Origin of the sequence: Rhizobium mesosinicum (genome assembly GCF_019511345.1) — a bacterium.
In the GTDB taxonomy this organism is placed as follows: domain Bacteria; phylum Pseudomonadota; class Alphaproteobacteria; order Rhizobiales; family Rhizobiaceae; genus Rhizobium; species Rhizobium mesosinicum.
In genome coordinates, this window is sequence record NZ_JAEUAK010000003.1 from 114,547 (window position 1) to 170,158 (window position 55,612).

Sequence of the window (55,612 nt, forward strand, 5' to 3'; positions counted from 1 at the left end):
GCCGGCTGGAACAAACAGGACTCCAAAATTTGCCAATAGTGCATGAGATGCGGAGACGGTCGGCTGCATCAGCCTGCCGATCGGAGTTCTCTTCGATGCTGTCAGCGCGCCAAATATCAACGCCATGCCTATAACTGGCCCGGGTACGAGGCCATGGAGGTAATAGGCGATGCCTTCGCCAACGAGCTGAAATATCAGCAGAAGCGTAATCCCAACGAGCATTGTTCGGCTCCACAACAAACTCCCTTGACTCATAAACCTTAATATGTTTGTTTTCAATCGAAACAAACGAGAGGGTTGTCGTTTGTCTGAGATCCGGCGTGGTGCCGGTTGGTTGGAGGAGGACTACATGCGTTTATCGTTCAAAATAATGGCCCTGACGGCTGCACTGAGCGCCTCGGTCAGCGGCCATGCGTTTGCGGCTGAAAGCGTCGAGGTGTTGCACTGGTGGACATCGGGCGGAGAGGCTGCAGCTGTGGGCGTTCTCAAGGACGATCTGCAGAAGAATGGCGTCAGTTGGCAGGATATGCCGGTCGCCGGGGGCGGCGGTGAAGCTGCAACAACTACTCTCAAAGCGCGAGTCGCCGCCGGCAATCCCCCGACGGCTGCTCAGCTTCTCGGAATGGCCGTTAACGAGTGGTCCGAGCAGGGTCTTCTCGGTGACTTGACCTCGGTTGCCCAAAAAGAGGGATGGGACAAGGTCGTCCCGGATCAGATCAAGCAGTTCGCTGTTCATGATGGGAAGTGGCAGGCCGTTCCAGTTAACATACATCGGCCCAACTGGCTCTGGATCAACGCTAAAGTTTTCAAGGACAACGGGCTGGAGCCACCGAAAACCTGGGACGAGTTCAACGCGGTTGCCGAAAAGCTCAAAGCCAAGGGTATTACGCCCCTGGCGCATGGCGGACAGCCGTGGCAGGACGCGACGATCTTTGACGACGTGGTTCTCGGGCTCGGCGGGCCGGACTTCTACAAGAAAGCCATCATCGAGCTGGATGAGGCCGCGCTCGGCTCGGACACGATGGTCAAGGTCTTCGACCAAATGCGCAAGATCCGCGGTTATGTCGATCCGAACTTTTCCGGCCGCGACTGGAACCTTGCAACGGGAATGGTGCTCAAGGGCGACGCAGCGATGCAGCTTATGGGCGACTGGGCCAAGGGCGAAATCGTCAAGGCCGGCATGAAACCCGGCGTCGATATCCTCTGCGTTACCGCACCAGGCACCGAGGGCTCGTTCCTTTTCAACACGGATTTTCTCGCGATGTTCCCGGTCGGCGCAGACAAGGTCGATGCACAGACCAAGCTTGCATCGAGCGTCATGTCGCCTGAATTTCAGCAAGCCTTCAATCTCGTGAAAGGATCGATCCCAGCGCGTTCCGACGTGTCGGGCGACAAGTTCGATGTCTGCGCTCAGAAATCCATGGCCGACCTGAAGACGGCCGAGAAGGCCAGCACCCTGATGGGGTCGCTTGCTCACGGCCACGCTGAACCCGCGTCGATCCAGCGTGCGATCTTCGACGTCGTGACCCAGCATTTCAACTCGGACATGTCGTCCAAGGATGCCGTGTCTGCGCTGATCAGCTCCATCCAGGCTGCGAAGTAACCAGTTCCTCCCTGCCCCTGCCGTCGAGAGGCGGCGGGGGTATCCTGAAGCGAGGTTGCGCACCCGTCCGACCACGGGAGGCCGACCTGTTGATTCCGAGCCAGCAGATGTCCTTTTCAAAACGCCTTGGCAAGGTAATGCCAGCTATCGTCCTGTCGCCATCGTTGGCGGTCATCACGGTCTGCGTCTATGGCTTCATCGCCTACACTGCGCTGTTATCCTTCACCGGATCAAAGATGTTCGCCAACTTCACTTTCGTTGGGTGGCGACAGTATGGAAGACTTTTTGAAAACCCCCGATGGATCACGGCCATTGAAAACATGGCGATCTTTGGGTGCCTCTATATCATTGGAGCGACCTGCCTTGGCCTGTTCATCGCCATCCTGATTGATCAGCGTATCCGCTTCGAGGGTGTGTTTCGGGCGGTCTTCCTTTACCCGATGGCGCTCTCATTCGTGGTTACGGGCGTCATCTGGCAGTGGCTGTTGAACCCTGGCCTCGGCTTGGAGCACATGATGCGCGAGCTTGGCTGGGAGTCCTTTTCGTTTCAGTGGCTGATCGAGCCCGACCGCGCGATCTACACGATCGTCATCGCCGGCGTCTGGCAGGTGACCGGTTTCGTCATGGCGCTTTTCCTGGCCGGCCTTCGCGGGATAGATACCGAGATTCTTCGGGCTGCCCGCATAGACGGGGCCCCCATACACAAAGTATACACGCGCATCATCATTCCAGCCCTTCGGCCAGCCTTCCTCACGGTTTTCGTGATCGAGGCGCATCTCGCCATCAAGAGCTACGACCTTGTCGTCGCGCTCACGAAGGGTGGTCCTGGCGTGTCCACCGAACTTCCATCGACGTTCATGTATTCGATGACATTCACGCGTAACGAGCTCGCGGTCGGCGCGGCCAGCGCGACCGTCATGCTCGTTACTCTGGCAAGCATCATCATCCCCTATCTTTATTCGGAGCTGCGCAATGAGCCTGCGACTTGATGCGGAAAGCGCCGCAATCCTATCGAAGGGCACCGACATAAAAGTGACCCGTATTCTCGGCCGGAGCTTTATCTATGGATGCCTGATTATCGCAGCCGCGGTTTTCCTGGCGCCCCTTGTTTCCATGATCTTCACGTCCCTGAAAAGCATGGACGAAATTCGGTCCGGCAATATTCTGTCGTTTCCGAAAACGATCACGTTCCAAGCATGGAAGCACGTCTGGGATTCAGCATGCATCGGGGTTACCTGCGGGGGGCTAAAGGGCTACTTCGGCAATTCCTTCCTGATTGTCATACCGGCCACACTGCTGTCGGTGGGCTTCGGAGCACTGAACGGATACATTTTCGCAAATAGGCGGTTTAGGGGCGACAATATCCTCTTCGGCCTCGTCCTGTTCGGCTGCTTTATCCCACTACAGATCGTACTAATCCCGATGGCCAGCCTCCTCGGGCAATTGAAACTCGCCGGCACGATACCGGGTCTCGTTCTCGTTCACGTCGTTTACGGAATTTGCTTCACGACGATGTTCTTCAGAAACTATTTCGTGACCGTGCCGGCGGAGATTTTCAAGGCGGCACGTATCGACGGGGCCGGGTTCTGGGCCGTGTTCTTCCGGATACTACTGCCGATCTCCTGGCCGATCGTGATGGTGTCCATCATCTGGCAGTTCACGGGGGTCTGGAATGACTTTCTGTTCGGGGTTTCGTTCGCAGCCGGCTCCAGTCAACCGGTGACGGTCGCTCTGAACAACCTGGTCAATACATCAACAGGCACCAAAGCTTACAACGAAGACATGGCCGCCGCGATGATCGCCGCGCTGCCCACCATAATTATTTACGTGGCGGCAGGGCGGTACTTCCTTCGTGGCCTGATGGCCGGTGCAGTGAAGGGATAACGACGATGGCCAACCTGGCGATCAATCACATCAACAAAAGCTTCGGTAGCCTGACGGTTCTGAAGGACATCAACATCTCCATTGAAGACAGGGAGTTCCTTGTCCTTGTCGGTCCTTCAGGCTGCGGAAAATCGACCCTGCTCTCCATCATTGCGGGACTGGACGAGCACACATCGGGCTCGATCACCATCGATGGTAAATCTGTTCAGGGCCTTGAACCGAAGGAAAGAGACATTGCGATGGTGTTTCAATCCTATGCGCTCTACCCTGCAATGACAGTCGAACAGAACATCGGCTTTTCGCTGGAGATGAGCAAGATGCCGAAAGCCGAAAGGGTGGAGCGCGTCGGCAAGGTGGCAGATCTGCTGCAGATCCGCCACTTGCTCAAGCGGCGTCCAGGCCAGCTCTCGGGCGGGCAGCGTCAGCGTGTTGCCATGGGACGAGCGCTGGTTCGCGAGCCGAAGATCTTTCTCTTCGACGAGCCGCTATCAAACCTCGATGCGAAGTTGCGTGTGGAAATGCGCACCGAGATCAAGAAACTGCACCAGCGACTCGGGGCAACCATCGTCTACGTCACACACGACCAGATCGAGGCCATGACGATGGCGACCCGCATCGCCGTGATGAAGGACGGTATTCTGCAGCAGTTCGGTACGCCCGAAGACATCTACGATCGGCCCGCAAACGTGTTCGTCGCGACCTTCATGGGTTCGCCGCCGATGAACCTCCTCCCCGCCGTAGTCACTTCCGGCTCCCAGAGCCTCTCCATTAAAGGTGCGGATACGACTTTGCCGGTCCCCATGTCAGTCATCGACATGCCTGCCCCCGGCAGGGAGGTGCTTCTGGGCCTCAGGCCGGAATGGATTTCACTGGCGACGGACGGCAATTCCTCCAATCCAAGACTGACGCTGCATGTGGATGTCATCGAGCCCACTGGCCCGGATGTGTTCGTGGCCCTGCGCACCGGTGAGCGCGAAATCATGTCGCGCCTGCCCACGGGCACTCCAGTCCGGATCGGAGAGAAATCATCCTTCGCACTCGACCTTTCAAAGGCAGTTCTCTTCGACGCCGAGACCGGCGTCGCTCTCTAACCACTAACTTCCCAAGGACTTACCAATGCCAGCAAAACAGGAAAGACGCCTTCGCGTCGGCGTACTCGGGGCCGGTCAGATTGCCCAGGCAGCGCATTTCGAAGCCTGCACGAAGGCCGCAAACGCCGATCTCTATGCTATCTGCGATGTCGCTGACGATCTGCGCGAGCGCATGGTGATCACCCACGGCGCGCAAAAATCATACAACGACTACGACAAGATGCTGGCTGATCCGGATCTCGATGCCGTCATCATCGCCACGGCCGATGCCTTCCACGTTCCAGCTTCGATTCGAGCACTGGAAGCGGGCAAGCACGTCTTGTGTGAAAAGCCGGTCGGCGTCACCGTCGAGGAATGCGTCGAGCTGAAGGCCGCCGTCGAAAAATCCGGCAAGACCTTCCAGGTCGGCCACATGAAGCGCTTTGACGCAGGTCTGCAGGCTGCCAAATCGTTCATCCGTGACGGGATGGGCGATCTGATTGCGCTGAAGGCTTGGTATTGCGACAATACGCACCGCTACCCAATGACGGATGCCGTGCAGCCGCTGATCGTGACCAGCGCGCATGCCAAGCGTCCTTCCACGAACCCCAAGGCTGATCTTCGTCGCTACTATATGCTGGCTCATGGCTGCCACCTGATCGATACCGCGCGCTATTTCGCCGGCGATATCGTCTCTGTGAACGCCCGGCTTTCCGAGCGCTCCGGCATCTGGTGCTGGTTCGTTGATGTTGAGTTTGCCTCCGGCACTCTTGGCCATCTCGATCTGACGGTTCAGGTACGCATGGACTGGCACGAAGGGTTCCAGATCTATGGCAAGAACGGCAGCATTCTCGGAAAGACGTACAACCCGTGGTATTATAAGTCGAGCGAGGTCGATATCTTCCGCGAGGCAGATGGAGCGACCCACCGCGTTCTCGGCGCCGACGGGCACTTCTACCGCCGCCAGGTCGAAGGCTTCGCACGCACCATTCTCGACGGTGCACCGATGGAAGGTGCCGACATCACCGACGGGTTGGCCTCGGTCCAGGCTATGGTTGCGATCGCCCGCTCCGCTGAAAGCGGGAAGCCTGCTGCACTTGCCGACGTCACGGGTGGCCTGTGATGAAGCTCGGGATATTTGCAAAGACCTTTGATGGCAACGATCCCGAAACGGTCCTCAAGGCTGTCGCGGCGGCCGGGTTCGTCTGCGCACAATACAATATGGCCTGTTCCGGCCTGCCATCCATGCCGGAAGTGATTCCTGCGGCACAGGCCAGAGCGGTAAGCGATGCAGCAGACGCTACCGGCGTGGACGTTGTCGCTGTGTCGGGCACCTACAACATGATCCATCCCGACCCGGCCATTCGCGCCGCCGGTCACGCTAAGCTTGAGATCATTGCCCGCAATTGTGCGGGCATGTCGACCGGGCTCATCACGCTGTGCACCGGCACGCGCGATCCTGTCGACCAGTGGAAGGAGCATCCGGATAACAATACGCCAGAAGCATGGCGCGATCTCTTGGAAGCCATGGAAACGGCGGTTGGTATCGCCGACCGCTACGACGTCGATCTCGGCATCGAACCGGAGCTTGCGAATGTTGTAAATTCGGCGGCGAAGGCTCGCCGGCTCATTGACGAAGTAAAGAGCCCGCGCATCAAGGTCGTGCTCGACCCGGCCAACCTCTTCGAGATCACAAGTATTGAAGAGCAGCGCGCTCTCGTATCGGACGCCATTGACCTTCTCGCGGATCGCATCGTCATGGCCCATGCAAAGGATCGCAATCCGGACGGCAGCTTCGCGACGGCCGGCAAGGGAGTGCTAGACTACGGCCATTACCTCGGCCGCCTTAAAAGCATCGGCTTTGAAGGCAGCCTGATCACCCACGGTCTGTCGGCAGGCGAAGCGCCCGGCGTCTCGACTTTTCTGAAAAATCATCTGCAGGACGGAGTGGCCACATGAGCACGGCCATCGGCACGTTCGAAACCTCTGACGGCACGTTGCTGAATGTCGACTTAACTGGCGAAGGGCAGACCGTCGTCTTTCAGCACGGCCTTTGCGGCGATGCTGGCCAGACGCGCGAAGCTTTTCCGACCGAGCCGGGGCTGCGCCGGATTACGGTGGAGGCGAGGGGCCACGGCCGCTCACAGCCGGCCAGGCTCGACAAGCTGTCGATCGAGACGTTCGCGGACGACATTGCAATATACATCGAACGCAATCTGCAGGCGCCCGTGGTGATCGGCGGCATTTCTATGGGGGCGGCAATCGCGTTGCGACTTGCGGTCAAACGGCCCGATCTCATCAATGGGCTCGTGGTTGCTCGACCTGCGTGGGCTATTGAGGCTGGCCCGGAAAACATGGCGCCGAATGCCGAAGTGGGCAGGCTGTTAAAAACCATGTCGCCTGAGGAAGCAAAGGTCGCCTTCCTCGACGGTTCGATCGGACGCCGCCTGGCAACGGACGCCCCTGACAATCTGGAGTCGCTTGCCGGTTTCTTTTCACGGGATCCGATCCAGGTGACCGCGGCACTCCTGAGCGCGATTTCCAGCGACGGGCCAGGGGTGACAGAAGCTGAGGTTCGCAACCTTGATGTTCCAACGCTGGTGATCGGTCATGAGAAGGACCTGATTCACCCGCTCACCCACGCGCAAACCCTGGCCCGCATCATACCCGGTGCACGCCTCGTTCAAATCACGCCCAAAGTGGAAAACCGGGTGAAGTATGTTGCCGACTTCCGGCTTGCGATGGGCAATTTCCTGAAGAGCCTGAGACATGAGCAAGCCTGACAAAAACTGGATTGCCAGCCTGCCGAGAGACCGGCTGATCGCGGAGTTCTCCGTGTGGTCAGCTGATCTCGTACGGCTTGCCGATGATCTCGCGCGTGTGGAACCGTTCGTCGACATCCTGCATATCGATGTCGCCGATGGTCACTTCGCGCCTGCGATGCTCTTCTTTCCTGATCTGGTCGCGGGCGTGCGCAAGGTTACCTCTCGTCCGATCCATGTTCATCTAATGGTCGCCGACAATGTACTGCTGCCGCAGATCGAACAATTCGTCGATGCCGGCAGTGATCTCATCAGCATTCATGTTGAGAACGAAGCGGTGGCTGATGCAGCGATCGATCTTCTGGACCGGCGCGGCGTTGCATCCGGCATGGTGCTGCGGGTCGAGACCCCCGTGGACCGTATCGCCAAATATGTCCCACGCCTGGATTTCGTGACGCTGCTCGGAACGGCCATCGGCGTAAAAGGGCAGGGGCTCGACGAAAGGGCTGGTACGCGACTTGAGGAAGCTGGCCGGATCATCGCGGCCAGCGGCGCGGCGCACCGCATCGTCCTTGCCGCTGATGGCGGTATCCGTGAGCATACGGTACCGCTGCTGCGCCGGGCAGGCGCGGAGACGGTCGTTCTCGGCTCTTTGGCTTTCAATGCTCCATCGCTTGAAGAGCGGATGGCGTGGCTACGCGCACTCTAACGCACGGTATGAACATGCATCAGATCGCTATCGGGATAGACTTAGGGGGAACGCAGGTGCGCGCGGCCCTCATCGACAAGCACGGCACGATCGTTGCGCGCATGGAGGAGCCGACCGAGGCCCAGGCGGGTCCCGAGCGAGTTCTTTCGCAAATTCACGGCCTGACCGAAAAGCTGCTGGCCGCGACCAAGTCTTCCGTGGTCGTTGGCATTGGCGTGTCGACGCCGGGTCCGATCGACACCGTCAGCGGCATTGCGAAAGATATTCCGACCCTCTCAGGCTTTGCGGATTTCCCGTTGAAAGCGGAATTGCAAAGGCGCTTTGCCTTTCCCGTAAGCCTCGAGAACGACGGCATTGCCGCAGCCATCGGAGAATGGCAATTCGGGGCGGGCCGAGGGCTCGAAAATCTTGTTTACGTTACTGTGAGCACGGGCATCGGCGGGGGTGTCGTCGCGGACGGCCGCGTGGTGCGCGGCCGCAAGGGCATGGCCGCGCACATCGGCCACATGTCGGTCGAGCCTAACGGCGCGCTGTGCCCCTGTGGCAATCACGGCTGTTTCGAAGCCTATGGTTCCGGCACGGCATTCACCCTGCGCGCCAGGACGCGCGCCATCGGCTGCGAGGAGACGACGCTGGGAAAGAACGGTAGCGAGATCCACGCGCGCGATGTCTTCGCGGCGGCGCGGAACGGCGACGCCCTTGCCAAGCGACTGATTGACGAGGAGGCGGAGATCCTCGGGCGCGGTTTTACCAGCCTGATCCACATCTTCAGCCCCGACGCCGTCGTCATGGGTGGCGGGATCTCGCACGAGTTCGAACGCCTCCAGCCCGGCATCCAGGCCTACATCGGCCAATGGGCAATGCCGGCCTTTAAGGATGTAAAGGTCGTGCGTGCCGCTCTGGGTCAGAATTCTGGTCTTGTAGGCTCGGCCGCGCTTGCCTTTCTGGCGAAACGCTTCGCGGCGGATACCTTCGCGCTTGCTGCGCACCATTGAAAGTAAAAAGGAAAAGATGTGCTGACAATTAAAAGATTGAGCCTGGCCGACGCCCGCGTTCTGATCGAGGGTGCCCGCGGCCGCGCGGAAGAAATCGGGGTGCCGATGTGCATCGCTGTGACGGATGAATCCGGGCAATTGATCGCATTCGAACGCATGGACGGCGGCAAGATAACCAGCACTATCATCGCACAGGACAAGGCTTACACGGCCGCCGGCGCCAAGCGAACGACAGAGAGCTATGGAGAAGCGAGCCTGCCAGGCAAACCGGCCTATGGCATCAACTCGGCCATCGGCGGACGGCTGCTGGTCGTGGCGGGCGGCATCCCCGTCATCGTCGACGGTCAAGTCGTCGGCGCCGTTGGCGTGAGTTCCGGCACGCCCGCCCAGGACAGCGATTGCGCGCAGGCGGGAATCGACCTTTTCCTGCGCGGCGCCAGCGCCTGAAGTGCCAGCCGCTTTGAATAAACGATACCTTATCATGTGCTTATGCCATTAACTTATCCCGTCCGAAGTTCGATTCCTTTCAAGAGCGCTACGAAAAACCAACCATTCAGGTGCGCCAAGTAGGCAACAGACGCGAACAGGCCGAAACGTCGAGCTCGGCCACCGAGCTCTGCGATCCTCCTACGAAAGGCCCTCCTGCCAGGCCTGGTAGACGGTCCTGATGCTGGGTCGAAAACCCAGGCTGCGGGCGAGGGACGTATCGACATGCAGGTACCAGGGATTTGGGAGAGGCTCGCAACTGGAGTCCAAGCGCTTCCCCGCCATGCCCGCGAGTTCGTAGATGGAGGAGGGCGCCTCGTCGGCCAAGTTCACGATGCGCCGATCGAAATCACCTTTGAGCGCCAGCGTGACTGCCTGGGCGATGTCACGATGGTGGATCGTGCTCATGCGTTGCGCCGGATGCCAGGTGCTGACGTGCTTGGGAAGAGATTGGAGATGTCCGTCACCGTCGCCATAGACGAAGGGGAAGCGAAGGATGGACCAGTTCAACCCGCTTTCGCGCAGTTCCCTTTCCGCGGCAACCTTGCTTGCGGGATAGGCGTGCTGTGGATCGACCGGGTCGTCTTCCCTTCCCGGATGCGGATTGTCCTTGTTGTAGACATGGCTGGTGCTCGACATGATGAAACGCGCGTCGGGAGCGTGGGTCTTTACCGCAGCGATCAAGTTGCGTGTCCCATCGAGGTTGCTCTTCCAGATGAGATCGGTGTCTTGTGTGCGAAACACGGCGGCGAGGTGCACGATTGCGGAAACCCCTTGGACGGCGTTCGCCAGGGTTGAAGGGTCGAGAATATCGCCCGTCACGGCTTCTGTTCCCTGAGGGCAGTCCTTGCCCGCCCGGAGCAGGGCTCGGCAAGCATATCCGGTCTCCACCAACCGCGGCAGAAGCCGCTCGCCAACGAGCCCGGTGGCTCCGGTGATCAATAAGGTCATTTGCCTAGTCCTTTCGCAACAGGGCCTGTAGTCGTTCGGTCGCTGATTTGAGGACGCGGATTGTCGTGGCCAGATCGGCCTCGTCGATCCCGCCGAAGGCGGCGTCGTGAATGAAAGAAAGATCAGGGATTCTGCGCCACAGCGCCTCACCTGTGGCTGTCAGCTTCAGTAGACGTTGACGCTGATCGCCTCCATCCGCGGTCTGCGCGACCAAATCCTTGCGGACGAGTGTGGCAATAATCCCGCTCAAGGTCGCGCGTTCAAGTTCAAGTGCGCGGCCGAGGTCTCGTTGGACGGACGGGCCGTTGTTGACGAGATACCAGAGGACATACCATTGCGTGGACCCCAGATCGAAAGGCCGCAGACGCTCGTCCATGAGGGCTCGGCCCGCGAAGTAACACCGCTTCGTCCACGCGCCCACGGAGAGGTCTTTGGTGTCCGCCTGATCATGCATGAAAACGGCCCGTTTATTTCGTTCGCTACCATACGATAATCGCAAGGTAGCGAACGAATGTCAAGGCTCGACGCCATCGAATTGGGATGAAGCGATCTCAAGGAGTCGGGCCAGAGAGCTGGACAGCCGTCTCAGACATAAGCGACGCGATCAGGCCGGCAATGACTGTGATGACGACGACGTCGCTGGGGCGTTATCGCCACCGCTTCACATGCTCGACGAGCGCCCGAAGTTTCGGAGGAAGATTTCGCCGGCTGGGGTAATAAAGAAAGAAGCCGGCAAACGGAGGGCAATAGTCCTGAAGGAGAGGGACCAACTGACCGGATGCGACATAGGGTTTGAACGTGTCTTCCATACCGAAGGTGATGCCGCCGCCGGCACAGGCTGTGCGGATCATAAGCCACATATCATTGGTGGTGATCTGCGGGTCGACAGCCACGTCAAACTCGCGCCCGTCTTCGCCGAATTCCCAACGATAGGGTGCGCTGTGTGGCGCTGGACGCCAGCCGATGCACCGATGCGTTGACAGTTCCGAAGGATGTTTGGGCCTGCCGAAACGTTCGATGTAGGACGGCGCGGCGAAGGCGCCCTGGCGCTGGTCACCCGAGACTGGAACGGCAAACATATCCTGATCGATGACCTCGCCCAACCGCACCCCCGCGTCGTAGCCTTCCGCGACGATGTCGAATTCCTCGTCCGTGACCGTCACGTCGATCTGAACTGAGGGAAAGGCATCCGCAAAACGCGCCAGAAGCGGCCCCGAAATGAACTGCTCGGCGATGGACGACACTGCCAGCCTCAACAGTCCGCTCGGTGCGCTGTCGCGGTCCGCCGTCGCGTCGAGCGCCAGTCCGACTTCGGAAATCGCCGGCGCCACCCGGTGATACAGTTGTTCGCCGGCCTCCGTGAGACTGACACTGCGCGTCGTGCGCCGCACGAGCGCGACGCCCAGCCGATCTTCAAGACGTCGGACAGCCTGGCTGACCGCTGGTCGAGTGACGCCCAGATTCTCCGCGGCCACGCGGAAGCTGCGCGCTTCGGCGACAGCCAGGAAAACGGAAATGCCATTCAGATCGATCGCCATTGGTTAGATAGATTTACCAGAGTGGTCATCATTGGGCAAATTGTCCGATCTCATCGAGGCGCCTACCTTAGATCACACGAGTTAGGACGCGAGGCCTGTCGACGGTGCACGCAGCTTCAGTGCCAGTCGATGGCTCTCATCAAGCTCTCAGCAGCCAGGAAAGGACTGTACCATGACCATTCTTCCGACACGCCAGCGGGTCGCCGGCGCTCGCCGAACGGCTCTGATCACAGTGGCATTGCTGTCGCTCGCTCTGCCGGGCACAGCCATTGCAAACGCCACGCCAACGCAGGTGCAAGCTGCGGACAGTGCGGCTGTCGAGCAACGGAACAGGGCGATAGTCGAAGCCGCCTTCGAAAAATGGCGCGGGGGCACCTATGTCTTCGGGGAGCTCCTCGCTCCCGACGTCATCTGGACGATCCATGGTTCCGGGCCGGTCGCCGGCACCTATCGTAACCAGAAGGACTTCATCGAGAAGGCCTCGCGTCCACTGACCAGCCGGCTCGCGACCCCGATCGCGCCGGAGGTGCACAACATCTTTGCGAACGGGGACACGGTCGTCATCCGCTTCGACGGAACCGCGACCACGACGTCGGGCGCACCTTATCGCAATCAGTTCGTCTGGATACTCAAGATGAAGGACGGCCTCGTCGTCAATGCGGAAGCCTTCCTTGACCTCGTCGCCTATCAGCGGGTTGTCGACAACAACGCCCCCCGTTCCCAATGACCTGTGCCTGCGGTTTCGGCAGAACTGAGTGTCTGCCGAACCGACACCGCGCGCCCGCGCGCGATTTCCTCCAAACCGAGAATAGTACCACTTAACGGAGCCGACAATGCGACAGCCATTTGCAGCACTCATCACAGCGGCCAGCCTTTCGGTTCAGCCAGCAGAAGCACAGGAGACCAATTTGCAGCCGAACCATCCATATGCCGGCATGTGGGTCACCGACGACAATCGTGTTCGCCATGAACTTCTGCCGAGCGGACGCTATGTCGAGGCGCGCGGTCAGCGTGAGCGAGCCTATGAGGGCCGCTATGAAGTCGACGGGACGCATATCGAGTACTGGGACGACACGGGTTTCACTGCCGACGGCGATTTCGTCGATGCCAACACACTGCACCATGGCGGCATGATCTTGCGTCGCAAGCCGGCGACGCCATGACAGACTGGACGAGCTTCCGCGATGCGGAAACGGTTCACACCGATGGATTGCCGCAGGTCTTTCTGAATCCATCTGACGGGGCAGACGCCATGCATCGCCGCCCCATCATCGTGACCTGTCCACCTCTCGCAGGAGGTCGATGAAGGCCCGTAATGGAGACGGCACGTGTCGGCTGCGCGGGTAATAGAGCGCCAGCCCCGGTATCGGCGGGCACCAGTCATCAAGTACAGTGAGCAACTGGCCGGACGCCAGAAACGGTCGCGCGAAATGGTCGGGCACATAGGCGATACCGCGCCCGTCCACCGCCGCCTGCACGAGAAGATCATTGTCGTCGAGGGTGAGGTTGCCCGGGACGTCGATCGCCACTTCGGCGCCGCGCTTTGAGAACTCCCAGCGATAACGCTTTCCGCTCGGCAGACGTTGGCGGATGCAGCAATGGGCGTCAAGGTCGTCGGGCGTATGCGGTGTTGCTCTGCCCTCGAGGTACGACGGCGCTGCCACGGCGATGAAACGGACGGCGCCTCCGAACTTCACTGCGACCATATCTTTCGGGACGGTTTCCAGCAGACGGACGCCCGCGTCGAAACCCTGTTCCACGATATCGACGAGCCGACCTTCCGACACCAGATCGAGCTCGACATCTGGATAAAGATCCAAGAAGCGCGGCACCACGTCTGCGAGCAGGATGCGGGCACCGCTTTTGTTCGCATTAATCCTAAGTGTGCCGCTTGGAGTACCGCGCTCCTCCGAGAGCGTGTCGAGCGCCTGATCGAGTTCCTGAAGAACGGGGTCGAGGCGCGCCAGCAGACGAGCTCCGGTTTGGGTTAGCGATACACTCCGTGTCGTCCGATTGAAGAGGCGGACGTCCAGTTTTGCTTCTAATCCGATGATCGTGTGGCTGAGGGCGGAGCGCGAAACACCTATGACATCGGCCGCCCTGCGGAAGCTCTGATGATTGGCCACCGCTGCAAAGGCGGCAAGGTCGTTCAGACTAGGGCGTATCATTCGTGATTTATCCTCACCACTTCATCTCAAATTGGCATCCTTATATCACCAATCCTGCGGGTTTACATTCGGCGATGAACAACGAGGGAAATTCAATGACAAAGACATGGTTTATCACTGGCGCTTCCTCCGGGCTCGGTCTCAAGATGACGCAACAGTTGCTCGCCCAGGGAACACTGTGATCGCAACGGTTCGCCGCCCAGGAACGCTGACGCAACTTGAGCAGGAATATCGCGGGCGCCTGGATACCGTTCAGCTTGATCTGATCGAGCCGGAGAGCATTGGCTCGGCCGTCGAAGGAGTCTTCAAGCGGCATGACCGCATAGACGTGATCGTCAGCAACGCGGGCTACGGCCTGTTCGGTGCTGCGGAAGAGCTCACGAATGAAGAGATCGACCGGCAGATCGCCACCAATCTTACCGGATCCATTCATCTGATCCGTGCTGCACTGCCCCTTCTTCGAAAGCAAGGCGGCGGGCGGATCGTACAGGTCTCGTCCGAAGGTGGGCAGATCGCGTATCCCGGCTTCAGCCTCTATCACGCGACCAAGTGGGGCATCGAGGGTTTTGTCGAAGCCGTGGCGCAGGAGGTGGCGCCTTTTGGCATCGATTTCATCATCGCTGAGCCCGGGCCGACGGGCACGAATTTCGGAGCCAATCTCGTTCAGGCCATACCGTTGGATGCCTATGCTGAAACGGCCGCCGGCGCCGTTCGCCGGGCGATCAGCGACGGAAGCTTCGAGATCAAGGGGGATGCGGCGCGCACCGTGTCCGCGATCCTCTCGGCCGCCGAGAGCGAGACGCCGCCGTTGCGGCTGGCGCTGGGCAGCACGGCCTATTCGTCTATCTCAAGGGCGCTTTCCGCACGCCTTTCCGCTCTTGAGGCGCAGCGAGAGGTGGCGAATTTCGCCGACAGGCAGGACCTGTGAACCGCAGCGGTCCAGAACCAAAGACTTCGAGAACAGGAAAGAAGAAAAAATGTCCATTCGACCAGCTATATTGGCTCTCGCCTTTAGCATCTCGTCTTCTGCTTTCGCGCAGGCAGCCGCTGAAAATCAGGTCGTCGGCACCTGGCGCATGATGTCGGCGACGATCGACCCCGGCGGAAAGAATATCGCCGCCTATGGAGAGAAACCCAACGGTCTTCTTGTCTTCACACCCGACATGCACTTCGTGGAAGTCCTGACCGACGCCGAGATCCCGCGGTTTGCATCCAATGCCCGCGGCGAGGGGACGGACGATGAAAACCGCATGGCCATGTCACGCAGCATCGGGTTCTTCGGCACATACACCGTTGATGAGAAGGGAGAATTCAGCGGCAACCGGGTCGAAGGCGCTACATTTCCGAACTGGGTTGGCAGCGTGCGAACGCGTGATGATCTGAGAATGGTCGTTGAAGGCGACCGGATGACCGAACAGTTCCGCAGGCCGGAGGGCACTCAAATCAGGATTGAATGGCAGCGCGTCGAATGAGGGTCGGAGGCTGGCTGCTGTAATGTTCAGACCTTCGGATATGCGCCGTCAGTCATTCGCCTCCCAGCCGTAGCCTTTCATGTAACCGAGAAAAGCACGCATGGCCGCGCTCGGGAGACGGCGGCTGGGGTAGTATAGAAACCAGTGCGGCAATGTGGGGCTCTGGTCGGAGAGAAGCTCCACCAGCCGGCCGGTTTGAATATGCGGTTTGGCGTAATCATCGAAGACATGGGCTATTCCTCTGCCCGCCAGCGCAGCTTGCAGTTCATTGTGTGCGGAGCTGACCGTCAAGCGGCCGGTTGGAGTGACTTCGATCTCTTCGCTTCCCTCGGCAAACCGCCAGTTGACGAGCGTGCCCCCAGGGAAACGACGTTTGATACAATCGTGATCGACGAGGTCGTGCGGCGTCTGGGGCTCTCCGCACCTCTTTATGTAGTCGGGCGAAGCGACGATTGCATAACGAAGCGCGGGTCCGAGCGGCAGCGCGATCATGTCCTGGGCGAGCTGCTTGCCGAACCTGACGCCGGCATCGAAACCCTGTTCGACGATATCGATGACGGCCGCATCGCTGATGATCTCGATCTTCACCTCGGGGTAAACATCCATGAAGTCGAATACGAGCGGACAAAGAAAATGATCGACGGCCGGTGCCGGCGCGTTGATTCTGAGGGTTCCGGATGGGCTATCGCGCAAGTCGTCGACCTCTGCGATGGCGAGCCTGATGTCGCTCAACGCGGGTGCCAGGCGCTCAAGAAGGCGCTGTCCCGCCTCCGTTGGGAATACGCTCCTCGTCGTTCTATTGAGGAGCCGGATGCCCAACGCCTCTTCCAGGCCATTCATCGTTTGGCTCAAGGCCGATGATGAGACCCCTCGCTCATGTGCGGCTGCGCGGAAACCTCCACAGCGCACGATGGCCACGAACACATCGAAGCTGTCCAGGCGAATAGGGTCCATTGCGAAGTTTTTCTAATCAAGGTGATAAACTTAACGCAGGTTATCAGATCAATGGCCCCATGTCATGGTTGATGCCGAGTTCAACGGTGCTCGAGGTTTGCTTTCACAGTCAATTCGACTCGTGCGAAGCGCTGAAGCAACCGAGCGCCCACACGGAGGAAAACCTGATGAGTGCCTTTACCCTCAACAGACGTGCCATCATGCTGTCCGCTGTCGCCGGCGCATCGACCATGTTCATCCCAAACCTGGGTAGCTCCGGCAGCGCTACCGCCCAGGCGGCGTCTTCGGCGGCCGGCAATGCTGGTTATTACCGTTTCCGCGTCGGCGAAATTAACGCGACTGTCGTGAGCGATGGTGTGATTGGTGGACCGCCCCGCGTTTATGCAAGCGACGCGCCGGAAGCCGAGCTTCAGGAGGTGCTGCGCCAAGCATTTCTGCCGACCGACCACATGACGCTCAATCTCAACACGCTGCTGATTGAAACCGGCGGCCGGCGGATCCTGATCGAGGCTGGCGCCGGCAAAACCATGGGCCCGAATGGCGGCCGGATCGTCGATAATCTCGCGGCGATCGGTCTCAGTCCTGCCGACATCGACGTGATCGTCGTCTCCCACACCCACCCCGACCATGTCGGCAACTTGAGAACCGCAGACGGCGGCAAGGCCTTTCCCCGCGCTACTGTCTTCGTCCCGAAGGCCGACTGGGATTTCTTCGTGCGCACCGATCCGGATCTCTCCTACATGCCCGTGCCGGAGGAATTCCGCATGCGCTTCGCGGCAAACATCAAGAACAGCCTCGAGCCGTTCATGAATGAAGTCGAGCTTTACGAAGCGGGCGCCGAGATCGTGCCGGGTCTGACGACGCTCGTGGCATCCGGCCATACGCCGGGCATGGCGACCTTCCTCGTCCACTCCGGGAACGATCAATTGCTGCTGACGGCGGATCTTGCCTACCACCCTGTTGTCAACGTCGATAAGCCCTGGCTTCCGGGCCCGGACCGCGACAAGGAGACCGCGCTCTCCTCCCGCAGGCGCATCTTCGATAGGGCTGCCACCGAGCGCATGCCCGTCCTTGGATTCCACTATCCGTTTCCCGGCCTCGGCCGGATGCTGAAGACCGATGGCGGCTACGCCTGGGTCCCAGCCGGCTGGCAGTTCTGACTCTCGAAATAGGAGACATCCCATGGACCAGCCGAATATCAACAGACGTGGCTTCCTGGGCACGATGGGTGCCGCGGCGACAGGGTTGGCTCTCGCTACCCACGCTGCGGCCCAGACCCAGGGAGCGAATGCGGCGTTGTCAGCTTCTGGAGCAAATCCGGGTGTACTGACTCGTACCTTGCCACGCACTGGCGAAAGAGTCACGGCTCTGGGCCTCGGCACCTTCCTGACATTCGACCTGAAGCCCGGTGACCGCCGCGACGCCCTGCGTCAGGTCTTCGAGCGCTACGTCGCTGCAGGCGGTCGCGTGGTCGACACATCACCTCTCTACGGCTCGGCCGAAGTCAGCGTAGGCCAGTTCATGGGCGAGTTTGATGGATCCGACGAGATGTTCCTCGCCAACAAGGTTTGGTCGACGGGAGAATATCTCGGAGACGAAAGCCACGCCGTTGAAAGTTTTCGCCAGTCACGGATGCGGACATGGCGCGCCACGATCAATCTCATGCAGTGCCACAGCATCACCAATGCGCCAGTTGTCATTCCGCTAATGAAGGCATGGAAGAAGGAAGGGCTGATACGCCACGTTGGGGTGACCCATCACGAATCGGCGGCGCAGGACCAGTTATTGGCGATCGTCCAACGCGACGATGTCGACTTCATTCAGACAAATTATTCGATCTTCAACCGTGATGCCGAGCGCCGCCTGTTGCCGGCCGCCGCCGACAAGGGCGTCGGCGTCCTCATCAATCTGCCGCTTGAAAAGGCGCGGCTGATGAAGGTGGTCGAGGGACATCCGCTTCCCGGCTTCGCAGCCGAGTTCGGTGCGATGAGCTGGGCGCAGTTCTTCCTGAAATGGGTCATGGCGCATCCGGCCGTCACGAGCGTACTCTGCGGCACATCTAACCCCGACCACATGAGCGACAATGTCCAGGCGATGACGGGGCCGCTACCTGACGAGCGCATGCGCGCCCGCATGGTCGCACATATGGAATCGATTCCTGACTTCGGGTCCATCGGCACGATGCCGTGGTATCCCGGCAAAGAGAATATGTACTCCGGCCTGATCCGAGAGGCGCAGGCCAACGCCGCGCAGCGCCTGCAGTAACGGCGCGTCGATGAACCCGCCATCACACTGGGAGACCGGACTTGCCCTCCACCAGACGCTCGCTTCTGACGGCCTTTCTGACGCTGCCTCTCATCGAGGCAACAAGAGTGAGGGCATTTGCGCAGGCCGCTCCAGAGCTGCCGCTCACCCCCGCATGTGACGACGGAGACGAACCGACCCTCGAACAGGAAGCCGGTCCCTTCTTCAGGCCGAACTCGCCGCTCAATCGGGATCTCTACCCGGATGCGCCAGGAGGTGAGCGAATAACCGTCGTCGGTTTCGTGTTTGACAATCGTTGCCGGCCGCTTGGGGGCAGCCTTGTCGAAATCTGGCACGCGGACGAAAACGGCGACTATGACAGCGTGGGCTTCCGCTTGCGCGGACACCAGTTCACCGACACCCAGGGGCGGTGGTGGTTCAACACAATCGTGCCGGCGCTTTATCCCGGTCGGACGCGCCATTTTCATTTCAAGGTTCAACGCCCGGGTGGACGCGTTCTCACCACCCAACTCTATTTTCCCGGAGAGCCCAGAAATGCCGGAGACATGTTGTTTGACGAGGCGCTGCTCCTCGACATCAAGCAAACCGGTGACGGACGGTTCGGGCGATTTGATTTCGTAGTGTGACGAAAATAGTATCAGAGCGCGCGGCTGCTGTACCCAGCTGCGAAACGTCATTGCATCCGCGAGCTTCGAGCCATATCGGGGATCAAGAGAGACCGAGGGGCGATTTCCACCGGCTTTTGCTTGTTGTGTCTTGCCCAGACAATCGGGAGGTCGACTGCAAGAGCAGCGGGATCCTGGAGTTTCCTGCAACGATCATCGTGTTGATTCCCTTGGTTACTTCTGCCTCTGAACTTCGCATCGGCGGCTCGCTCAGGGCTGATCGCGTGCCGACGAATTTGATACCAGATGAGGTCTCTTCAACCGATTGTGGTTATCAAGGGTAGCCGTGCCTCGACGCCTTCCGGACCCTTTCCGGTACCAGCCAAAAATCGATGCGAGGGCGGGGGACGTCGGGGAGGCCGACGTCCGAATAAGGTGGAGGATTACGCGTTGAAGCCGGCGTCTACACTTAGAACGGCGCCGGTGATCAGACTGGCAGCAGGGCCTGCCAGAAACGCGACTGCACTGGCGACTTCACGGGGCTCGCCAAACCGACCGAGCGAGGTAAGGCTCCGCTGATAGTCAGCATTCTCGCCGTTGGCGGGGTTCATTTCCGTGTCAGTTGAACCCGGGAGAACAAGATTGACGGTGATGCCTTGAGGTCCGAGTTCGCGCGAAAGGCCCCGAGTGAACGACAGAAGTGCCGACTTCGACATCGCGTAAGCCGTGACCCCGGGGAAGGGGACACGCTCCGCCAGGGAGGAGCCGAGAGAAATGATCCGGCCTCCGGATGACAGATGCGGGATTGCCGCCTGGGCGAACAAGACGGGAGCGCGAACGTTCACATCAAGCATGGCCTGCAGGTCCGCGAGCGCCAGATCCGCTGTCATGCCTGCGGTTCCGATCCCTGCGCTGTTGACCAGAATATCAAGCCCTCCAAGCGTGTCGACCGTCTGGCTGACCGCGCGCCGGATGGCTTCCGGGTCCGCACTATCGGCCTGAATGGCAAGCCCGCGCCGGCCTTTTGCCTCGATAGTTTGGACTACCGATGCAGCCCTGTCCGCCGAACGCTGATAGGTGAATGCGACATCCGCTCCCTTCTCAGCAAGAGCGATCGCGATTGCGGCCCCTATTCCTCGCGAGCCGCCATTCACCAGCGCACGCTTTCCAAACAAATCCATCGACATCTCCTTTATGCAGTGATCGATGCATAAATAGCTAGGCCCGTTGCAAACTTCCGTCAACTGAATTATGCAGTGATCGATGCAAAATAACGCTTTGACACCACCACCTGGTTCATCGTCGGCCCGCCCCCCACGCGGCCGGCCACGCGAGTTCGATCGCGTTGCCGCACTTGCAACAGCGACGCGACTGTTCTGGATCAAGGGCTATGAAGCGACCTCGATCGCGGATCTGACGGAAGCGATGGGCATCGGCACAAAGAGTTTGTACGCTGCTTTTGGTTCGAAAGATGAGCTCTATGCGGAAGCGCTCGAGTACTACTACACGACCTATGAAGGGTTGGTCTGGACGCGCTTCCGGAAGGCGTCAACCGCAAGGGAGGCGGCGCTGGCATTCCTCGAGGATTCCGCGATCGCCATGACCGGCGGAGATTGCGATCTGCCGCACGGGTGCATGGCGACACTTGCCTCAGTAGGCAGCGACGGGCACGCCGAACTAGCCGAACTCATACGAGCGACTCGCGCAGGTGGTTTCGACATTCTCAAGGCGCGCTTTGACAGAGCAAAGATCGACGGTGATCTTGTCCTCGCGGCAGACACGACGAAGCTGGCGAGGTTCGTGCAGATCGTCCAGAGCGGTATGGCGATCCGTGCTCGTGATGGAGCGGAACGGGCAGAACTTCATGCTGTGGCGGAAATGGCGCTTTCCGGCTGGGAAAATATAACCGCAACCGTCGATCAAGGCATGGAGAGGGAGGCCTGACATTCGGCCCGAACCGATTGAAACCTTGGAGGGCTTTAAACATCTTCGACATCAATCGGCATGTCGAATCCGTCTGCTGGTCGCGTTCGGGCCACATTGGCCACATCTGCAGACACCCGGGCAGCAACGTAACCGGTACGCGAATGGCGGCACGGCCGGAGTTGATACCGATTATGATAAGGTCCGGCGACCATCAGGGAATAGATTCCGATGCATCCGATCCACGTCCTGCCAGGGTCTTCGTCGCGTGATGCGATAGACGGCCGCGGGGGGAATATTGGCGAAGGTCCCGCCGACGTACGTCGCTTTGAGGCCTAGACGGTCGAGCAAGGGCCTGGCGATCGGGCATCGCGGTCCGTACGTGAATTGGTAAAATGCTCCTCCATGGCGAAGGTGCGAGAATGCCCCCTCCAGGATCCTAAGCACCTTGCGCAACGGCATCGATAGAAGAGGAAGGCCGCTGACGACCGCACCCACAGGCGCCGTTCCGTGCAGCGGCAGCTTGCGCAACTGAGCAGCATCCATCTGGACAGTTCGTGCGCCCGGATAGCGGTCGCCGAGTTGTTTGGCAAACTCCGCGCCATACTCGACCAGCACAAGGTTTTCTTCAGAGACACCCCGATGCAGCAAGGCCTCGGTGAAGACCCCGGTACCGGGACCCAGTTCAATGACCGTCCCCGTCTCGGCGGAGATTTCGGTTGTTATGAGAGAAGAAAGCGCACGTCCGGACGGTGTGACGGAGGCGACACGGAGGGGAGCGGAGAGCCACGCTCGAAAAAACAAGAACGCATCAGCAGCTCTATTCGTCATCGCTTGCTTGCTCCAAGATCCGGGCGCATCGAATATCGCCGCTGAAGCCGCCACACCAAGGCGATGAACAGTTCCGTGGCAACAAGCAGGACCAGTATTTTCAGGGCGAGTGCGGACGAATTCATTCCGGGGATGGCCAGTACAGTCAGGTAACCGCCGGCAATAAACAACCCGTTCCATAGAACAATGCCTACTGACACACCAGTGACAAACCGCAGCGTACTTGTGCCTAAAAGCCCAGCCGCCACAGGCGAGATCAATCGCACGGTGGGAATGAGCTGCGAGAGGATCGTCAGCGCACTTTGACGCTCGCGCAGCGAGGACAGTGTCCAGTCGATACGGGATCGTGATAGACCCACCCATCCGCCAACCGAGTAGAGAAGTGCTGTCGTCCTCTTTTTCCCGGCTGCTCGCACGAGAAGATAGAGAACGAGAGCTCCGATGGAGCTTCCAACCGTCGTCCCGATCACGGCGTTGTGGAGCGACCAGACCTCATCGTCGGCCGCAATGCCTATCGCGACCAGGACTCCATAGGAGGGCAGGGCAGGCAGGAAACGCTCCGCAAGCCCGATCGCGAAGAGACCAAATATGCCGTATATGGCAATCCATTCGACCAGATATCCGAGCGGGTCCATCTCTCACCCCTCCCGCACAATCGTTGGCGCGCGCGAGCTTGAGATATCCAAGGTTGGAGCCTGCGCGTTGAACGAGATCCCGGTCAGTTTCTCAGAAATTTCCCACAGCCTGTGTGCCACGTGCTTTTCCAACGCCGGTCGTGGGATCTGCGCTTCCGTTGGGTACCCACGGGTTTCGCCGAGTCTATCGGGCCCGTAATAGCGGCCGCCGCGAGCGTTCGGAGATGTGGCCGCAAACAAAGTCGGCAACGCGCCTTGCGCAACGGGCTGAAACAAAAACCACAAGAACGTCCTGAGGAGGCCTTGAGCACTGCGGCGACCGGGGCCGTTATGAAGCAGCTCGGTGCGCGACACGCCTGGATGGGCAGCGATACTAGTAATTCCCCAGCCTGCTTCTTCGCTCCGCCGCTGCAGTTCGAAAGCAAACATCAGGCAAGCCAGCTTCGACTGGGTGTAGACAGGCATCGGCTTATAATGCCGTTCCGCTTGTAGATCGTCGAAGTTGATTGCCGCACTTGCGCTTTTTACCGCAATGCTGGAAAGCGTCACGACGCGTGGGTCTTGTGCCTGCATTAGCAGCGGTAACAGGTGGCCCGTCAGGGCGAAGTGGCCGAGGTAGTTGGTGCCAAACTGCAGCTCGAAACCGTCCGCGGTCGTTTCGCGCGTCGGCGGCGCCATGACGCCGGCGTTGTTGATAAGAACGTCGATATGATGGCGCGTTTCTTTCAGTCGCTTCGCCAACGCTTCGATCGAGGCAAGATCGCCGAGGTCGACAATCTCCAGTGCGACCGATGCCTGAGGCGCCTTCTCCTTAATCCGCCGAATGGCGCCGGCACCCTTTGTCGGATTTCGTCCTGCGATGATCACGTCGCCGCCGGCTTGGGCCAGCGCAAGCGCATCTTCAAAGCCCAGACCACCGGTTCCGGTGATCAGGATCGTTCGGCCCTTCTGAGACGGCATATCGTCAAGTGTCCACGGTCTTGGCATCTTCAAATCCTTCTGTTTTTGGCTGGGGCAAGAGCCGCCCGCCGAAGACGCATTGTTCTGCACTTCGGCGGACGAGAGGTCGCCGTGGGGTGAAGCGACCTTTCACGGCTCCAGAATGGGGTGGTTCCGGATCCGGGCCTATCCGATGGCAGCGACTGGCCTGCCGAGGGGGCGCCCGGCCCCTTCGCCTCATACAGGCCGGATGTTCGGGAGTTATCTCTCTGACAGCGGCCGGATCGGTGGCGTCATCGCCACTGCACGCCGCGACGGTTGTCCATCAGGCGATGCCGCCATTCGCGAAGACGTTCTGGCCATCGATCCAAGCCCCGTCCTTCGAGCAGAGAAGGCTTATGACATTGGCGATATCTTCCGGCTGGCCCAACCGACGAAGCGGGGTCGCTTCCGGTATGCCGCGCAGCGCCTCTTCCCCGTGCTGGCGCAGGAGTTGGGTATCGACGGCACCTGGTGATATCGCATTGACTGAAATGTTGCGGCCGCCGAGTTCCTTGGCAAGAACGTTTGAATAGATCTCCTGCGCCGCCTTGGTTGCAGCGTAGGCTGCCGTACCGGGAGGGCTCATTTTGACGATACTTGAGCTCAGGCTTATGATCCGACCACCATCGCGCACGCGTCGTGACGCCTCGCGCAACACGTTGAAACTTCCTCTGACGTTGGTGGCCATCATCCGGTCAAAGGCCTCGTCGGTCATCTGGGCGAAAGGGCCGACATTCATGATGCCGGCGTTATTGACGACGATGTCGACGCCGCCAAAGGCTTCGTCATTGGCGTCGAAAAGAGCTTTGACTGCCGCTGGATCGGCAACGTCCCCTTGGCGGACGATGGCGCGACCGCCAGCCGCCTCGATGTCGCGCACGACCGCTTCGGCAAGATCCCGGTTCGTCAGATAGTTCACCGTCACAGCATACCCGTCTCGCGCCAAGCGTCGGGCCGTCGCGGCGCCAATGCCGCGCGAAGAGCCGGTGACCACCGCGCCACCCTTGTCGCCGGATCGCGTGCCAGCGTCGGACGTCTGCGCCGACGCGACGCTTGTCATGGCGAAAGCTGAAGGAACAGCGGCGGCCATGGCCAGAAACGAGCGGCGAGAATTATCGGTATTAGACATCGTGGTATCTCCTTTGAGAAAGTTTCGAGGTGCCGCAGACGTCGTCCGCAGCCGCGCTTCGCGCTCAGCGCTGGCGAAGGAAATTCGCGAACCGCTGGTTTGCGATCAGGTAGACAATCCCCGCCATCACGCTCGCCAGGGGTACGATGAGCAAGCCGAGCGCGAGGCCATTGGAAATGTCGGCTGCTGTGGCCGCATCGCTGACGATGCCTACGATCAACGGCCCAAGTGCCGGACCGGCAAGACCGGATCCGATCATGACGAGACTGGTCGCCTGTGCCTGACGGCCAGGACCGGCGATCAGATGCGCGGCGCCGAAGCCCCACGGCAGCATGAATGAAAACGAGAGCATCCCAGGCACAAAGAGTGCAATGGACATCCAGCCGGTCGGTGCAAACAGCGCCGCAGTCGTCGTTACACTGGCGATCAGGAATAGAATTGCCGGGGGGCCGAGCACCTTACCGGTGCCTGAGCGGACAGCATGATCAAACCAGCGTCCCCCGCCCAATGTCCCGATGATCCCCATCAACCCTTGCAACATGCCGAACGAAACGCCGACCTCTGTCGCGGTAAAGCCATGGGCGCGGATCAGAAACGGTATGGAAAAGGCGTAGAAAGGGGCGCCTGCGAAGCCCAGGCAAACAGCCCCCGTGAACAACCAGCGAAACGCCGGAGACGACAGCAGGTCGAGACTGGTTCGCAGAAAAGGTTCCTCGCGCGTCGCTGTTGTCTGAAGAGGGGGAGTGGGACCGGATACAAGAATGGTCAACAGACCGATCAAGACGCCGATGGCTCCAGCACCGATCAAGACGATGCGCCAGCCGAAGACATCTGCAATCGCGCCGCCTGCCGCAAACCCCAGCATCGTGCCGAGTGGGATGCCCATGGCGAATAGGCCGATCGCAAGACCGCGCCGCTCTAAGCCAATTTTGCGGACGATGAGAGCGTGACCTGCCGGAACGGCACCAGCCTCACCGAACGCAACACCGAAGCGTGTGAGCGCCAGGAACAGGAAACTCGCAGCGAATCCACCAAGGGTCGTCATGGCGCTCCAAATTAGAACGCACGAAACCAGTACGAGCCTTGGTGACCCCCGATCTGCTGCGCGGGCAAGCGGCAAAGAGAGAAGCGCGTAGCAAACCGCGAAGGCGAGGCCTGTAAGTAGGCCCATCTCAGTGTCGGTCAGCGACAGGTCCGTTTTGATCTTCTCCGCAAGGATGAAGGGAAGGATCCGATCGATCTGCGAGAACGCATTGATCAGCAGAAGCACCATGCATATGGCGGCCATACGCAAGCCTTTGACATAGTCCCGGTTGGAGGCAGCAGGGGGCGGTCGTGTCTCTGAAGGGTCTATTGACCGGGCGACAAATTCTGTCATCTTGAGGTCACTCCTCGCTTGGTTGCACCCTTAAGCTAGATGGAGTGACCAGTGACCAGAATGCCCGAACCCTCAAGAAACTTGCCTATTCCTACAAGTGAGGCGATAGTCTCGGCGAGGAGCCACGTAGTGCCGTGGCCTCTGAAGCAACCGGAGGCCCGCTTGAATACACCATTACTTTCGGCTGTCTCCGCCTACATCGAAGACCAGGGCGGTGGGCAAGGCCTGTTCCCGACGGCCATCGAAGGCTTCAATATCGTCCGCTCGTTTCAGTCGATGATGCCGATGCGAAACATTTATCGGCCGTCGCTCTGCGTCGTGCTGGAGGGGGCAAAGGAGTTGCAGTTCGGCGACGAGCATCTCAACTACCGCAGCATGGAGTGCCTGGTCGTCAGTGTTGGGATGCCGGCGACCGGAAGGATCGTCGAGGCCAGTGCCGCCAAGCCTTATATCGGCGTGTTGATCGATTTCGATGTGGCAACTGTACGTGAAGTCCTTGAACAACTAGACACACCACCAGCCCAGTCGGAAACGACCGGTCCTGGTGCCTTCATCGCCAAGGTGGATGAACCACTCGCCGATTGCATCCTCCGCCTGGTTAGGTTGCTGGCAACGCCGAAAGCAATTCCGATCCTGGCGCCTTCGATCGTGCGCGAGATTTGCTTTTGGCTGTTGAGCGGTCCGCATGGCGGCGAGATCTGCAAGCTTGCCTGCCCGGAATCAAACATCGAACGGGTTGTCAGGGCAGTCGCCCTTTTGCACACTAACTTCGCGGAAACATTGCGAGTAGATCAGTTGGCTGATGTCGCGCGAATGAGCCCATCGTCGTTTCACCAGCATTTCAAGGCGCTGACCTCGATGACGCCGCTGCAGTTCCAGAAGCAACTCCGCTTATTGGAGGCGCGCCGCCTCATGGTGACGAAAGCTGCTAATGTTGCCGAAGCGGCCTATAAGGTGGGGTATGAGAGCGCGTCGCAGTTCAGCCGAGAGTATTCAAGAACCTTTGGCATTGCGCCTAAACAGGATGCTCTGAACCAGCAACGCCTCCACAACGAATATGCGAGCCGCACTGTACGCTCCGCGTAATACCTTCAGGAAGAGTTGCGGCTCGGGCGCAAAGGTCTCGAAATTAGCCTTTAGCCTGCTTCCTGGCTCCGATCGGTCATTCCAAATGGGCAGGTCGATGTCCACGACGAAGGAGATGTCAATTGCACAGGTGGTTCACATCCCTTCAACTGCAGCCAGACGGCAATCTGCCTCAGCTTCTGCTCTCATAGGCCGGGCATTGCCTCGCAGCAAACAGTAGCCTATATGTAGGCATGTTCCTACATGGAGGCTGCTATGAGCGTTACAAGTTTATCTAGCCGGGAGTTGAACCACGACGTGAGTAGGGCAAAGAAGGCTGCCAATAAAGGACCTGTAGTTATCACAGATCGCGGGAAGCCGTCCCATGTGTTGATGACCTATAGCGAGTTCGAGCGCCTGACCGGCAAGCCCCGCAATCTGGTCGAAGCTCTTTCAATGCCCGGTTTGTCAACCATCGATTTCGATCCACCTCGAGCCGAAATTGCACCTCGCGGAATCGATCTGTCTTGAAGTATCTGCTGGATACAAACGTCATCTCCGAGCTGCGGAAAGTCGGAGACGGTAAAGCTGATCCGAATGTGATGAAGTGGGTCGGTGCTCAAGGCTCTAGCGACTTATTCATATCCGCGATTACGATTCTGGAACTTGAGCGCGGGATATTAGGTATCCAACGTCGAGACGCTTCCCAAGGCTCTCGCCTGCGGGCATGGATGGATAGTCGTGTCCGCCCGGAGTTTGCAGAGCGAATTCTTCCAATTGATGACGCGATAGCAACGCGTTGTGCCCACTTACATATTCCAGATCGCCGCAACGAAGCCGATGCCTTGATAGCGGCGACCGCGCTGGTTCATGGTTTGACTGTCGTGACACGGAATGTCCGAGATTTCGATGGTACCGGCGTGATCGTCGTCGATCCATGGTGCGAATGACGGCGGACGCGTGGGCACTCGCGAGCCAATGCCTTTTTCGGAAACTCCGGGGATCGCCTCACGGCTGCTTTGCGCCTCCATAGTGGTCATCGAGCCACCGGTCGACGTCGCCGAAAAGCGGACATTACGTGGTGAAAACACCCGGTCGCAACGGAGCCATAAGCTGTCATCTCGCCATTTCAGTGAGGAGGGCTCGGCACTGCAGTGTAGTGGCGCTATGCTGCAATCCGAAAAAGTCTAGTTCCGAAAGGACATATTGGCGAGTCTGATCCGGGCGAGATGGCTTTATGGCTTGCTGTGCTAACGACAAAGAACACCGGCAGATAAATGCCAGCACGCAGACAATACTGGCGACAGCCTGAGATATTCCTCTTCTGCCCTTTCGCCCGAGGCCCTCTGGGCGGCGGCCGGTGGTTGCAGCCACCCGATTTGGCGTCCGTTTCCCGGCCCTATCCGCCCATTGGCCCACGTTGCGGAGCCAGCGCCTGTGTCTGCGCATAGGCAAGCGGCGAACGGTTGCCCGGGAGATTGGCGTCGAGGACGAGCGTCTTGACGTCGTCGGCACGGATGTCGAGCGCCACGACGACATCGAGCTTGTCGATTTGCCATACGGCATAACCGAGCCTGGGCTCGTATCCGCAGTCGCATCCGCAATCGCCCTGCACGATGGTGCGAGCCTCTTCCGGCAAGAACATGATTTGCGGCTTTGGCAATCGGTAGCAATGGCCTTCATAGGCGTATCCGTAGATGACGCCGATGCTTTTCATGCATTGCCGAACTTGCTTGTGGAGCGCCTGACCACCGATAGTAATTGGCAGCGCATAAATTCCGTCGTCACCAAGTGCGGTGAATGTTATTCTTCCGTTCAAGAGGGAAAGGATGACGTCCTCGCCGGTTTTTCTCTCAATCTCTCTTATTAGGTCGTCGATTATTCCACCGACTTCTTTTTTTGCTTCCGGATTCAGGTTGTTTATTGTTTCGTTCGAGTTCATCGCGGCATAAATTTTCTCCTTTAGCAAGTTGTCGTTGATTGCGGATAGAAGAGTGGCAGGCCGGCCATACAGTTTCACTTCTCCCGGGTTGTAGGTACTGTAGTCAGGAACCTGTAGGCCTTTCGGCTCCTCCCCCACGCCCGGATAGGGACCGCAACAGTCGCTCATTGTTTGCCCTCCTAGAGTTCATCTCGGACCGATGATTTCACGCCACACAAAATTCGCTTCGAGCGCATCGGCGCCGCCACGGCTGGCAGCTTGGATGACGGCCCGTGCTGCTTGCTCGAGAGTCATGGTGTTGGGATCAAGTGTACGCAGCGACGCGGCGAGTGCACTGCCGACCTGGTCACGCGCGGTCTCGAGCGCCAGCTTGAAATAGAGCGGCCGGACGCGAAACGACCGTTCGGTCAGCGAGCGGAACTCGTCGAACTCGCTCATCGTCAAGTCACGCAGATCGACGTTCAAAAGGCGCCTGTCGGCAAAGCCGTCCCTGACCAATTGCCGATGATAGATTTCCACGATGCTGTCGAAGATCGCGCCGAGGAAGGGGAGCGAGCGGTCGTGCGGCTCGCGGGTGGTTTCCGACATGCGGCGGAAATTGGTGGCGAGACGGATTTGCGTCTCGGGACTGGTCTCGGCGAAGCGGTTGAGCTCGTTGGAAAGTAGGAGATTGCCCTGTGTCCGACGTAGCAGCCGGTCGACGGCGGAATCGAAATGCAGCAGCGAAATCAGCGACACGCAGTCGGAAAAGGCTTCGGAAAACGGGAAGAAATCGGCCTCGCGCGACGTGATCATCGGTATGCCGAGTTCCGACAGGCTGATGAAATGGCCGACCTCGTGGGCGATTGTGTCGAAGTTCAGCGCATAGGGCCGCAGCACGCCGCCGACATCGGAGGCTCCCAGCTCCAGATAGCCGTAGCCGGCATGGGCGTTGTCCCAGTCGACCAGGGGAATGATTTCCAGGCGGCGAAAGGCCGGGTCGAAGAACCAGCGGATGCGATGACCGAGATAGCTGTGCCAGATGTCGAGCACGAAATGTACGCAGGCATAGACGTGGACGCCGAGGTAGGCTCGCGATTTCGGGTCCATATTGTCGAAGTTTCGATCCGGGCCAGATCGTGCCGCCGGTCGCCGCTCGCCTTCGAACGGCGGCAGATCGTCAGGACCATAGGGCTGTTTTTCGATCAACGGATCGACCACGTACACCCACTGGTCGCTCGGTCCGTCACGGATCTCGTCGGGCAGGATCGAGAGCCAGACGCGATCGGGCTCTTCGTAGCCGGGGATGAAGGGAGGCTGGGGGAAAATCCAGAATCGTGTGCCGATGCGTGGGTTCACGCGTTCCGTCACATTGTTCGGATACGGTTCCATGGCACAATCGCTTTCGAAGAAGAAGGATTGAGCAACCACAGCTTTAATTAGTAATTTCGGATCAAGTCGATGTCAATATGCGAGGCTTCCAAATCTCTCATGAAAGTATTGGTCGCGACCCAGGCGCGATCAACGTCGCGGCCCTGCCGCTCTACTGTCAAGGAAGGCGCCATACGTAACGTAAGGAGGGCGTCCTGGCGCTTTTGCCCGGTCATTTCTTTCCGCAATGCCCAAATACGGTCACTGGAAAATCCCCCAGCCCGCAATAGGGCTGCGAGCGAGCGATCGCGAAAGTTCGTCCCGCGCGCCAAGGCGATGAGCTGGTCGCGCTCATCGGATGTCATCATATTTCGGCGGGCGAGCGTCGAGAACGTCCGTTGAAGGTCGACCAGTGCGTCCGTGAGCGGCAGATAGCCGAGTTCGGCGGGCCCTGACTGCACGGCGACCGCATCCTCCGCTGTCAACGGCCAGCGCCGGTACCACCTATAGATCAGGCCGACGCCGATCATGCCATAGGGCGCAAGCTCGGCCGCCCGCAAGGCTCCCATGCTGGCCGCGCCGATCATGACGATGCCTTGTGCCATCGCCCAGAGAATTTCCTTGTGGCGGACGGCGGGGCGGTCCTCGAACTGTCCGTCGATCAGCACCATCGCACGCGGACGGAAGGCATGGGCGGCGAGTATGACCTCTCCCTGCGATACGGGCTGAAGATAGATCGCGTCGAGCACCGCCTGCGCCTCGTCGAGACGCAGCGTGGGGCCGAGAAATACCAGAATTGGACCTTCCTTGCCGGCATTCGTCATCGACAACCCCTCAACGTAAAATTGAAAACGGCCGCGCACCCGCAAGAATGGTTCGCACGCAGGCCACGCCTGCTTCGGCGTCCGCTCCGACCGGTACGGCGAAAACAGGTCCAAGCCCGCAGGCGGCAACCCGGTCGACGACGTCGCGCAGGCATGTTGGGGCGAAGGGCGACGATGCCGTGCCCGCAGCCGTGGCTTCGAGGATCAGGCGGCGGGCGTCCGCGACGAGCGGATCGGTGCTCTTGCGATAGTGTTCGCGCGTCTGGTCGTCGCGCGCGCCGGAAATCGCCCCGGCGCGGGCCGACAATGCCTCCAGCATCGCGCTTGCCGCGGCTGTCTCGACGGTAAAGCCCGCGGAATGGCCCTCCGTCGGCAACGCCAGGGTCGGCTCAGCCGCGCCGGCCTCGATCGCCTGACACCAGATCACCGGTAGGTCGGTGGGCGACGGGGCGTGCCAAAGCGCGAAAGCGATGCCCTGCGTCCGGGTGACCGAAAGAATATGCTCGACCTTCGGCCCGATGTGCGATGTCGCTATGCGGCGACGATCGAAAAAGCCGTGGGTGGTGAACGCCCGGGCGATCGCGTCGCGTTCGATGCATTCGAACAGCCCATGCGCGAAGGCATCTCGCGCCGTGCGGTGGCAGGCAAGGCCGGTGGTGGTGCGGATGAACAATCCGTCGCCCTGTGGCTCGGGATCAGTATAGCAGGTGTGAACAAGTTCGAGCGGCACCGGCTGCGGCGCTCCGCTCGCGACATCGACAGCCAAGGTCCAGGGAATTGGCAGCGATCGCCATTCGGTGCCGGCGTGGGGAAGCAGCAGGTTTTCGAACAGGGCCGCGTCAATCCGAAGCTCGTCGGCGGTCGCAAGAAAGCAGTCCGAGGAGGGAATGCGCTCGGCGAAGAAACGCTCGAGACCCTCCATGATCGCCCCGACCGCCGCCTCCGTCAGGGTGAGGCCGCGGCCAAGCGAGGTCACCTCGGAAAGCGCGGCCGGCTGGACGGCCTGCACCACCGGCAGACCGAGACGGTCGAGCCCGGTCAGGTCGGCGAGACGGGTGATGCCGGCCCGGCGGCTGAAAGGGAGTAGCCTGCGAAAACATGCCTCGGCGGCGCCGGGGTCGGCCGGCGTATCGAGCCGTTGCCTCAAGCCGGCGGCAAGCTCGTCGCGAAAGTCGGCAATCCGTCCGTCGATCGCCGGCGGGGCAGGGGTCAGGCCTTCGGCCGTGTCAGCGTCCGATAACAACGCCCAGCTCCCGGGTTGAGCGGCTCGCCCTTTGCAGCAGAGCCATCGCACCCTGGCTTTCGGCGATGGTCACGGCGGTCAGCAGTTCGGCGGCGACAAGATTGGTTTTCACGTTTCCCCGAGCGCGCAGCACGGCCCGGCAGCGGTAGAGTTCGGCGAGCCAGTAGGCATGGCCGGTTTCCTTGGCCTGCCGGATGGCGTCGGTGACGACGTCGATGGCCTGCTCATACTTGCCGGCAAGGCCGAGCAGGGTCGCGTGCATGTAGAGATAGATCGGCAGGTCGGCGACGGCGCCGAGATCTTTGAGCAGCGCCAATCCCTCGCCGAACATCTCATGGCCGGCGAGGAGGTCGTCGCTGTGGGCTTTGGCCCAGCCGCCGAAAAGCAGCGACATGCCAGCGAGCGACTGCATCTCATGTTGCTGGGCAAAGAGCTGCATCCGGCTCGAAACATCCGCCAGCCGCTCGAAATCGTCCCGGTAGAAGGCCGAGACCGCCTCGGTGTCGAGCGAATGGGCTGTACTCGGAACATGGCCGATGCGCTCGACCAGGCCGACCATGTCCGCAAGTGCTGTGTCCGAGGCCGAGCCCTGTCCCGTCAGCCAGAGCGACAGAGCGAGTTGTCCGAGGCCGCAGACCTTGGCGTCGTGGCCGCCATAGAGCGTTCGCGCGGTTTCGGCCGATCGCTCGTCGTAGAGCGCAAGCCCCGTCGTGATCGCCTCCTGCGTCTCCTTGTGCCAGCCGAGATTGAAGTCGATCGCCCAGATGCAATGCTTGACCTGCAGGGCGATTTCGCGATCTTCGGTGCCAAGCATCATCATCTGCACTTCGAGTGCGCGGTCGTGCATGACGAGAAAGTCAGGCCCGGTCAGCCACCAGCCCCAATAGATCGGAAACCACTTTGGCTGGTCTTCCTTCGGCTGGCGGCGGGCGATGGCAACGCCGTCTTCGTACAGTTTGCGGGCGGGGGGAGAATTGGCGCCGACGAGGCCAGTGAGGATCGGGCCGAGCCTGGTGAAGGCGGAAAGCCTCAAGGCGTCGACCGCCTCGCTTTCGTCCATCTCGGCGCAAAGGGCCAGCGCGTGCTCCAGATGGTGGCGCGCCTCGATCATCGCCGAGCGGCCGGCACTCTCGGAGCCGGCGGCGATGAACAGCCGAATTGCCTCCTCCGTGAGCCCGGCGCGTTCTGCCTGGTCGGCGAGCCCGCCGGTGTCGATCCATTCCGCCAGCCCACGGTTGTCGCTGACGGCGTTGAACAGCCGCCGGTGCAGAACCTGCCGTTGCTTGCGCAGCAGTGCCTTGTAGATCGTTTCCTGGATCAGGGCGTGTCGGAAGCGGTAGACCACGGTTCCGCCGGTTCGGCCACGCGTCAGAAAGCCGGTTTCGCACAGCACATCCGCCGCACTCGCCAGCGATCGCCTAGCGAGATCCGGCAAAAGCGCGTGAAGCAGCGGCAGCGTCATACGGCCGCCGGCGATTGCCGCGGCTCGCGCCACGTCCCGCGCCGGTCCGAGGCGCGCGAGCCGTTCGTCGAGAATCCCTTCGAAGGCAAGCGCGTGCGTGTGAGAGACCGTGGCCTCGCCGTCATGCGCGATTGCCTCAGGAATATTCGCCGCATCCGCAGGCGCGATCTCCGTGATCCACTGGCAGATCTCCTCGATGAACAGCGGAACGCCGCCGGAAAGCCGCTCCGTCGCCTCCAGAAGTTCCGGAAGTGCCCTGCGCTTGTGTGCCGGCCAACTCGCTTCGATCGCCTGCTTCGTCTCGTCGCGATTGAGTGGCTTCAACGACAGGTGCACCACGTCGGCACCGTCGGTCCAATCCATCGCGGCGCCGGGGCGCAAGGTGACGACGAGAAGGATGGGAAGCCGTGAAACCGTGCGGGCGATTTCACCAAGGAGGTCCTGCGACGTCGGATCGATCCAGTGAATATCCTCGACCGCCATGATCAGCGGGCCGCGGGCGGCGACGGTCTCCAGCGCATGGATGGTCGCCCGCCGCGCCCTGTCGCGGATTGCCTTGGGATCGCTACCGGAGAGGGACTCGTTTCGGCCCGCAGCGCCGAGCAGATACGAAAACAGTTCCGCGACGTCTGGCTCTTCTATGCCGTGGTGCGCGAACGCGGCGGCGACGGTTGTCGCCGTCAGGCGTGAGGAGCCAGCCGCCTTGGACGCCGTGCCGGGAAAGCCATGCATGAGCGGGTGAAGCGTGGAGCGCGCGCCGCCGGGCGCGCACTGAAACAGGAAGGCCCTCGATCGCTCCTTGCGGGTAAGCTTGCGGATCTCCCGCAAAAGCCGTGATTTCCCGATGCCGGCGTCGCCTTCGATCGCCAGGATCTGGCCTTTCCCGACCAAGACCTCTCGCCAGCAACGGCCAATTGTCTCAAGCTCGGCGGCACGGCCGATGAAGGAACCGCCAAGCCGTCCGAAGGCGTAGAAGCGGGTGACTTCGGTACGATGTTCGAGCGCGCGCCAAACCCTTTGGGGCTCGGCAAATCCCTTTAGAGACCGGCTGCCCTCGAAGATGAAGGCGTAGGCGCGTCCAGCGAGGGTCTTCGTTTCCTCCGAGACGAGAATGCTGTCAGGGGCCGCGAGCGCTTCCAGCCGCGTCGCCATGGCGAGCGCCGCCCCCGTCACCGGCTCCTGCGAAGGGACTTCCTCGCGCGGTTCCTGGACCAGCGCGATGGAGGTGGCGATGCCGACGCGGACATGCACGTCGCTGCGCCGCGCCTCGCGGCCGATGCGCCGGCAGGCCTCGATAACGTCGAAGCCAGCGCGAATCGCCAGCGACGCGGCGTCGCGCGAGCCAAGTTCCGTCGGGAAAAGGGCAACACCGCCGTCACCGGCCTCGACCCGCATCACGCCGGAACGCGCGACGATCGCCGACCGCACCGCCTGCTGAAAGGCGGAAATCAGCTCCTGGAAGTCCTCGATATCGAGTTGATGGAAAAGATTTGTCGAGCCGACAAGATCGTAGCAGAGCGCCGTGATGAGGCGCCGCTCGCTGCCATGCTCCGCCGGCCTCGCGCCCCCGCCCCGCGATTTTCGTGGGTGCTTCGGTGAGTTGTTCGGACTTTCGCTCGCCATCGCCGCCCCTTGCGTGTCTGCTAAATCCTGCACCTGACACAGCGACTATAACACAGGCCGACACGCTGTGTCGGTAGCCAAAAATTGAAAGGAGATCGGATTGTTACCGGGCAGGAAATGCCGTGCGGCGGGGCATACCCGCACATCGAAATTACGCAACCATTTCAAAGAGAGTGGCACGCCCTAGGGGAGTCGAACCCCTCTTCCCAGAATGAAAATCTGTTTTTGACGCTGACAAGCAGTGACTCTTTGCGACTTCCCCATGCGCTTGCCTACAACAGAACAGCGGCACCCGAGGCCATGGCACGGATCGCGGCGGCGATCGGTGCGTCCGATGCGCCGATTGGGCTACACCGGGTGGCAGTCAGACTTGGCGTCCCCACAGCACTGCGCGACCTTGGTGTGAAGGAATCCGACCTCGACCGCGCCTGCGAGATCGCCCTTTCTAATCCGTATTGGAACCCGCGTCCAATCGAAGCCGCCCCCCTGCGCGATCTGCTACAGCGCGCCTGGGAGGGAGCGGAACCCAAGCCCTGAGGGAAGCGGCGTAGCGCGACATCGCTCCTCGCCCGGCGAGGAAAATGTGCGGTCAGAACGAGTTCATTTGCCTGCTGTCTGGCATTTTTCTTGTTCGACGCAACTGGTACGCTGGTCGTTTTGGCGATCGCAAGCGTCAGGATGTTGGCGTCCTGGTCACCCTGTTTGACCGTGGCGATCTGCGTCACTTCGCAATGCGTCGTCGCAGCGCCGTCAGCAGCCTTGCCATTGATGCAGCGATAGTACCAATCGTCGAACTTCTGCACGCGCGCCGGCTGAACCGGCTGCTGCTCACCAGCGACCCTTGGCTTTTGCTGGATATCCGAAATCGACGGCATTGCGCCCCGATGTTCCTGAGCTTGGAGGGAGGTTGCGCAAAAGGCGGAGGAAAAAAGGACCGCCGATGCGAGGGTCCTGATGGAAAATGACGAAAACGCCATGCAAAAACTTCCTGAAAGCAATGCCCTTCGCCCGAGCGGGAAGCCCGCTCTTCGATCAGATCTCAATAAATATCTGAAAAAGCACATAGCGCTCATGTGCAGCCGGTCATCGACTAAGGCAAAGCATAGCAGACTCTCATCACTGCAACATTAAGTAGTTGGTGCGGCACAAGAGTACGCGCGCGTTTCTGAAGTTGCGTGCTTGTTTTGCAACACCTTTGGTTGCTCAAATGCTTTTGCGGCCTAACCATTTACGTCAGTTGCTGACGGTCCCGGGACCTAAGGACGGCTCGGGGTGTCGCCGGCTCCACTTTGCCGCCGCGCGAAGTCGACGAAGGCCTTGAACGCGGCGGTCGGGTTGCGGCGGCTCGGATAGTAAAGGCTCAAGGGTGCGTGCGTTGGCGTCCAATCCTCAAGCACGCGCACGAGGCGGCCCGCCTCAATGTCGTCTCGCACATCGGACTCCATCGCCAGGGTGAGACCGACCGAAGCGAGGGCGGCCGTGCGCGCGAGGCTCGCTTCGTCGAGGGTGAGGGGGCCCTCAACGTCGATATGGACCGATTGTCCATCCTTCTCGAACGGCCAGCGGTAGATCGCACCATCGGGAAGCCGGACGCGGAGACAGGAATGCTCGGCAAGATCCTGGGGGACCTTTGGCGTCCCGCACGCTTCCAAATAGCTCGGTGTACCCACCACGACATTGCGCCGCGCGCTCCCCAATGGGAGTGCGATCATGTCGGCCGGCACAAGGTCTGAGTTACGGACGCCGAGGTCGAAGCCGCCCGCGACAATGTCCACCAGCCGACCCTCTGTGACAATGTCGATGTGGACTTGAGGGTGCACACGCAGGAACGGCAGGACGAGCGAAGTGAAGATTTCCCGCGCCGCTGTCGGAAAGGCGTTGGTGCGCAGCTCTTTGGCAAAATACTCACCCTCACCCTCACCCTCACACTCACACTCACACTCACACTCACACTCTCACGAACGAAACCCTATTTGCCCGGCAACATCGTCTCGAGGACGCCGTCGCGACGTACGAGCCCATGGAAAAGTGCTGCAGCGAGATGCGTCAGCACGAGCGCGAAGAACGCAAAGGCAAGATAATAGTGCGCGCTCCAAAGGAGTGCGTGCAGGGTATCGCTCTGCGGCAGTATCGGCGGGAGATTCACTCCCCCAAACAGCACGATCGGATAGGCGGCGGCAGACAGCATAGCCCATCCGATTAACGGCATCGCGATCATCAGCGCGTATAAGCCGACGTGAGACAGATGCGCGGCAAGCTTCATCGGCTCAGGCAGATCTGCCGGCAACGGCGGAGCGCCGGATAAGAAGCGAACTATAAGGCGAACCAACGCAAGGACGAGTATGACGATCCCAAGCGTCTTATGCGTCACCAGGAGAGGCACATACTCCCGTCCAATAGTGGAAACCATTCCGACGCCCATGAAGAGCATCGCGAGGATGCCAATTGCCATCAGCCAGTGCAGCAGGCGCTGGACGGTCGTGAAACGGGTCTTGACGCTACCGTTCATCATGGCTTCGCGCTCGCTCCAGTTCGAGGATAGTTGGCAGCTTCCGACGTCCGCAGGTCATAGGATCTGGCGTAGGCCGCCGAACGGGCTGCTGGGAACGGGTCGTCGGAAACCCGGATGCCATTGGGTAGGATGGTCGGGTCAAAGTTGATGTCACGGCATGGGCCATCCGACTCGCGCTCGACTTTCTCGACGATCAAAGTTCCAGCCTCGATGGTAGGTCGGCTAGGTGGCCAGGCCTTGGTGGGATCCGACGTCGGATCAGAGGGATCGGCCACTGTCAACACGAGCGACCAACGCTGAGGCGAACGCGCAACCCGTTCGGTTATATCTTCTTCGAGGTGATTTGCGCCGAGCTTGGCGAACTCGTCGGCCGAAATAGGCGCGGCCTGCGCCTCCGGTCGCCATGACCAGCGCACGGCGTACTCGGCGCCAGAGACATTCGTGAAGATGAAAGCATTGAGACTGTTAAACGTTACCTCCGCATAGCTGGCGGTCCATGGGGCCTTTGTAGCCCACTCGCCGAACGCGACGAATTCTGGATGGGCGCCAACGAAATCTTTCATCGCGTCCGGCTCCTTGCTCGCCGACGCCTTGAGCAGGTCGTAAAAGCCTTGCGGGGTCGAAACCGCAAACACGGGAGAATCGATCATGGCCATTCGCCAGACGTCGCCGTCGGGCGCCGAGATCTGTACGCCGATGCCCCGAACCCGAACCGTCGGATCGGCGGCGTTCGGGTCGGGTGTCGCAAGATTGAAGCGGCCGAGTACAGGGTATCGACCAGAGACGAAGATGGACGCCTTGGAAATCGCGCTGCCCTTTCCGTTCGCTTCGAACGTGCCGGTAAAGCAGACGCCCTTGGCGTGGTTTCGCCGATGCCCGAGAGCGGCTCCGCCAGGAGGCGCCAAGGCGCCGACAATTTTCGTCGACGTCAGGCGATTGGGCGAGAGCCATCCTGCGGTGTATGCGAACGCTCCGACGCCGAAGCCCACGATTGTCGCTATCAACACGAGGGATCCTAGAGCGGAACGCTGCGGGCTTGGCATTCAACAGTCTCCGTCGTGGCGTGAGGCGCGATTGCGGCCGTAGAGATGGCGCACAGGCAAGATGCCATCGCTGGTTTGAGAGGTCAAATGCTCGTGTCAGACTTCGGAGACTTCTGCCGGCGTACCAATACAATCAAACCAAGACCACTCGCATTTTCGGCAAACCATCCAGATTTCCGCCCCGGCCTGTGTCCGAAAGTCCCTCACGAACGTCTCCGCTGCTTACCCTTGGCCGTCCGGAGGAAAGGCAACCCTGTCGTCATCAGGCGCATCTGCCCACGCTCAAATCGCGACCAAAGCCAGGAATGTCCACGACCATTAGGGAATAGAGGCAATGAGGAGACTCTCGACTATCAAGCTCGCTCCTGTCACGGTGTCCCTTACGGTGCTGTTCTGTCTGCCGGAACAATCGTACACGTGGGCTATTAGCTGCTTGCGATCAAGAAAACGGTGGATGAGGACTATCGTCCAGGTCAGATGAGTTTATTGAGCAGCGCAATCAACTGCCCCTGCTTGGAAGTGTCTGTTTTCGTAAAGATAGATCGAAGATGCGTCCTTGCAGTCTCATAGGTCACATTGCAGATATCTGCGATGTGCATCAGCTCCTTCCCCGTAGTAAGGAGGCCTGCAATTCTGGCCTCGGCTCCTGTTAAGCCAAATAAAGCACGTGCAAGGCGCATGTCATCCGGACGTTGATTTTCATCGGGATCGACTAGGATCCCCAGCGCCCATCCTGTATTGAAGACGTCCAGCAGACTGGCGCGCAGTCTGTGTATCTTCAAAACAAGGTCACGTTTGCCATCACGCGCCAGCCTGACGAGCCCATCGCCCATAACGCTTCCGCTCGGGTGTTGAATGGCGCTGCAGGCGGCCGCTCTCACACGAGCACCGTCTCCGCTGCGTGGAGTCGAAATCTGCCCCTGCCTGAGATTGATACCGTGCCCGAGCATGGTTTGTGCTCTCGCATTGACACGGATAATATTTCCCGCCCTGTCGAAAAACAGTCCCGCCACATCCAATAGATCGAAAGCGTCGTCCATCGCTTCTATTTTGGTGTGCGAAAGTTTGCGAGCCACCGTTCCGGCGACCGACATCTGATTGCGAAAGCGGTGCAGGATCGCCTGCTCCTCATCGGAGAAGGGCATGTCATCGATCGCCCGATTCAGAAGAACGGCATAAAGATCGTTATCCACATCGAAGCCGACATAAGCACCATAAAAGAAACCATGTGGCCGCAGGAACTCCTGATAATAAGGATCTGTCCGATATTCATCTTCAGTTGCGCAATCCTTATCGGTCATTATTCCTCTCCGTTCAAGGACAGGAATGCCTCTGGCGCGGACACAGGTTTTGTAGAGTTCGTTACGGAGATAGAACTCCGTCATATCCTTGGCATTGTGGGTGAACTCGATGGAACCGGGGACCTGAGCGCGAATGGGCATGATGTTTGCTCCAGCCGCACCGCTCCCTCTCGCAAAAAGATCGAGAGCATCATGCCAAGGCGTGATCCCAATAGACGCCTCGAACAGCAGATCGGTAGCTTTTCCCAGTAGTTCGATGTCCACGGCCACCCACCGTTAGCAAAAATTCCCCCAATATATAGCAACTTGGCCCACAATACCTTCTTTTGCAAACGCCCTTTTGCGGTTGATCGAGCTTGAGTGATGACGGCACTGTTCGGAACTAAGTAAAGATGGCGGAGCTGGATGCTCGATCGCAGCTTTCGGCTGACCTTAAATGGCGAAGACGAGCGCAAGGCTTTCACCGCCTCCTCGGCGGCGGCCTACTCGACGCAAAACCAGAGGCCAAATAAGTCGTTGGTTTGCTGGATCAACTTGTAAGTCAGCGCCGAAGGTTGCCCCTCGCGCCAAGCCGAACTAACGCATACCCGGCGCCACCAATCTCAATCAAAAGGTCCGCTCTCATTTCCCCATCGGTGACCACTTTGATTTTGGTCCACTTGTCTCTCTTGGTATCGAACGGAAGGGGCAATCCTTCTCGTAGCATGAGGGTTAGCTCAGGTGCTCCTTCCGACTTATAGATACAAATCCTCATCGCACCGAACCTTGTCTGCACAGATTTGTGACAGCTATATTGCAGTGCGTTGTCAGCTATTGCAATGCCGCAAGACCATTCCGCAAATTTGCCGACGTATGTTTCCGTCCTCCTGCCACTATACTACTGCTTCTTTCGCCGCGTCGCCTTGTGCATATCCCAACGGGCGGATTGGCAAGCTGCCGCACCCTTTGGGACTTAGCCGAAATGGATGATCATATTTTGAGCGGCTTTCACTAAATTAGCGAATTTCCTGCGCTTTTTTAAGCATTCGAGATGTTCGCACCGCGGCCTTCCGTGCGATTTCAAACTGGCATGAAAGCTGCGTGTCAGCTTTGTATGCAAGATGGAAATACACAACAGCCAGCGCAGATCAACATCGAAGCGTCCATTGTCTCCGGCATCTTGTCGGCGCGTATTCGCCCAGGCACACGGCTTGGTGAAAGCCAATTAGCCACACTGTTCGAAGTGTCTCGCACCCGCATCCGCGAGGCTATGATGCGCCTCGAAACGCGGGGCATCGTGACGGTCAGCCCGCGTCGCGGCTGGTTCGTGGTGGAGCCCTCGGCAGAAGAATCGATGAAGGTCTACGAGGCCCGGCGCATCATCGAGTTCGGGCTGCTGCGTAATCTCTCCTCGGTCAGCGAGCAGGATCTGGAGATACTGGCCGCTCATCTGCAGGAGGAGAAACTTGCGATCGCCAAGGGCGACCGGCAGCGCCTGACCTGTCTGATGGGCGATTTCCACATCCGCATCGCCGAAATCGCGGGAAACGAAATCATTGTCGAAACGCTGCGCGATCTGACGGCGAGAACGATCCTCATCTCGATGCTCTACCAGTCCGACTTTCATGCGCAGGAATCCCATAACGGACATTGCCGCATTTTCGAAGCGCTGCGGGAGGGAGATTTCAACGCCGCCGCCGAACTGGCGATCCGCCACCTCGATGAAGTCGAAACGGGCCTCGATCTCACCCACAGGCCCGACCCGCTTTCAGACCTGCGCAATTCCCTTTCACTGCCTCCCTTATCCTCTGAACCAAAGGAGTAAATCAGCATGTTTTCCAGACGCTCTTTTCTTGCCATTGCCGCTGTCTCGGCGACGCTTGGCTTCGCCCCTGCCGCCTTTGCCGATGCCTTGGGCGACATTACCGGTCGCGGCACGATCCGCATCGCCGTGCCACAGGATTTTCCGCCCTTCGGCAGCGTTGGCACCGATATGGCGCCGCAGGGCTATGACATCGATGTCGCCAACCTGATCGGCAGCAAGCTCGGCGTGAAGGTGGAACTGGTGCCGGTGACCAGCGCCAACCGCGTTCCCTATCTCCAGACGAACAAGGTCGATCTTGTCATCTCAAGCCTTGGTAAAAACCCGGATCGCGAGAAGGTCATCGACTTCTCCGCCGCCTATGCGCCTTTCTTCAATGGCGTCTTCGCACCAGACTCCGTGGCAGTCACGAAAGCAGAGGAACTGTCCGGCAAGACGGTCGGCGTAACGCGCGGCGCGGTCGAGGATCTGGAACTGACCAAGATCGCTCCGGCTGATGCGACGATCAAGCGCTACGAGGACAATAACGGCACGATTTCCGCCTTCCTTTCCGGCCAGGTCGACGTCGTGGCAACGGGCAACGTCGTCGCGGCAGCCATTCTGGCCAAGAATCCGCCGAAGCGGCCGGAACTCAAGTTCCTTATCAAGAACTCGCCCTGCTATATCGGGCTCAACAAGGAACAACCGGCACTTCTCGATAAGCTGAACGCCATTCTCGCGACCGCCAAGACCGATGGCTCACTCAACGCCATCGCTCAGAAGTGGCTGAAAACCGACCTGCCGAAGGATATCTGAGAAACCTTCCGAGACCGCGCACCGACCTGATGAATGAGCCGTTGCGCGGTTTCGCTGTCGAAAGGAAGTAATCGGTGCATTACAAATTCGATTTCGGATGGCTCCTCGACTATTCCCCCCAGATCGCCAAGGGTGTTCTGGTTACCCTCGAGCTGATCGCGGTAGGCGGAATTTTCGGCATTGCCCTCGGCATATTCTGCGCCTGGGTCCGCGCGCTTGGGCCGAAGTGGTTGCGTCCGCCGGTTGCCACCTACGTGGAGCTCATCCGCAACACGCCGTTCCTTATCCAGCTCTTTTTCATCTTTTTCGGTCTGCCGTCATTGGGGCTGCAATTGTCGGAAATGACGGCAGCCAACATCGCAATGGTGGTCAATCTCGGCGCCTATAGCTGCGAGATCATCCGCGCCGGCATTCAGGCGACGCCGAAGGGGCAATTCGAGGCGGGCGCCAGCCTGGCGATGACCCGTTTCGAAACCTTCCAGCACGTGGTGCTGGTGCCGTCCCTGCAGCGCATCTGGCCCGCGCTTTCGTCCCAGGTCGTCATCGTCATGCTCGGATCTTCCGTCGTCTCGCAGATCGCTGCGGAGGATCTGACATTTGCCGCCAACTTCATCCAGTCGCGCACCTTCCGCGCCTTCGAAGCCTACATGGTATCCACCACCATTTATCTCCTGCTCGCGATCCTTCTTCGGCAGGCGCTCGTGATGGTGGGCGGATTCATCTTTCCGCGCGGAGGCACGAGATGATCGAATTTACCACCTGGGATATCCTCAGAAATCTCCTGCTGGCAACCCGTTGGACCGTTCTGCTTTCTCTCGTCTCATTTATCGGCGGAGGCATCGTCGGGCTGTTGCTGCTGTTCGCGCGCCTTTCCCGAAAAAAATGGCTCCGAACGTTTTCGAAATATTACGTCGAGCTGTTTCAGGGCACGCCGCTGCTGATGCAGCTCTTCATCGCCTTCTTCGGCCTTGGCTTGTTCGGCATCAATGTCCCAGCCTGGCTGGCGGCCGGCCTGACGCTGGTATTTTGGGCGGCGGCGTTCCTGACGGAGATCTGGCGCGGCTGTGTAGATGCTGTTGCGAAAGGCCAGTGGGAGGCTTCCGCAAGCCTGGCCATGGGCCGCTTGCAGCAGATGCGTTACGTCATCCTGCCTCAGGCCATGCGCGTCGCCGTGCCGCCGACGGTCGGCTTCATCGTGCAGGTGATCAAAGGCACCGCGGTCACCTCCATCATTGGTTTCGTGGAACTGTCCAAGGCAGGCACGGTGGTCACGAACGCCACATTCCAACCCTTCGTGGTCTACGGCCTCGTGGCCCTCATCTATTTCGCCCTGTGCTGGCCCTTGTCGAAGAGCAGCCAGATCCTCGAAAGGAAGCTTAATGTCGCTCATCGAAATCACTGAAGTCCGCAAGAGCTACGGCGCGAACGAGGTTTTGAAAGGCATCAACCTCGATGTCGAACCGGGTGAGGTCCTCGCGATCATCGGCAAGAGCGGTTCGGGAAAATCGACGCTGCTTCGCTGCATCAACGGGCTGGAGACCATTTCGGCCGGTTCGATCGCTGTCGCCGGAGCGCAATTGCTGGACGACGACGTTCATCTCAAGGCCCTGCGGCTGAAAGTCGGAATGATCTTCCAGCAGTTCAATCTCTTTCCGCATCAGACTGTGGGCGGCAATGTCATGCTCTCACAGATGGTGGTGAAAAAGACGCCGAAGCCGGAGGCGGAAGCCATCGCCCGCAAGATGCTGGAGCGTGTCGGGCTGGCGCACAAGTTCGATGCCTATCCGGACGAGCTTTCGGGCGGTCAGCAGCAGCGCGTGGCGATCGCACGCGCGCTTGCCATGGAGCCGATCGCGCTTCTGTGCGACGAGATCACGTCGGCCCTCGATCCCGAACTCGTGGCGGAAGTGCTTTTGGTCGTACGCGAACTTGCATCGGAAGGCATGACGCTGCTGATGGTGACGCACGAGATGAAATTCGCTCGCGACGTCTGCTCTCGCGTCGTCTTTATGCACCACGGCAGGGTGCACGAGATCGGCCCCCCAGAAGAGATCTTCGCCAATCCGCAAACCGCGGAGCTGAAGCAGTTCCTTGGGTTGAATTGAGGACCTATTTGAACAGCCAAGGGTGAGGCGCGTGCGAGCAACCGGCTGAGAAGCCTCGCCGGCCTCGGTGAAAGCGCGGGTTCAGAGAAGGAAAGGCGGCCCGAGGCAGCCTTCAGACTGGTGAAAAGTCCTTTCTAACCTCCTTCCGCGATTTTGATTCTGATCCGTTCTTTTTTCGATTAAGAGACGTCCCTGAATCTTAGTCTTTCCGGATGGGTGTCAGGGGTTGTCCGCAAGCGGAAGGCGACCCGAGGCCGCGTTTTCCAGGAGGTCCCAGCATTCCTGCCAGTCGTTCGCCGCCTCTGCGACCGCTGTATCGCCATGATAGGCGGGCGCGCAGTTGGCCGCCGGGCGACTTTCAGGGTTTGTTGGAACAACTGGTATCGACCTCCGAACAAATCGCCGCGCTTGAGAAGGAGCTTCGCATTCGCGCCAGGCAGGATGATCTCGCCTCTCGACTGATGACCATTCCGGGCGTCGGCGCAATTCGCGCCATAGCGATCGAAGCATTAGCGCCGTCGGCCGAGACATTTTCCAAGGGGCGGGATTTTGCGGCTTGGATCGGTCTCACCCCAAAGCAGAATTCTTCCGGAGGCAAGGATCGGCTTGGTACAGTCTCCAAGATGGGGGAACGCGATCTTCGTCGTCTCCTTGTCCTCGGCACTACAGCGGTAGTGCGCTGGGCAAGACGATACGGAGCGCCTGCCGGGACATGGTTGGCAAGAATGCTTTCGAGGAAGCCGCCGAAGCTTGTCGCGGTGGCTTTGGCAAACAAACTTGCGCGCATCGCCTGGGCCCTGATGGCCAGCGGCGGCGTCTATCAAGCTCCGGCATCTGGCGCTGCGTAAAGTAGGGTCGAACAGCCGCGAGGCGTCGGGAATGTGGAAGGTCTAACGGAGGATTATGGGCAAACGGTCAGAAACGGAATCGGAAGAATCATTAGGTGGATGAGTGCCTCGAGCACGCCGGTCCGAATTGGCTCCGATTCACGCATTCCATAAGGGCCCGCGACGTGTTGAGGTCGCTTTGCGAGGCCGGACACACGTCAGCACCCGACCAAATTGCCTATACCGACGTAAGATTCTGCTTGCATTACCGGGGCGTCCACACACGTCCACCTGGATCCGTCAGGGCTAATCACCTCCCGCGACGGTGTGGCGGGACATCTTCTCACTACCAGGCAACAGAGCCGTCACCAGCCATGTCGATTTGCTTAATTCCAACGAGACGAAGATTGCGCCAAGATCGACGAGGGTAGCGGTCTGAGCTTGAGATTGATCTGCTGTTATCGGCATGGTTGGCCTCCAGAGAGGTTTCTTGCGACCTCACTCTGCCACGGTGCAGGCCGCTACTCACCCCTGATGGGATCTCAAGAGCTTCAATGAGCTATATGCCGAAAATCAGGAACGCGCGCGTTGTGTAACGACAATGCTTTTACGGATCTTGTAAAGATATTGTCGTTACGCTATATAGGTGCAAACAGGAGTTTGCCATGCCGACCTCACACACGAGCAAAACCTCGGACGCAAGCGTACCGCTGAATATGCGCATCAAGCCTGCAACCCGTAATCTGATCGATCGCGCCGCTGAGTTGCTTGGTAAGACGCGAACGGATTTCATGTTAGAAGCTTCCGAGCGCCGAGCCGAGGAAGTGCTGCTCGACCGCACTATCGTCACCGTAAGCCCGGAAATCTATGCTGAATACCTTGCCCGGCTCGATGCACCCACGCAGCCCAATGAGCGTTTAGCGCGCACCATGACGACCAAAGCGCCGTGGGATAAGGCGTGACACTCAGCCCACCGGCACCGCTCGCCGATCATCATGATCTGGCTGAGTTCAATTCCGGGGTCATTGAACTGGACACCTGGCTGCGGCGTCGCGCCCGTTCTAATCAAACAAGCGGCGCATCGCGGACCTTCGTCGTGTGCGAGGAGAGCCGCGTCATCGCCTATTACGCGCTCGCCTCCGGCGCCGTCAAACAGCCGGAAGCCCCTGGCCGGTTTCGGCGCAATATGCCTGATCCGATTCCGGTCGCTGTGCTTGGTCGCCTCGCCATCGATCAATCCTACCAAGGGCGCGGTATCGGCAGGGCATTGGTGCGTGATGCGGGCCTGCGCCTGCTCAATGCCGCTGAGGTACTTGGCATTCGAGGTATGCTCGTTCATGCGGTTTCAGATGACGCGCGAGCCTTCTACGAGGCCGTCGGCTTCCTGCCTTCTCCTTCCGACCCCATGATGCTGATGGTCGGATTGCATGACCTCAATAACGCGCTGAACCCTTAGGAGGGACTCATCAGCAATCTCGGTTGAATTCATTCCATCTCACTTCTAGCTCACTGAATTTCGGCAGCAGCTCCCGACATTAAATGAGGGCGAGTTCGAATTCCTTCAACTGCCCAGACTTCAAGGTCTCAGGTTGGCTCCCATTAAGGCATTTAATCAGACTCGGCTGATTTCATAATCGCTTACGGATCGGCTCCAATCGCCCTGCTGACCTCTACGAATTCGGCCACATCAAGCCGTCGTTCGCCAAGTTCGAATTTTGAGAGAAGGTTTGCCGTTGACCGATCCGGTGACCCAGCTCAGCCTGGGTGACATTCGCGGCCTTTCTCGCCGCAATGAGGGCATCGATCATCCGGCGATAAACAATCGCATGAAAAGAGGACAATTTAGATCGCCAGTTGAAGAAAAACCAGCAACCTCAAAATAGGGTATCAATCAAAGGTAGAGAGCGAGGGGTCATTGAACTACGCCAGCTATCCTACTTCGTTGCGGTGGCCGAGGAGCTACATTTCGGCAGAGCCGCAGCCAAGGTGAGTATCACCCAGCCTGGCCTGTCAGACGCGATCCTGGCACTGGAGAAGGAGCTCGGCGTGCAGCTTTTCATACGCTCGACCAGGCGGGTGGAACTGACAAGAGCAGGGGCGGCTTTCTATGAGCGGTCAGTCCGGATCCTCAGCGAAGTGGATCTGTCGAGAGAGATCGCCCGCTCGGTCGGCGGAAGGTCGGCGCGGAAGATTGCGATCGGCACTGTCTATCCCGCCACCATCGGCGTGCTGCCGTCCTTCCTGTCGCGCATCGGGAGGAAATACCCTGACATCCGCATGCATATCGAAAGCGGCACCACCGATGACATCATCCGCCATATCGAGGCAGGCCGCATCAATCTCGGCTTCATCCGGCCGGTGGAGAATATCGGCTCGCTTCGCTTCTTCTCGATTGCCCATGAGCGCTACCTGCTGGCGGTGGCCAAGGAGAGCCCGCTGTCATTGAAGAGCGAGATCGATCTTGCGGATCTGCGCTCGGAGAAGATCATCTGCTTTTCCCGTCAGAACCTCTCCTACAGCGAGCGCTATTTTGCGGAAAAGTTCGAGGAGCACGATCTGACCGACAATGTCGCCTACACCTGCGACGACACCTTCTCGCTGGTGTCGCTGGTCTCGGCCGGCCTTGGCATCGGCTTCGTGCCGGAATGGACGCAGGATCTGCCGAATCGCGGCTTTGAGCTTAAGAAGGTGAGAAGGTGAGGGGCATTGACTTCAAGATCGGTCTCGGTGTCGCCTGGAACCGGGAGGAACCGACTGCCGGCCGTGACGACATCATCGATATCGCTCGGTCATTGGTGCGGCCGGGGAGGTGAGGGGTGCGACTTTGTCTTGCCGATATCTCGTCGCTCGACGACGCCATCTTTGGCGCTGCCAAGGATCCGCGGCTCGGTCGCATTTTCATGAACAGAACCATCCGAACCTATCCCGCCTTTGACGGGTTTTTCGGCATGGAAGAGACGATCGAGCGGATCGTTTCTTTCTTCAGACATGCTCCCCAAGGCTTGGAGGAGCGCAAACAGATCCTTTATCTCCTCGGTCCGGTCGGCGGCGGCAAGTCTTCGCTTGCCGAACGCCTGAAGCAGCTGATGGAGGTCAATCCCACCCATGTGCTGAAAGCCGGTGACGGCCTCAGCCCGGTCTTTGAAAGCCCACTCTTAAGCTTCAAGCCGGGCGAACTCGCGTCCGAGAACAAGTAGCTACCTTGACTATGAACGGAGCGCGCGTCGGAACGACCAATTTCAGCGACAGGCCTCGCGGCCTCCACTCGTGTAAGTGGATTGACGGCGAGCGAGGACCTTGCTTTTCGAATACCTAACAGACCTCGAGCGTACGCCGTTGTCCGAACAAACGGCCTCAATACTTCTCTTCCCACCTGATCACACCCATCGCCGTCTCCTCTGCGTTTCGATAGGACCGCGGTGTGCGTGGTCCGGGCGCGGTGGCCCAGCATTCGCCACCGGACTTGCATAAGTCGCATACATTACGTTTTTAAGTAAAACTGGAGGTGGCTATGAAGCAGTTCTCTTTTTCCGACATGAACAGGGCTTCGGGAGAGATCTTGGAGACTGCATTGATCGAGCCCGTAACGCTCACAAAGCGTGGCAAGGAAAAGCTCGTCATTCTGACGGCCGAGCAGTATCGAAAGCTGCTGGGTCGCTCCCACACCGCCGCCTACAGTCCCGAGGATGCACCCGATAGCGTTCATGACGAGCTGATGTCTGGTCTCGGCGCGTTGCTCGAAGACGGACATGTTTGAAGCCGGAGACGTCGTTCGTTTCCATTACCTTTGGAAGCGACACGCCGACGCCGGCGAGGATGCCGGCCGCAAGGCGCGCCGGTCTGTGTTGTCGTCCGGACCGCTGCCGTCCCAGGCGTCGTCTTTCTATTTGCCATCACCTCGCAGATCCCGAAAAACGAGCGCTTGTTCCTGCCGATCAGCCAGATCGAATGTCGCCGCGCCGGCCTGGACTTTCCCTGTTTCATCATTCTCGACGAATATAACCGTGTCGAGCTGGACAAGGCGTTCGATTTCGAGTCGACCACGCCGCTTGGCGGTTTCAGCGCAGCCTTCCTCAAGAAAATCGCCGGTGTCGTGAAAGAGGCAGCGGCGAGTCGTCGACTATCTGCCGTGTCACGGTCTTGAGGGGACGCCCTTTGCGAGGTGGAATCCTAAATCGTTCATGGTAAACCTGCGTGCTCATACCGGCAGAATCGCAAGGACCGCGGCTGTTGTTAGCGAGAGTGGCGTTGCAGCCTTCGGGACCACGCCAATCCTTCCAAGATCGCACATCCAGCGCCGATGTCCGCGACTAAAACGCAAAATGATGGAGGATATTCCTCGGGTAGGCACGCGCTTTTTTGCAGAGTTCTTCTATCTGCTCGTCACTGATGCCAGCAAGTATCCCGGTGCGCACCAGCACCGAATCTAAGCCGGCCGACTGCGCGCCGAGAATATCGTGATCGATGCTATCGCCAATGCAGACCACGCGACGACGGTCGGTGCCACCAACGAGCTTCAATGCGTGTTCGTAGATTTCGGGATAGGGTTTTCCGAGCCAGGTGACGTGACCGCCCATCGCCTCGTAGAGCTTGGCGATGCTGCCTGCGCCCGGCGCAATGGAGCCGTTGCTTAACTTATGGATGTCGGGATTGGTACAGTAACATGGGACCCCGCTTTCGGCCGCCGGACGCAGCATTTCGCGGTAGTCATCCATAGATATGTGTTCGGCTTCACTGCCGGAAATAATTACGATTTCGGCTTCCGACGCCTGTTCGATGGAAACCAAGCCAAGCCGATCCGCGAGATTGCTATCTCCACCGCTGGAAATCGTGAAGCACCGGACCCCCTGCCTGATCGAGTTTTCAGGCTGTGACAGGATGTCGAACGCCACGTCTCCCGATGTGACAAAGAAGTCGAAGCTCCCAGGGGCGAAGCCGAGCTTAACAAGCCGCTCGGAATTATATTCGCCGCTTCTGCCGGAGTTCGACAAGATGACGACTTGTCGGCCTGCCGACGCGAGTTCGGCCAGGGCTGCAATAGCGCCCTCATAGGGGCCGGCGTCATCCCTCAGTACGCCGAACTGGTCGATGAAGAAGATGTCGTATTTTTGCACCAATTCGGGGAGGGTGACAGGGGTTACTCTAGGCACTGGCGTTATCCAATCGAGAGAGAACCAACGCAGCCGTACCCACAGCTGCCTCGACTGATCTCGCTGCCAAAGTGTTGATGCCCATTGCCTGCGCCCTCATTGAGGTCCAAACGTGATTGCGCGCCCCGCCTCCTACCGTCCGAAGGCTCACGAGTGTTGGTGCACCCAACTCGCGTAATCGCTGGTACCCCAGTCGTTCGATCTCCGTCATGCCCTCGAGGATGGCTTGAAAGAATTCACTGTCGTCGGCAGGGCGAGGCGTAAGCCGGGGCGGATACTGCGGGTCGTTGATCGGGAAACGTTCGCCGGGACGAAGGAGAGGATAGAAATCGAGACCCAGTTTGCGGCTTGGATCGATCTTCTCTGTCAAATCGTCCAGCCGGTCGTCACCGATCAAGGCACGCACGACGTTTCCACCGCTGTTTGAAGCGCCGCCAACGAGCCAGAACCGACCGACGCGGTGCGAGTAAATCCCGTATTCCGCCGCGTTGATTGGAGCATCCGACGCCAGTTTGAGAACGATCGTCGACCCCAATGCAGTCACAGCGTCGCCTATGGTCGACGCTCCGGTAGCCAGAAACGATGCGCACCCGTCAGTCGTGCCCGCGTGAAACCAGGCTGAACTGGGCAGGCCCACCTTCTGGAGGAATCCTCCTACCGGTGCTATCCTCTCGCCTGCGCGATAGACAAGAGGCAACTTGGATACGTCCATTCCCGCCACTTCGACCCACTCTGGCCAACGTTCCACCTCCAGATCGAAACCCGACTTGAGCGCATTGTTTTCGTCGCTGACGTGCCCTGGACAGCCCAATTTCATCAAGATCCAGTCGGCTTGATGGACGACGGTGTGAGCATCGTCGAGACGCGACAAATAGATAGCACGGGCTAGTCCCGAGTTCGCACCAGCCGCCGTGCTGCCCACCGGAGCCTCTTTTGCTATGCTGTCGATGATTGCAGCATCGGGGCAGGGATCATTATACATGAGGACCTGGCCCGTCGGCTGGTCGGCTCGATTGAGCGAGAGAACTGTCCCGGAGGTCCCGTCGACGGCGACGCCTTCGACAGAGCGGAGGTCCGTTGTTTGCGCGAGGCGTTCGATTGCCTCTGCTACCCTGTTCCACCAGCATCTAGGTTGACGCATCTCGTCGGGCGTTTCGAACGGTGCGGAGGCGAAGCCGACCGGATTGCCCGCACGATCGATAGCCGAGGCGCGAGCACCGGAGGTGCCGATATCGATCCCGAGTGCAACAGCTTGGCTAATCTTCGCGTTCACGCGGGCCGCCTTTCCGAGCCTCGGTCTAGCGCCTGTCGATATTGTTCCGCTTCCCAGTGCGTCAACTCGTATTCGTCGTCGTTCGAGAGATAAACCACCGACGCCTCTTCCGGGATACGGCTCACTACCTCCGCGAGGCAACGGGCCATAACTTCGCCACCCGCAGTGAGCGTGCTCGACAAGAGTACTCCCTTATTTGGGACGATCAGCATTTTCGGCGCTTCGCGCCCTTCCCGCTGCCAAGTGGCTTCCAGGTCGGCCGCGCTTTGTCCCTCCGAGAGCATACCGATCTCGGTTCCAAGGAAAATGACGTGGTCCGGATAGAGCGACCCGCCGAGTGCGATCTTCAGATTCACATCGGAAAGCGCGACGGTATGGCTTTCGTGGTCACGCGCAGGATGATAGCCGGAACCCTTTGCGATCCGCTCCAGCGCATCGATGTCGGGGGAACCGCTATTTCGCGACGGACATGAAAGTGCCTTCGTGACACGGTCGATCCGATCCGCCACTTCCTCCACCGTGCTGCCGCACACGATGATGCCGTGATTGAACAGGATCAGGACATCCGGGATCGATGCGGCTACTTTCTCGATTTCCCTGGCGAGCGGAGTCCCCGGACGCCTATACGGTATTGTCATCCAGGTGAGGTCGGAAACAGCGCTCATGCGCGCAGACAACTCTGCCTCGCGGTTCTCAAGGACAGCCAGAGCGATCGCGTTGACGCAATGATAATGCGCGACGACCTGACTTCTCAGTGCCGCGTGAAAGCTGGTCTCGATCGAAGGCCGAAGTCCACTTGAATTCAGTTCGGAAACGACGAAATCAGTGGATTTTTCGGCGCGTGGATCATCCTCGCGTAGCGCCGCGATTAGCGGATCAACCACAACCGGCACCATGATGTCTTCAGCACCCGCCCTGGAAAGCCACGTGCCTGACGCCTTCACCCACATGACGCCGTCGCTCTTGATGGACGTATTACCGCCTGCGCCCTGCGTCTTGAGGATATCGCTGCCGATCTGACTGGAGAGCCGGAGGAAGTCTCTGAATAGCTCGGTGTCCCTGAGGTCCGGTTTGGTCATATTGTCTCCCTCCTGTTGCCCTGTCGCCTCCTTGTTCGGGACGAGCGTGAGCGAACTTTTGCGCGATCCTATAAATGTGATTGTAGATCGTCAACGATGAAGATTTCCCCTCATCGGCTGTTGCGATCTTTCGACTGATATGATTATAGTTCGTCAAAGATGCTGAGGGAGAAGCGTCATTGGAGGTCTGCTTTGAACGATTCCGATCGCCACCGTCTGATCGCCGAGATGCTTCGCGAACGGCCCTTCGCGTCGGTCCGCGATTTGCAGGAGCGACTTGGTGTCTCTCCTGCGACAATTCGAAGGGATATCGACAAACTTCATGAGATTGGGGTCGCCCGGAAGGTTTATGGCGGGATTTCCGCGACTGAGCCGTCGACCACGGCACGCCTTTCCGCTCGTCCCTATGACGAAAACCGCGACATAGCTGTCGATGCAAAACGCGCGATCGCCGAAACCGCTGCGGAGCTGGTGCGGGACGGAGATTCGATCATCGTGCATGCGGGATCGACCTGCTACCAACTCGGTCTGAAATTGGCTCGCCGCAACGTCCGCCTCTACACAAATTCCATGCCTCTGGCCGCATATCTCGGCGAGAATGGCACTTGTCATCTCACTTTGGCGGGCGGAGTGCTGTATCGCGAGCCTGGAATTATCCACGACGCGTCGGCGGGCGCGCCCGACTTCTTCGCCTCGCGGTTTTTCGTCGGGACCCAGGGTATCAGCAGCGAGGGGCTTCTTGAATCGCATCCGTTGTTGACGAAGGCGATTGGGGAGTTGAGCAGTTGTGCAGACGAAATTGTCCTTCTGGCAGATAGCCGCAAGCTCTCGATTCAGCCGCGCAATGTCGTCCTCCCACTTTCGCGTATCGGGACGATCGTCATCGACGACGGACTCTCTGATGTCGGGGCGAAGATGCTTGAGGACGCGGGCGTTAGAATAATGATCGCAACGGTGGGAGGCCAGGCATGACACCATCAAAAGCGATCGCGGTCTTCGATCTCGGCAAGACCAATTCGAAACTCTTTATCTTCGATACAGACGGGGCTGTACTTTCCGAGAGTCGAACGAAGCCGTTGTGGGTCGAGTTCGAGGGGTTTCGCGTTCTCGACGACGAGGCTCTCTACGAATGGATGAAGACCTCGCTGACGCGTGCGGTCGAAGACCATTCGGTGGGACATGTCATCTTCTCCGGTCACGGCTGCACATTTGCGCTCGTCGAGCAGGATCACCTTGTCCACCCGATCCTCGACTATGAACAGGAACCTCCTCCGTCGCTGGCAGAGCGCATCGAGATGTCGATACCGTCCTTCTTAGAGACATACTCTCCAAAGCTGCCGCTGGGTTTCAACTACGGGCGGCACATGCTGTGGCTGGAGGCCGTCAAGCCCGAGGCGCTAAACCGCGCCGATGCTGTTCTTTCCTATCCGCAGTTCTGGTCGTGGAAATTCTCAGGCCGCAAGGTCTCCGAGGTCTCGTATATCGGCTGCCACTCTCACTTGTGGGCACCCATGCGAAGTGATTTCAGCAGCCTGGTCGACAGTCGAGGTTGGCGTGAGAAGATGCCCGCCTTCGAAAAAGCGGGGGCTGCCTTGGGCCGCTGGGGGGGCGCTCCGGACGAGGGGACTTCATTCTCCGTCGTGGTCCACAATGGTGTGCACGATAGCAATTCTGCGCTCTACTACTATCGCTCAGTCGGCTTCCAGGACTTCACCCTCGTTTCTACCGGCACGTGGGTCGTGATCTTCAATTCAGAATGCCCGCTCGAGGCGTTGGATGAACATCGCGACATGCTGGCGAACGCCACCGTTGACGGAAGGCCCGCGCCGACGATCCGGTTTATGGGCGGCAGAGAGTACGATCTTGCAAGCGGGGGCT

At 59.5% G+C, this 55,612-nt stretch carries 58 protein-coding genes and 5 pseudogenes (2 of these 63 running past the window's edge); 38 read left to right on the top strand and 25 right to left on the bottom strand.

The annotated features are described in order from the left end of the window. Window positions 1-222, bottom strand: the 5' portion of a protein-coding gene (locus JNB85_RS08150; RefSeq protein ID WP_220333841.1) for a CidA/LrgA family protein. It extends 150 nt beyond the left edge of the window; only the first 222 of its 372 coding nucleotides appear in the window; its start codon is at window positions 220-222; its stop codon lies off the left edge, out of view. 127 nt (window positions 223-349) lie between these two features. Here JNB85_RS08150 and JNB85_RS08155 point away from each other — a divergent pair, with 127 nt between their 5' ends. From JNB85_RS08155 to JNB85_RS08200, 10 genes are all read left to right on the top strand, one after another. Next, entirely contained in the window at window positions 350-1,603 is a 1,254-nt protein-coding gene (locus JNB85_RS08155; RefSeq protein WP_220333842.1) for an ABC transporter substrate-binding protein, read from the top strand. Window positions 1,604-1,710: 107 nt separating this feature from the next. Next, on the top strand, window positions 1,711-2,592 hold the full coding sequence (locus tag JNB85_RS08160; RefSeq protein ID WP_220333843.1) for a carbohydrate ABC transporter permease: 882 nt from the start codon (window positions 1,711-1,713) through the stop codon (window positions 2,590-2,592). Further along, on the top strand, window positions 2,576-3,487 hold the full coding sequence (locus tag JNB85_RS08165) for a carbohydrate ABC transporter permease (protein WP_220333844.1): 912 nt from the start codon (window positions 2,576-2,578) through the stop codon (window positions 3,485-3,487). The genes JNB85_RS08160 and JNB85_RS08165 overlap by 17 nt, the downstream gene beginning before the upstream one ends. Before the next feature lie 5 nt (window positions 3,488-3,492). Further along, the gene (locus JNB85_RS08170; protein WP_220333845.1) at window positions 3,493-4,578 is read left to right on the top strand and encodes an ABC transporter ATP-binding protein; all 1,086 of its coding nucleotides are present in this window, start codon (window positions 3,493-3,495) and stop codon (window positions 4,576-4,578) included. Window positions 4,579-4,603: 25 nt separating this feature from the next. After that, window positions 4,604-5,680 carry a Gfo/Idh/MocA family protein gene (locus JNB85_RS08175; protein WP_220333846.1) on the top strand — a complete coding sequence of 359 codons (1,077 nt, stop codon included), beginning with the start codon at window positions 4,604-4,606 and terminating at the stop codon, window positions 5,678-5,680. Then, entirely contained in the window at window positions 5,680-6,516 is an 837-nt protein-coding gene (locus tag JNB85_RS08180) for a sugar phosphate isomerase/epimerase family protein (RefSeq protein WP_220333847.1), read from the top strand. The genes JNB85_RS08175 and JNB85_RS08180 overlap by 1 nt, the downstream gene beginning before the upstream one ends. Beyond that, window positions 6,513-7,340, top strand: coding sequence for an alpha/beta fold hydrolase (locus JNB85_RS08185; RefSeq protein ID WP_220333848.1), 828 nt, complete (start codon window positions 6,513-6,515; stop codon window positions 7,338-7,340). The genes JNB85_RS08180 and JNB85_RS08185 overlap by 4 nt, the downstream gene beginning before the upstream one ends. Beyond that, window positions 7,327-8,028 (top strand): ribulose-phosphate 3-epimerase, encoded by a 702-nt coding sequence (locus tag JNB85_RS08190; protein ID WP_220333849.1) that lies wholly within the window; start codon window positions 7,327-7,329, stop codon window positions 8,026-8,028. Before JNB85_RS08185 ends, JNB85_RS08190 begins: the two co-directional genes overlap by 14 nt. 14 nt (window positions 8,029-8,042) lie before the next feature. After that, window positions 8,043-9,023 carry an ROK family protein gene (locus JNB85_RS08195; RefSeq protein WP_220334345.1) on the top strand — a complete coding sequence of 327 codons (981 nt, stop codon included), beginning with the start codon at window positions 8,043-8,045 and terminating at the stop codon, window positions 9,021-9,023. An 18-nt stretch (window positions 9,024-9,041) separates the two neighbouring features. Next, window positions 9,042-9,470, top strand: a complete 429-nt coding sequence (locus JNB85_RS08200) for a GlcG/HbpS family heme-binding protein (RefSeq protein ID WP_220333850.1) — start codon at window positions 9,042-9,044, stop codon at window positions 9,468-9,470. A 180-nt stretch (window positions 9,471-9,650) separates the two neighbouring features. On the opposite strand, the gene JNB85_RS08205 is transcribed toward JNB85_RS08200, so the two are convergent. The 3 genes from JNB85_RS08205 to JNB85_RS08215 all read right to left on the bottom strand — a co-directional run bounded on the left by JNB85_RS08205 (window position 9,651) and on the right by JNB85_RS08215 (window position 11,998). Further along, on the bottom strand, window positions 9,651-10,460 hold the full coding sequence (locus tag JNB85_RS08205; RefSeq protein WP_220333851.1) for an NAD-dependent epimerase/dehydratase family protein: 810 nt from the start codon (window positions 10,458-10,460) through the stop codon (window positions 9,651-9,653). Between the two features lie 4 nt (window positions 10,461-10,464). Next, window positions 10,465-10,836, bottom strand: coding sequence for a MarR family winged helix-turn-helix transcriptional regulator (locus JNB85_RS08210; protein ID WP_223216456.1), 372 nt, complete (start codon window positions 10,834-10,836; stop codon window positions 10,465-10,467). Between the two features lie 271 nt (window positions 10,837-11,107). After that, a complete protein-coding gene (locus tag JNB85_RS08215) occupies window positions 11,108-11,998 on the bottom strand; it encodes a LysR family transcriptional regulator (protein WP_220333853.1) in 891 nt (296 codons plus the stop codon). Between the two features lie 172 nt (window positions 11,999-12,170). Between JNB85_RS08215 and JNB85_RS08220 the strand changes: the two genes are divergently transcribed. Continuing rightward, window positions 12,171-12,725 (top strand): nuclear transport factor 2 family protein, encoded by a 555-nt coding sequence (locus JNB85_RS08220; protein ID WP_220333854.1) that lies wholly within the window; start codon window positions 12,171-12,173, stop codon window positions 12,723-12,725. Between the two features lie 106 nt (window positions 12,726-12,831). Further along, a complete protein-coding gene (locus tag JNB85_RS08225; protein WP_220333855.1) occupies window positions 12,832-13,161 on the top strand; it encodes an Atu4866 domain-containing protein in 330 nt (109 codons plus the stop codon). Between the two features lie 105 nt (window positions 13,162-13,266). Here the strand turns inward: JNB85_RS08225 and JNB85_RS08230 are convergent, their stop codons facing one another. Then, window positions 13,267-14,166 carry a LysR family transcriptional regulator gene (locus tag JNB85_RS08230; RefSeq protein WP_220333856.1) on the bottom strand — a complete coding sequence of 300 codons (900 nt, stop codon included), beginning with the start codon at window positions 14,164-14,166 and terminating at the stop codon, window positions 13,267-13,269. A 95-nt stretch (window positions 14,167-14,261) separates the two neighbouring features. Here JNB85_RS08230 and JNB85_RS08235 point away from each other — a divergent pair. Both JNB85_RS08235 and JNB85_RS08240 read left to right on the top strand, forming a co-directional pair. Further along, window positions 14,262-15,094: pseudogene (locus tag JNB85_RS08235) on the top strand (SDR family oxidoreductase). Between the two features lie 49 nt (window positions 15,095-15,143). Beyond that, window positions 15,144-15,638, top strand: coding sequence for a lipocalin-like domain-containing protein (locus tag JNB85_RS08240; RefSeq protein WP_220333857.1), 495 nt, complete (start codon window positions 15,144-15,146; stop codon window positions 15,636-15,638). A 48-nt stretch (window positions 15,639-15,686) separates the two neighbouring features. Here the strand turns inward: JNB85_RS08240 and JNB85_RS08245 are convergent, their stop codons facing one another. Continuing rightward, on the bottom strand, window positions 15,687-16,592 hold the full coding sequence (locus tag JNB85_RS08245) for a LysR family transcriptional regulator (RefSeq protein WP_220333858.1): 906 nt from the start codon (window positions 16,590-16,592) through the stop codon (window positions 15,687-15,689). A gap of 167 nt (window positions 16,593-16,759) precedes the next feature. Here JNB85_RS08245 and JNB85_RS08250 point away from each other — a divergent pair, with 167 nt between their 5' ends. Genes JNB85_RS08250 through JNB85_RS08260 form a run of 3 tightly spaced genes read left to right on the top strand, consistent with a single transcriptional unit; the run spans window position 16,760 to window position 19,483 of the window. Continuing rightward, window positions 16,760-17,752 carry an MBL fold metallo-hydrolase gene (locus JNB85_RS08250; protein WP_220333859.1) on the top strand — a complete coding sequence of 331 codons (993 nt, stop codon included), beginning with the start codon at window positions 16,760-16,762 and terminating at the stop codon, window positions 17,750-17,752. Window positions 17,753-17,774: 22 nt separating this feature from the next. Then, on the top strand, window positions 17,775-18,857 hold the full coding sequence (locus tag JNB85_RS08255) for an aldo/keto reductase (protein WP_220333860.1): 1,083 nt from the start codon (window positions 17,775-17,777) through the stop codon (window positions 18,855-18,857). Between the two features lie 41 nt (window positions 18,858-18,898). After that, a complete protein-coding gene (locus JNB85_RS08260; protein WP_220333861.1) occupies window positions 18,899-19,483 on the top strand; it encodes a dioxygenase family protein in 585 nt (194 codons plus the stop codon). Between the two features lie 422 nt (window positions 19,484-19,905). Here the strand turns inward: JNB85_RS08260 and JNB85_RS08265 are convergent, their stop codons facing one another. Next, window positions 19,906-20,643 (bottom strand): SDR family NAD(P)-dependent oxidoreductase, encoded by a 738-nt coding sequence (locus JNB85_RS08265; protein WP_220333862.1) that lies wholly within the window; start codon window positions 20,641-20,643, stop codon window positions 19,906-19,908. 82 nt (window positions 20,644-20,725) lie between these two features. Between JNB85_RS08265 and JNB85_RS08270 the strand changes: the two genes are divergently transcribed. Further along, window positions 20,726-21,406: a TetR/AcrR family transcriptional regulator gene (locus JNB85_RS08270; protein ID WP_220333863.1), complete on the top strand. Its 681-nt coding sequence runs from the start codon at window positions 20,726-20,728 to the stop codon at window positions 21,404-21,406. Between the two features lie 171 nt (window positions 21,407-21,577). On the opposite strand, the gene JNB85_RS08275 is transcribed toward JNB85_RS08270, so the two are convergent. From JNB85_RS08275 to JNB85_RS08295, 5 genes are all read right to left on the bottom strand, one after another. After that, window positions 21,578-22,216, bottom strand: coding sequence for a class I SAM-dependent methyltransferase (locus JNB85_RS08275; RefSeq protein WP_223216457.1), 639 nt, complete (start codon window positions 22,214-22,216; stop codon window positions 21,578-21,580). Beyond that, window positions 22,213-22,851 carry a DedA family protein gene (locus tag JNB85_RS08280; protein ID WP_220333864.1) on the bottom strand — a complete coding sequence of 213 codons (639 nt, stop codon included), beginning with the start codon at window positions 22,849-22,851 and terminating at the stop codon, window positions 22,213-22,215. Before JNB85_RS08280 ends, JNB85_RS08275 begins: the two co-directional genes overlap by 4 nt. 3 nt (window positions 22,852-22,854) lie before the next feature. Next, a complete protein-coding gene (locus tag JNB85_RS08285) occupies window positions 22,855-23,838 on the bottom strand; it encodes an oxidoreductase (RefSeq protein WP_220333865.1) in 984 nt (327 codons plus the stop codon). Window positions 23,839-24,115: 277 nt separating this feature from the next. After that, the gene (locus JNB85_RS08290) at window positions 24,116-24,961 is read right to left on the bottom strand and encodes an SDR family oxidoreductase (RefSeq protein ID WP_220333866.1); all 846 of its coding nucleotides are present in this window, start codon (window positions 24,959-24,961) and stop codon (window positions 24,116-24,118) included. Between the two features lie 64 nt (window positions 24,962-25,025). Further along, the gene (locus JNB85_RS08295; RefSeq protein ID WP_220333867.1) at window positions 25,026-26,339 is read right to left on the bottom strand and encodes an MFS transporter; all 1,314 of its coding nucleotides are present in this window, start codon (window positions 26,337-26,339) and stop codon (window positions 25,026-25,028) included. Window positions 26,340-26,501: 162 nt separating this feature from the next. Between JNB85_RS08295 and JNB85_RS08300 the strand changes: the two genes are divergently transcribed. The 3 genes from JNB85_RS08300 (at window position 26,502) to JNB85_RS08310 (ending at window position 28,354) form a co-directional block, all read left to right on the top strand. Then, the gene (locus tag JNB85_RS08300) at window positions 26,502-27,425 is read left to right on the top strand and encodes an AraC family transcriptional regulator (RefSeq protein ID WP_223216459.1); all 924 of its coding nucleotides are present in this window, start codon (window positions 26,502-26,504) and stop codon (window positions 27,423-27,425) included. Window positions 27,426-27,680: 255 nt separating this feature from the next. After that, a complete protein-coding gene (locus tag JNB85_RS08305) occupies window positions 27,681-27,935 on the top strand; it encodes a type II toxin-antitoxin system Phd/YefM family antitoxin (RefSeq protein WP_220333755.1) in 255 nt (84 codons plus the stop codon). Next, entirely contained in the window at window positions 27,932-28,354 is a 423-nt protein-coding gene (locus tag JNB85_RS08310) for a type II toxin-antitoxin system VapC family toxin (RefSeq protein ID WP_220333756.1), read from the top strand. The genes JNB85_RS08305 and JNB85_RS08310 overlap by 4 nt, the downstream gene beginning before the upstream one ends. A gap of 449 nt (window positions 28,355-28,803) precedes the next feature. Here JNB85_RS08310 and JNB85_RS08315 read toward each other — a convergent pair whose 3' ends face one another. Genes JNB85_RS08315 through JNB85_RS08335 form a run of 5 tightly spaced genes read right to left on the bottom strand, consistent with a single transcriptional unit; the run spans window position 28,804 to window position 35,848 of the window. Continuing rightward, window positions 28,804-29,514, bottom strand: coding sequence for a hypothetical protein (locus JNB85_RS08315; RefSeq protein WP_220333868.1), 711 nt, complete (start codon window positions 29,512-29,514; stop codon window positions 28,804-28,806). Window positions 29,515-29,532: 18 nt separating this feature from the next. Then, window positions 29,533-30,717: a gluzincin family metallopeptidase gene (locus JNB85_RS08320; RefSeq protein WP_220333869.1), complete on the bottom strand. Its 1,185-nt coding sequence runs from the start codon at window positions 30,715-30,717 to the stop codon at window positions 29,533-29,535. Window positions 30,718-30,764: 47 nt separating this feature from the next. Continuing rightward, window positions 30,765-31,520, bottom strand: coding sequence for a TfuA-like protein (locus JNB85_RS08325; RefSeq protein WP_220333870.1), 756 nt, complete (start codon window positions 31,518-31,520; stop codon window positions 30,765-30,767). Between the two features lie 10 nt (window positions 31,521-31,530). Beyond that, entirely contained in the window at window positions 31,531-32,712 is a 1,182-nt protein-coding gene (locus JNB85_RS08330) for a YcaO-like family protein (RefSeq protein ID WP_420852264.1), read from the bottom strand. 34 nt (window positions 32,713-32,746) lie between these two features. After that, on the bottom strand, window positions 32,747-35,848 hold the full coding sequence (locus JNB85_RS08335) for an ATP-binding protein (RefSeq protein WP_220333871.1): 3,102 nt from the start codon (window positions 35,846-35,848) through the stop codon (window positions 32,747-32,749). A gap of 249 nt (window positions 35,849-36,097) precedes the next feature. On the opposite strand from JNB85_RS08335, the gene JNB85_RS08340 reads away from it, so the two are divergent. Next, window positions 36,098-36,385, top strand: coding sequence for a dehydroquinate synthase/iron-containing alcohol dehydrogenase family protein (locus JNB85_RS08340; protein ID WP_220333872.1), 288 nt, complete (start codon window positions 36,098-36,100; stop codon window positions 36,383-36,385). A gap of 44 nt (window positions 36,386-36,429) precedes the next feature. Next, window positions 36,430-36,813, top strand: coding sequence for a hypothetical protein (locus JNB85_RS08345; RefSeq protein WP_220333873.1), 384 nt, complete (start codon window positions 36,430-36,432; stop codon window positions 36,811-36,813). 291 nt (window positions 36,814-37,104) lie between these two features. Here the strand turns inward: JNB85_RS08345 and JNB85_RS08350 are convergent, their stop codons facing one another. The 4 genes from JNB85_RS08350 to JNB85_RS31090 all read right to left on the bottom strand — a co-directional run bounded on the left by JNB85_RS08350 (window position 37,105) and on the right by JNB85_RS31090 (window position 40,968). Beyond that, the gene (locus tag JNB85_RS08350; RefSeq protein ID WP_338050322.1) at window positions 37,105-37,737 is read right to left on the bottom strand and encodes a LysR substrate-binding domain-containing protein; all 633 of its coding nucleotides are present in this window, start codon (window positions 37,735-37,737) and stop codon (window positions 37,105-37,107) included. Between the two features lie 80 nt (window positions 37,738-37,817). Continuing rightward, a complete protein-coding gene (locus tag JNB85_RS08355) occupies window positions 37,818-38,357 on the bottom strand; it encodes a cytochrome b (RefSeq protein WP_220334348.1) in 540 nt (179 codons plus the stop codon). Beyond that, complete coding sequence (locus JNB85_RS08360) at window positions 38,357-39,403, bottom strand: catalase family peroxidase (RefSeq protein ID WP_220333874.1); 1,047 nt, start codon at window positions 39,401-39,403, stop codon at window positions 38,357-38,359. Before JNB85_RS08360 ends, JNB85_RS08355 begins: the two co-directional genes overlap by 1 nt. A gap of 473 nt (window positions 39,404-39,876) precedes the next feature. After that, window positions 39,877-40,968, bottom strand: coding sequence for a helix-turn-helix transcriptional regulator (locus JNB85_RS31090; protein ID WP_220333875.1), 1,092 nt, complete (start codon window positions 40,966-40,968; stop codon window positions 39,877-39,879). A gap of 829 nt (window positions 40,969-41,797) precedes the next feature. On the opposite strand from JNB85_RS31090, the gene JNB85_RS08370 reads away from it, so the two are divergent. The 6 genes and pseudogenes from JNB85_RS08370 to JNB85_RS08395 all read left to right on the top strand — a co-directional run. Continuing rightward, entirely contained in the window at window positions 41,798-42,508 is a 711-nt protein-coding gene (locus JNB85_RS08370; protein WP_220334349.1) for a GntR family transcriptional regulator, read from the top strand. A 6-nt stretch (window positions 42,509-42,514) separates the two neighbouring features. Next, window positions 42,515-43,300, top strand: coding sequence for a transporter substrate-binding domain-containing protein (locus JNB85_RS08375; protein ID WP_220333876.1), 786 nt, complete (start codon window positions 42,515-42,517; stop codon window positions 43,298-43,300). 74 nt (window positions 43,301-43,374) lie between these two features. Further along, window positions 43,375-44,046, top strand: coding sequence for an amino acid ABC transporter permease (locus JNB85_RS08380; protein ID WP_220333877.1), 672 nt, complete (start codon window positions 43,375-43,377; stop codon window positions 44,044-44,046). After that, window positions 44,043-44,702, top strand: coding sequence for an amino acid ABC transporter permease (locus JNB85_RS08385; RefSeq protein WP_220333878.1), 660 nt, complete (start codon window positions 44,043-44,045; stop codon window positions 44,700-44,702). Before JNB85_RS08380 ends, JNB85_RS08385 begins: the two co-directional genes overlap by 4 nt. Further along, window positions 44,680-45,405, top strand: a complete 726-nt coding sequence (locus JNB85_RS08390) for an amino acid ABC transporter ATP-binding protein (RefSeq protein ID WP_220333879.1) — start codon at window positions 44,680-44,682, stop codon at window positions 45,403-45,405. Before JNB85_RS08385 ends, JNB85_RS08390 begins: the two co-directional genes overlap by 23 nt. Window positions 45,406-45,770: 365 nt before the next feature. Beyond that, window positions 45,771-46,253, top strand: a pseudogene (locus JNB85_RS08395) (IS110 family RNA-guided transposase); the annotation flags it as partial. Between the two features lie 288 nt (window positions 46,254-46,541). Here JNB85_RS08395 and JNB85_RS08400 read toward each other — a convergent pair. Next, window positions 46,542-46,700, bottom strand: a pseudogene (locus JNB85_RS08400) (IS110 family transposase); the annotation flags it as partial. A gap of 197 nt (window positions 46,701-46,897) precedes the next feature. On the opposite strand from JNB85_RS08400, the gene JNB85_RS08405 reads away from it, so the two are divergent. From JNB85_RS08405 to JNB85_RS30620, 7 genes and pseudogenes are all read left to right on the top strand, one after another. Next, entirely contained in the window at window positions 46,898-47,194 is a 297-nt protein-coding gene (locus tag JNB85_RS08405) for a type II toxin-antitoxin system TacA family antitoxin (RefSeq protein ID WP_220333881.1), read from the top strand. Continuing rightward, a complete protein-coding gene (locus JNB85_RS08410; RefSeq protein ID WP_220333882.1) occupies window positions 47,191-47,688 on the top strand; it encodes a GNAT family N-acetyltransferase in 498 nt (165 codons plus the stop codon). The genes JNB85_RS08405 and JNB85_RS08410 overlap by 4 nt, the downstream gene beginning before the upstream one ends. A gap of 277 nt (window positions 47,689-47,965) precedes the next feature. Continuing rightward, complete coding sequence (locus JNB85_RS08415) at window positions 47,966-48,115, top strand: hypothetical protein (RefSeq protein ID WP_220334376.1); 150 nt, start codon at window positions 47,966-47,968, stop codon at window positions 48,113-48,115. Between the two features lie 31 nt (window positions 48,116-48,146). Next, a pseudogene (locus JNB85_RS08420) lies at window positions 48,147-49,045 on the top strand (LysR family transcriptional regulator). Window positions 49,046-49,093: 48 nt separating this feature from the next. Continuing rightward, window positions 49,094-49,417: pseudogene (locus tag JNB85_RS08425) on the top strand (PrkA family serine protein kinase); the annotation flags it as partial. A gap of 326 nt (window positions 49,418-49,743) precedes the next feature. Beyond that, complete coding sequence (locus JNB85_RS08430; protein ID WP_220333883.1) at window positions 49,744-49,989, top strand: type II toxin-antitoxin system prevent-host-death family antitoxin; 246 nt, start codon at window positions 49,744-49,746, stop codon at window positions 49,987-49,989. A 165-nt stretch (window positions 49,990-50,154) separates the two neighbouring features. Continuing rightward, complete coding sequence (locus JNB85_RS30620) at window positions 50,155-50,376, top strand: hypothetical protein (RefSeq protein ID WP_223216461.1); 222 nt, start codon at window positions 50,155-50,157, stop codon at window positions 50,374-50,376. A gap of 166 nt (window positions 50,377-50,542) precedes the next feature. Here JNB85_RS30620 and JNB85_RS08440 read toward each other — a convergent pair whose 3' ends face one another. From JNB85_RS08440 to JNB85_RS08450, 3 genes are read right to left on the bottom strand one after another with little or no spacing between them, the layout of a single operon-like run. Continuing rightward, window positions 50,543-51,382: a TIGR01459 family HAD-type hydrolase gene (locus JNB85_RS08440; RefSeq protein ID WP_220333884.1), complete on the bottom strand. Its 840-nt coding sequence runs from the start codon at window positions 51,380-51,382 to the stop codon at window positions 50,543-50,545. Continuing rightward, complete coding sequence (locus JNB85_RS08445) at window positions 51,375-52,655, bottom strand: FGGY-family carbohydrate kinase (RefSeq protein ID WP_220333885.1); 1,281 nt, start codon at window positions 52,653-52,655, stop codon at window positions 51,375-51,377. Before JNB85_RS08445 ends, JNB85_RS08440 begins: the two co-directional genes overlap by 8 nt. After that, complete coding sequence (locus JNB85_RS08450) at window positions 52,652-53,734, bottom strand: class II aldolase/adducin family protein (protein ID WP_220333886.1); 1,083 nt, start codon at window positions 53,732-53,734, stop codon at window positions 52,652-52,654. The genes JNB85_RS08445 and JNB85_RS08450 overlap by 4 nt, the downstream gene beginning before the upstream one ends. Window positions 53,735-53,926: 192 nt before the next feature. Here JNB85_RS08450 and JNB85_RS08455 point away from each other — a divergent pair, with 192 nt between their 5' ends. Together JNB85_RS08455 and JNB85_RS08460 are read left to right on the top strand one after the other, a co-directional pair. Next, entirely contained in the window at window positions 53,927-54,706 is a 780-nt protein-coding gene (locus JNB85_RS08455; RefSeq protein ID WP_220333887.1) for a DeoR/GlpR family DNA-binding transcription regulator, read from the top strand. After that, on the top strand, window positions 54,703-55,612 hold the 5' portion of the coding sequence (locus JNB85_RS08460; protein WP_220333888.1) for an FGGY-family carbohydrate kinase. The gene runs 494 nt beyond the window's last position; only the first 910 of its 1,404 coding nucleotides appear in the window; it begins with the start codon at window positions 54,703-54,705; its stop codon lies beyond the right edge, outside the window. The genes JNB85_RS08455 and JNB85_RS08460 overlap by 4 nt, the downstream gene beginning before the upstream one ends.

Coding starts and splice junctions, on each gene's coding strand:
- JNB85_RS08155 (WP_220333842.1), top strand. CDS start 350: ATGCGTTTATCGTTCAAAATAATGGCCCTGACGGCTGCACTGAGCGCC.
- JNB85_RS08160 (WP_220333843.1), top strand. CDS start 1,711: ATGTCCTTTTCAAAACGCCTTGGCAAGGTAATGCCAGCTATCGTCCTG.
- JNB85_RS08165 (WP_220333844.1), top strand. CDS start 2,576: ATGAGCCTGCGACTTGATGCGGAAAGCGCCGCAATCCTATCGAAGGGC.
- JNB85_RS08170 (WP_220333845.1), top strand. CDS start 3,493: ATGGCCAACCTGGCGATCAATCACATCAACAAAAGCTTCGGTAGCCTG.
- JNB85_RS08175 (WP_220333846.1), top strand. CDS start 4,604: ATGCCAGCAAAACAGGAAAGACGCCTTCGCGTCGGCGTACTCGGGGCC.
- JNB85_RS08180 (WP_220333847.1), top strand. CDS start 5,680: ATGAAGCTCGGGATATTTGCAAAGACCTTTGATGGCAACGATCCCGAA.
- JNB85_RS08185 (WP_220333848.1), top strand. CDS start 6,513: ATGAGCACGGCCATCGGCACGTTCGAAACCTCTGACGGCACGTTGCTG.
- JNB85_RS08190 (WP_220333849.1), top strand. CDS start 7,327: ATGAGCAAGCCTGACAAAAACTGGATTGCCAGCCTGCCGAGAGACCGG.
- JNB85_RS08195 (WP_220334345.1), top strand. CDS start 8,043: ATGCATCAGATCGCTATCGGGATAGACTTAGGGGGAACGCAGGTGCGC.
- JNB85_RS08205 (WP_220333851.1), bottom strand. CDS start 10,460: ATGACCTTATTGATCACCGGAGCCACCGGGCTCGTTGGCGAGCGGCTT.
- JNB85_RS08210 (WP_223216456.1), bottom strand. CDS start 10,836: ATGGACGAGCGTCTGCGGCCTTTCGATCTGGGGTCCACGCAATGGTAT.
- JNB85_RS08215 (WP_220333853.1), bottom strand. CDS start 11,998: ATGGCGATCGATCTGAATGGCATTTCCGTTTTCCTGGCTGTCGCCGAA.
- JNB85_RS08220 (WP_220333854.1), top strand. CDS start 12,171: ATGACCATTCTTCCGACACGCCAGCGGGTCGCCGGCGCTCGCCGAACG.
- JNB85_RS08225 (WP_220333855.1), top strand. CDS start 12,832: ATGCGACAGCCATTTGCAGCACTCATCACAGCGGCCAGCCTTTCGGTT.
- JNB85_RS08230 (WP_220333856.1), bottom strand. CDS start 14,166: ATGATACGCCCTAGTCTGAACGACCTTGCCGCCTTTGCAGCGGTGGCC.
- JNB85_RS08240 (WP_220333857.1), top strand. CDS start 15,144: ATGTCCATTCGACCAGCTATATTGGCTCTCGCCTTTAGCATCTCGTCT.
- JNB85_RS08245 (WP_220333858.1), bottom strand. CDS start 16,592: ATGGACCCTATTCGCCTGGACAGCTTCGATGTGTTCGTGGCCATCGTG.
- JNB85_RS08250 (WP_220333859.1), top strand. CDS start 16,760: ATGAGTGCCTTTACCCTCAACAGACGTGCCATCATGCTGTCCGCTGTC.
- JNB85_RS08255 (WP_220333860.1), top strand. CDS start 17,775: ATGGACCAGCCGAATATCAACAGACGTGGCTTCCTGGGCACGATGGGT.
- JNB85_RS08265 (WP_220333862.1), bottom strand. CDS start 20,643: ATGGATTTGTTTGGAAAGCGTGCGCTGGTGAATGGCGGCTCGCGAGGA.
- JNB85_RS08270 (WP_220333863.1), top strand. CDS start 20,726: ATGCAAAATAACGCTTTGACACCACCACCTGGTTCATCGTCGGCCCGC.
- JNB85_RS08275 (WP_223216457.1), bottom strand. CDS start 22,216: ATGACGAATAGAGCTGCTGATGCGTTCTTGTTTTTTCGAGCGTGGCTC.
- JNB85_RS08280 (WP_220333864.1), bottom strand. CDS start 22,851: ATGGACCCGCTCGGATATCTGGTCGAATGGATTGCCATATACGGCATA.
- JNB85_RS08285 (WP_220333865.1), bottom strand. CDS start 23,838: ATGCCAAGACCGTGGACACTTGACGATATGCCGTCTCAGAAGGGCCGA.
- JNB85_RS08290 (WP_220333866.1), bottom strand. CDS start 24,961: ATGTCTAATACCGATAATTCTCGCCGCTCGTTTCTGGCCATGGCCGCC.
- JNB85_RS08295 (WP_220333867.1), bottom strand. CDS start 26,339: ATGACAGAATTTGTCGCCCGGTCAATAGACCCTTCAGAGACACGACCG.
- JNB85_RS08305 (WP_220333755.1), top strand. CDS start 27,681: ATGAGCGTTACAAGTTTATCTAGCCGGGAGTTGAACCACGACGTGAGT.
- JNB85_RS08315 (WP_220333868.1), bottom strand. CDS start 29,514: ATGAGCGACTGTTGCGGTCCCTATCCGGGCGTGGGGGAGGAGCCGAAA.
- JNB85_RS08320 (WP_220333869.1), bottom strand. CDS start 30,717: ATGGAACCGTATCCGAACAATGTGACGGAACGCGTGAACCCACGCATC.
- JNB85_RS08325 (WP_220333870.1), bottom strand. CDS start 31,520: ATGACGAATGCCGGCAAGGAAGGTCCAATTCTGGTATTTCTCGGCCCC.
- JNB85_RS08335 (WP_220333871.1), bottom strand. CDS start 35,848: ATGGCGAGCGAAAGTCCGAACAACTCACCGAAGCACCCACGAAAATCG.
- JNB85_RS08345 (WP_220333873.1), top strand. CDS start 36,430: ATGTGCGGTCAGAACGAGTTCATTTGCCTGCTGTCTGGCATTTTTCTT.
- JNB85_RS08355 (WP_220334348.1), bottom strand. CDS start 38,357: ATGAACGGTAGCGTCAAGACCCGTTTCACGACCGTCCAGCGCCTGCTG.
- JNB85_RS08360 (WP_220333874.1), bottom strand. CDS start 39,403: ATGCCAAGCCCGCAGCGTTCCGCTCTAGGATCCCTCGTGTTGATAGCG.
- JNB85_RS08370 (WP_220334349.1), top strand. CDS start 41,798: ATGCAAGATGGAAATACACAACAGCCAGCGCAGATCAACATCGAAGCG.
- JNB85_RS08375 (WP_220333876.1), top strand. CDS start 42,515: ATGTTTTCCAGACGCTCTTTTCTTGCCATTGCCGCTGTCTCGGCGACG.
- JNB85_RS08385 (WP_220333878.1), top strand. CDS start 44,043: ATGATCGAATTTACCACCTGGGATATCCTCAGAAATCTCCTGCTGGCA.
- JNB85_RS08390 (WP_220333879.1), top strand. CDS start 44,680: ATGTCGCTCATCGAAATCACTGAAGTCCGCAAGAGCTACGGCGCGAAC.
- JNB85_RS08405 (WP_220333881.1), top strand. CDS start 46,898: ATGCCGACCTCACACACGAGCAAAACCTCGGACGCAAGCGTACCGCTG.
- JNB85_RS08430 (WP_220333883.1), top strand. CDS start 49,744: ATGAAGCAGTTCTCTTTTTCCGACATGAACAGGGCTTCGGGAGAGATC.
- JNB85_RS08450 (WP_220333886.1), bottom strand. CDS start 53,734: ATGACCAAACCGGACCTCAGGGACACCGAGCTATTCAGAGACTTCCTC.